At 68.7% G+C, this 57671-nt stretch carries 52 protein-coding genes, 2 tRNA genes and 1 pseudogene (1 of these 55 running past the window's edge); 22 read left to right on the plus strand and 33 right to left on the minus strand.

The window, feature by feature from the left end:
- Nucleotides 1-204: pseudogene (locus A5771_RS04455) on the plus strand (hypothetical protein); the annotation flags it as partial.
- Nucleotides 201-2069 carry a Stk1 family PASTA domain-containing Ser/Thr kinase gene (gene pknB / locus A5771_RS04460; RefSeq protein WP_064854001.1) on the plus strand — a complete coding sequence of 623 codons (1869 nt, stop codon included), beginning with the start codon at nt 201-203 and terminating at the stop codon, nt 2067-2069. The pseudogene A5771_RS04455 and the gene pknB, both read left to right, overlap by 4 nt.
- A gap of 4 nt (nt 2070-2073) precedes the next feature.
- Here pknB and A5771_RS04465 read toward each other — a convergent pair whose 3' ends face one another.
- Both A5771_RS04465 and A5771_RS04470 read right to left on the minus strand, forming a co-directional pair.
- The gene (locus tag A5771_RS04465; RefSeq protein WP_064854046.1) at nt 2074-2754 is read right to left on the minus strand and encodes an aminodeoxychorismate/anthranilate synthase component II; all 681 of its coding nucleotides are present in this window, start codon (nt 2752-2754) and stop codon (nt 2074-2076) included.
- A gap of 20 nt (nt 2755-2774) precedes the next feature.
- Nucleotides 2775-3527 carry a DUF881 domain-containing protein gene (locus A5771_RS04470; protein WP_064854002.1) on the minus strand — a complete coding sequence of 251 codons (753 nt, stop codon included), beginning with the start codon at nt 3525-3527 and terminating at the stop codon, nt 2775-2777.
- Nucleotides 3528-3619: 92 nt separating this feature from the next.
- Here A5771_RS04470 and crgA point away from each other — a divergent pair, with 92 nt between their 5' ends.
- Nucleotides 3620-3901 (plus strand): cell division protein CrgA, encoded by a 282-nt coding sequence (gene crgA, locus A5771_RS04475; protein ID WP_064854003.1) that lies wholly within the window; start codon nt 3620-3622, stop codon nt 3899-3901.
- A gap of 140 nt (nt 3902-4041) precedes the next feature.
- Nucleotides 4042-4473: a PH domain-containing protein gene (locus A5771_RS04480; RefSeq protein WP_064854004.1), complete on the plus strand. Its 432-nt coding sequence runs from the start codon at nt 4042-4044 to the stop codon at nt 4471-4473.
- Between the two features lie 10 nt (nt 4474-4483).
- Here the strand turns inward: A5771_RS04480 and A5771_RS04485 are convergent, their stop codons facing one another.
- Nucleotides 4484-5014, minus strand: coding sequence for a peptidylprolyl isomerase (locus A5771_RS04485; protein WP_428844384.1), 531 nt, complete (start codon nt 5012-5014; stop codon nt 4484-4486).
- Nucleotides 5015-5072: 58 nt separating this feature from the next.
- On the opposite strand from A5771_RS04485, the gene cwsA reads away from it, so the two are divergent.
- Complete coding sequence (gene cwsA, locus A5771_RS04490; RefSeq protein WP_064854005.1) at nt 5073-5498, plus strand: cell wall synthesis protein CwsA; 426 nt, start codon at nt 5073-5075, stop codon at nt 5496-5498.
- A gap of 8 nt (nt 5499-5506) precedes the next feature.
- Here the strand turns inward: cwsA and A5771_RS04495 are convergent.
- The 9 genes from A5771_RS04495 to dnaA form a co-directional block, all read right to left on the minus strand.
- Nucleotides 5507-5579: transfer RNA gene (locus tag A5771_RS04495), tRNA-Ala, on the minus strand.
- A gap of 12 nt (nt 5580-5591) precedes the next feature.
- Nucleotides 5592-5665, minus strand: a tRNA-Ile gene (locus tag A5771_RS04500).
- A 72-nt stretch (nt 5666-5737) separates the two neighbouring features.
- Complete coding sequence (locus A5771_RS04505; RefSeq protein WP_064854006.1) at nt 5738-6568, minus strand: DUF3566 domain-containing protein; 831 nt, start codon at nt 6566-6568, stop codon at nt 5738-5740.
- Between the two features lie 55 nt (nt 6569-6623).
- Nucleotides 6624-10379: an intein-containing DNA gyrase subunit A gene (gyrA, locus tag A5771_RS04510; protein ID WP_064854007.1), complete on the minus strand. Its 3756-nt coding sequence runs from the start codon at nt 10377-10379 to the stop codon at nt 6624-6626.
- 42 nt (nt 10380-10421) lie between these two features.
- Entirely contained in the window at nt 10422-12437 is a 2016-nt protein-coding gene (gene gyrB / locus A5771_RS04515; protein ID WP_064854008.1) for a DNA topoisomerase (ATP-hydrolyzing) subunit B, read from the minus strand.
- Between the two features lie 245 nt (nt 12438-12682).
- Nucleotides 12683-13240 carry a DUF721 family protein gene (locus A5771_RS04520; RefSeq protein WP_064854009.1) on the minus strand — a complete coding sequence of 186 codons (558 nt, stop codon included), beginning with the start codon at nt 13238-13240 and terminating at the stop codon, nt 12683-12685.
- The gene (recF, locus tag A5771_RS04525; protein WP_064854010.1) at nt 13237-14397 is read right to left on the minus strand and encodes a DNA replication/repair protein RecF; all 1161 of its coding nucleotides are present in this window, start codon (nt 14395-14397) and stop codon (nt 13237-13239) included. The genes A5771_RS04520 and recF overlap by 4 nt, the downstream gene beginning before the upstream one ends.
- Nucleotides 14398-14434: 37 nt before the next feature.
- Nucleotides 14435-15631, minus strand: a complete 1197-nt coding sequence (gene dnaN / locus A5771_RS04530) for a DNA polymerase III subunit beta (RefSeq protein ID WP_064854011.1) — start codon at nt 15629-15631, stop codon at nt 14435-14437.
- Nucleotides 15632-16162: 531 nt separating this feature from the next.
- Nucleotides 16163-17632 (minus strand): chromosomal replication initiator protein DnaA, encoded by a 1470-nt coding sequence (gene dnaA, locus A5771_RS04535; protein WP_064854012.1) that lies wholly within the window; start codon nt 17630-17632, stop codon nt 16163-16165.
- A 602-nt stretch (nt 17633-18234) separates the two neighbouring features.
- Between dnaA and rpmH the strand changes: the two genes are divergently transcribed.
- The 9 genes from rpmH to A5771_RS04570 all read left to right on the plus strand — a co-directional run bounded on the left by rpmH (nt 18235) and on the right by A5771_RS04570 (nt 24674).
- Entirely contained in the window at nt 18235-18378 is a 144-nt protein-coding gene (gene rpmH, locus A5771_RS21735; protein WP_005142265.1) for a 50S ribosomal protein L34, read from the plus strand.
- 17 nt (nt 18379-18395) lie between these two features.
- Nucleotides 18396-18779, plus strand: a complete 384-nt coding sequence (gene rnpA / locus A5771_RS04540; protein ID WP_064854013.1) for a ribonuclease P protein component — start codon at nt 18396-18398, stop codon at nt 18777-18779.
- Entirely contained in the window at nt 18776-19093 is a 318-nt protein-coding gene (gene yidD / locus A5771_RS21740; RefSeq protein WP_082947053.1) for a membrane protein insertion efficiency factor YidD, read from the plus strand. The genes rnpA and yidD overlap by 4 nt, the downstream gene beginning before the upstream one ends.
- Before the next feature lie 43 nt (nt 19094-19136).
- Nucleotides 19137-20183, plus strand: coding sequence for a membrane protein insertase YidC (yidC, locus tag A5771_RS04545; RefSeq protein ID WP_064854048.1), 1047 nt, complete (start codon nt 19137-19139; stop codon nt 20181-20183).
- A gap of 73 nt (nt 20184-20256) precedes the next feature.
- Nucleotides 20257-20799: a protein jag gene (locus tag A5771_RS04550; RefSeq protein WP_064854049.1), complete on the plus strand. Its 543-nt coding sequence runs from the start codon at nt 20257-20259 to the stop codon at nt 20797-20799.
- 65 nt (nt 20800-20864) lie between these two features.
- Nucleotides 20865-21593 (plus strand): 16S rRNA (guanine(527)-N(7))-methyltransferase RsmG, encoded by a 729-nt coding sequence (gene rsmG, locus A5771_RS04555; RefSeq protein WP_064854014.1) that lies wholly within the window; start codon nt 20865-20867, stop codon nt 21591-21593.
- Nucleotides 21590-22588 carry a ParA family protein gene (locus A5771_RS04560; RefSeq protein WP_082947055.1) on the plus strand — a complete coding sequence of 333 codons (999 nt, stop codon included), beginning with the start codon at nt 21590-21592 and terminating at the stop codon, nt 22586-22588. Before rsmG ends, A5771_RS04560 begins: the two co-directional genes overlap by 4 nt.
- A gap of 31 nt (nt 22589-22619) precedes the next feature.
- Nucleotides 22620-23636, plus strand: coding sequence for a ParB/RepB/Spo0J family partition protein (locus A5771_RS04565; protein ID WP_064854016.1), 1017 nt, complete (start codon nt 22620-22622; stop codon nt 23634-23636).
- A gap of 225 nt (nt 23637-23861) precedes the next feature.
- The gene (locus tag A5771_RS04570; RefSeq protein WP_064854017.1) at nt 23862-24674 is read left to right on the plus strand and encodes a hypothetical protein; all 813 of its coding nucleotides are present in this window, start codon (nt 23862-23864) and stop codon (nt 24672-24674) included.
- Here the strand turns inward: A5771_RS04570 and A5771_RS04575 are convergent.
- The 8 genes from A5771_RS04575 to A5771_RS04610 form a co-directional block, all read right to left on the minus strand.
- Nucleotides 24661-25881 carry an N-acetylmuramoyl-L-alanine amidase gene (locus A5771_RS04575; protein ID WP_064854018.1) on the minus strand — a complete coding sequence of 407 codons (1221 nt, stop codon included), beginning with the start codon at nt 25879-25881 and terminating at the stop codon, nt 24661-24663. The genes A5771_RS04570 and A5771_RS04575 overlap by 14 nt on opposite strands.
- 169 nt (nt 25882-26050) lie before the next feature.
- Nucleotides 26051-26386: a thioredoxin gene (gene trxA, locus A5771_RS04580; RefSeq protein WP_064854019.1), complete on the minus strand. Its 336-nt coding sequence runs from the start codon at nt 26384-26386 to the stop codon at nt 26051-26053.
- On the minus strand, nt 26383-27375 hold the full coding sequence (gene trxB / locus A5771_RS04585; RefSeq protein ID WP_234782944.1) for a thioredoxin-disulfide reductase: 993 nt from the start codon (nt 27373-27375) through the stop codon (nt 26383-26385). Before trxB ends, trxA begins: the two co-directional genes overlap by 4 nt.
- 82 nt (nt 27376-27457) lie before the next feature.
- A complete protein-coding gene (locus A5771_RS04590; RefSeq protein ID WP_082947056.1) occupies nt 27458-27964 on the minus strand; it encodes a hypothetical protein in 507 nt (168 codons plus the stop codon).
- A gap of 30 nt (nt 27965-27994) precedes the next feature.
- Nucleotides 27995-28615 (minus strand): RNA polymerase sigma factor SigM, encoded by a 621-nt coding sequence (sigM, locus tag A5771_RS04595; RefSeq protein ID WP_064854022.1) that lies wholly within the window; start codon nt 28613-28615, stop codon nt 27995-27997.
- 54 nt (nt 28616-28669) lie between these two features.
- Nucleotides 28670-32092: a murein biosynthesis integral membrane protein MurJ gene (murJ, locus tag A5771_RS04600; RefSeq protein WP_064854050.1), complete on the minus strand. Its 3423-nt coding sequence runs from the start codon at nt 32090-32092 to the stop codon at nt 28670-28672.
- Nucleotides 32089-34425 carry a hypothetical protein gene (locus A5771_RS04605; RefSeq protein ID WP_234782948.1) on the minus strand — a complete coding sequence of 779 codons (2337 nt, stop codon included), beginning with the start codon at nt 34423-34425 and terminating at the stop codon, nt 32089-32091. Before A5771_RS04605 ends, murJ begins: the two co-directional genes overlap by 4 nt.
- Nucleotides 34426-34511: 86 nt before the next feature.
- Nucleotides 34512-35276: an NUDIX hydrolase gene (locus A5771_RS04610; protein ID WP_064854023.1), complete on the minus strand. Its 765-nt coding sequence runs from the start codon at nt 35274-35276 to the stop codon at nt 34512-34514.
- 140 nt (nt 35277-35416) lie between these two features.
- On the opposite strand from A5771_RS04610, the gene A5771_RS04615 reads away from it, so the two are divergent.
- The 3 genes from A5771_RS04615 (at nt 35417) to A5771_RS04625 (ending at nt 38617) form a co-directional block, all read left to right on the plus strand.
- Nucleotides 35417-36865, plus strand: a complete 1449-nt coding sequence (locus A5771_RS04615; protein ID WP_064854024.1) for a CCA tRNA nucleotidyltransferase — start codon at nt 35417-35419, stop codon at nt 36863-36865.
- 25 nt (nt 36866-36890) lie between these two features.
- Nucleotides 36891-37430 carry a hypothetical protein gene (locus A5771_RS04620; protein ID WP_064854025.1) on the plus strand — a complete coding sequence of 180 codons (540 nt, stop codon included), beginning with the start codon at nt 36891-36893 and terminating at the stop codon, nt 37428-37430.
- Nucleotides 37431-37771: 341 nt separating this feature from the next.
- A complete protein-coding gene (locus tag A5771_RS04625) occupies nt 37772-38617 on the plus strand; it encodes a PE-PPE domain-containing protein (RefSeq protein WP_234782950.1) in 846 nt (281 codons plus the stop codon).
- 54 nt (nt 38618-38671) lie between these two features.
- Here A5771_RS04625 and A5771_RS04630 read toward each other — a convergent pair whose 3' ends face one another.
- Together A5771_RS04630 and A5771_RS04635 are read right to left on the minus strand one after the other, a co-directional pair.
- Nucleotides 38672-39445, minus strand: a complete 774-nt coding sequence (locus A5771_RS04630; protein ID WP_064854027.1) for a TIGR03084 family metal-binding protein — start codon at nt 39443-39445, stop codon at nt 38672-38674.
- A complete protein-coding gene (locus A5771_RS04635; RefSeq protein WP_109401024.1) occupies nt 39432-40739 on the minus strand; it encodes an MFS transporter in 1308 nt (435 codons plus the stop codon). Before A5771_RS04635 ends, A5771_RS04630 begins: the two co-directional genes overlap by 14 nt.
- 134 nt (nt 40740-40873) lie before the next feature.
- Between A5771_RS04635 and A5771_RS04640 the strand changes: the two genes are divergently transcribed.
- A complete protein-coding gene (locus A5771_RS04640) occupies nt 40874-41479 on the plus strand; it encodes a YqgE/AlgH family protein (protein WP_064854029.1) in 606 nt (201 codons plus the stop codon).
- A 17-nt stretch (nt 41480-41496) separates the two neighbouring features.
- Here the strand turns inward: A5771_RS04640 and A5771_RS04645 are convergent, their stop codons facing one another.
- The gene (locus A5771_RS04645; protein WP_064854030.1) at nt 41497-41934 is read right to left on the minus strand and encodes a hypothetical protein; all 438 of its coding nucleotides are present in this window, start codon (nt 41932-41934) and stop codon (nt 41497-41499) included.
- Nucleotides 41935-41958: 24 nt separating this feature from the next.
- The gene (locus A5771_RS04650) at nt 41959-42873 is read right to left on the minus strand and encodes an LpqN/LpqT family lipoprotein (protein ID WP_064854031.1); all 915 of its coding nucleotides are present in this window, start codon (nt 42871-42873) and stop codon (nt 41959-41961) included.
- A gap of 185 nt (nt 42874-43058) precedes the next feature.
- Here A5771_RS04650 and leuS point away from each other — a divergent pair, with 185 nt between their 5' ends.
- Together leuS and A5771_RS04660 are read left to right on the plus strand one after the other, a co-directional pair.
- The gene (gene leuS / locus A5771_RS04655) at nt 43059-45944 is read left to right on the plus strand and encodes a leucine--tRNA ligase (protein ID WP_064854032.1); all 2886 of its coding nucleotides are present in this window, start codon (nt 43059-43061) and stop codon (nt 45942-45944) included.
- Nucleotides 45945-46006: 62 nt separating this feature from the next.
- Nucleotides 46007-47101: an adenylate/guanylate cyclase domain-containing protein gene (locus A5771_RS04660; RefSeq protein ID WP_234782945.1), complete on the plus strand. Its 1095-nt coding sequence runs from the start codon at nt 46007-46009 to the stop codon at nt 47099-47101.
- 2 nt (nt 47102-47103) lie between these two features.
- Here the strand turns inward: A5771_RS04660 and A5771_RS04665 are convergent, their stop codons facing one another.
- The 9 genes from A5771_RS04665 to A5771_RS04705 form a co-directional block, all read right to left on the minus strand.
- Nucleotides 47104-47769 (minus strand): SDR family oxidoreductase, encoded by a 666-nt coding sequence (locus A5771_RS04665; protein WP_064854034.1) that lies wholly within the window; start codon nt 47767-47769, stop codon nt 47104-47106.
- Nucleotides 47769-48290 (minus strand): MarR family winged helix-turn-helix transcriptional regulator, encoded by a 522-nt coding sequence (locus tag A5771_RS04670; RefSeq protein ID WP_064854035.1) that lies wholly within the window; start codon nt 48288-48290, stop codon nt 47769-47771. The genes A5771_RS04665 and A5771_RS04670 overlap by 1 nt, the downstream gene beginning before the upstream one ends.
- 56 nt (nt 48291-48346) lie before the next feature.
- Nucleotides 48347-49093, minus strand: coding sequence for an amino acid ABC transporter ATP-binding protein (locus A5771_RS04675; RefSeq protein WP_064854036.1), 747 nt, complete (start codon nt 49091-49093; stop codon nt 48347-48349).
- Nucleotides 49090-50871: an ABC transporter substrate-binding protein/permease gene (locus tag A5771_RS04680; RefSeq protein WP_064854052.1), complete on the minus strand. Its 1782-nt coding sequence runs from the start codon at nt 50869-50871 to the stop codon at nt 49090-49092. The genes A5771_RS04675 and A5771_RS04680 overlap by 4 nt, the downstream gene beginning before the upstream one ends.
- Nucleotides 50853-51641, minus strand: coding sequence for an LLM class F420-dependent oxidoreductase (locus tag A5771_RS04685; RefSeq protein ID WP_064854037.1), 789 nt, complete (start codon nt 51639-51641; stop codon nt 50853-50855). The genes A5771_RS04680 and A5771_RS04685 overlap by 19 nt, the downstream gene beginning before the upstream one ends.
- A 32-nt stretch (nt 51642-51673) precedes the next feature.
- Nucleotides 51674-52561 carry an alpha/beta fold hydrolase gene (locus A5771_RS04690; protein WP_064854038.1) on the minus strand — a complete coding sequence of 296 codons (888 nt, stop codon included), beginning with the start codon at nt 52559-52561 and terminating at the stop codon, nt 51674-51676.
- An 11-nt stretch (nt 52562-52572) separates the two neighbouring features.
- Nucleotides 52573-53664: an inositol-3-phosphate synthase gene (locus tag A5771_RS04695; RefSeq protein ID WP_064854039.1), complete on the minus strand. Its 1092-nt coding sequence runs from the start codon at nt 53662-53664 to the stop codon at nt 52573-52575.
- Nucleotides 53661-54263 carry a PadR family transcriptional regulator gene (locus tag A5771_RS04700; RefSeq protein ID WP_234782946.1) on the minus strand — a complete coding sequence of 201 codons (603 nt, stop codon included), beginning with the start codon at nt 54261-54263 and terminating at the stop codon, nt 53661-53663. Before A5771_RS04700 ends, A5771_RS04695 begins: the two co-directional genes overlap by 4 nt.
- Before the next feature lie 129 nt (nt 54264-54392).
- Nucleotides 54393-55235: a DUF1707 SHOCT-like domain-containing protein gene (locus A5771_RS04705; protein ID WP_064854040.1), complete on the minus strand. Its 843-nt coding sequence runs from the start codon at nt 55233-55235 to the stop codon at nt 54393-54395.
- Between the two features lie 111 nt (nt 55236-55346).
- Between A5771_RS04705 and A5771_RS04710 the strand changes: the two genes are divergently transcribed.
- Together A5771_RS04710 and A5771_RS04715 are read left to right on the plus strand one after the other, a co-directional pair.
- Nucleotides 55347-55772, plus strand: coding sequence for a DUF5318 family protein (locus A5771_RS04710; protein ID WP_064854041.1), 426 nt, complete (start codon nt 55347-55349; stop codon nt 55770-55772).
- A protein-coding gene (locus A5771_RS04715) for a transglycosylase domain-containing protein (RefSeq protein WP_428844385.1) crosses the window boundary here: on the plus strand, nt 55690-57671 show its 5' portion. The gene runs 580 nt beyond the window's last position; the window shows 1982 of its 2562 coding nt (coding positions 1-1982); it begins with the start codon at nt 55690-55692; the stop codon falls past the right edge of the window. The genes A5771_RS04710 and A5771_RS04715 overlap by 83 nt, the downstream gene beginning before the upstream one ends.

Here is a 57671-nt window from a genome sequence, read left to right on the forward strand (position 1 = left end):
GCGCGCGGCTGTGGGAGGCGCCGGGTACTGGGCACGCTGGCGATCATCATCGCGGTGCTGATCGTGGTGAACGCCAAGAGTCCGGGCGGCTCGCTGGCGCCGGCCACCGTCACCGACACCGGTGGCCCGCCGGTCGAATCGTCGAGCTCTGAGTCGCCCCCCGCGCACTCTTCGGGCTGGTCCTGGACCAGGACGGCACAATGACCACCCCGCAGCGGCTCTCCGACCGCTATGAGCTCGGCGAGATCCTCGGCTTCGGCGGCATGTCGGAGGTGCACCGGGCGGTCGACACCCGGCTGCACCGCGACGTGGCCGTCAAGGTGCTGCGTGCCGACCTGGCCCGCGACCCGAGCTTTTATCTGCGCTTCCGGCGTGAGGCGCAGAACGCCGCTGCCCTGAATCACCCGGCGATCGTCGCGGTTTATGACACCGGCGAAGCGGAGACCCCGGCCGGTCCGCTGCCCTACATCGTGATGGAGCTTGTCGAGGGCGTCACGCTGCGCGACATCGTGCACAACGACGGCCCGATGCCGCCCACCCGTGCCATCGAGGTGATCGCCGACGCCTGCCAGGCGCTGAACTTTTCCCACCAGCACGGCATCATTCACCGCGATGTCAAGCCGGCCAACATCATGATCGACAAGCACAACGCGGTGAAGGTGATGGACTTCGGCATCGCCCGCGCGGTCGCCGACGCCGGCAACAGCGTCACCCAGACCGCGGCGGTGATCGGCACCGCCCAGTATCTGTCCCCCGAGCAGGCCCGCGGCGAGGGCGTCGACGCCCGCTCCGACGTCTACTCGCTGGGCTGCGTGCTGTACGAAATCCTCACCGGCGAAGCACCTTTCGTTGGTGACTCGCCGGTTGCGGTGGCCTACCAACATGTCCGCGAAGATCCGGTACCACCATCGCAGCGCCTGCCGGGCCTGCCCGCCGACCTCGACGCCGTGGTGCTCAAAGCGCTGGCGAAGAACCCGGACAACCGCTACCAGACGGCCGCCGAGATGCGCGCCGACCTGGTTCGGGTGCACAACGGGGAGAAGCCCGAGGCGCCTCGGGTGCTCACCGACGCCGACCGCGCCTCAATGATGGCGCCCCGGGCGGGTGATGCGACACAGACCGACCCGCTGCCGCGCCAGGAACTCGACTTCGGCCACGAGCGGCCGGGTTCGGTGGGCCGGTGGTTGATCGCCGCGATCGTGCTGGCGGTACTGACCGTCATCGTCACGGTGTCGATCAACAGTTTCGGGGGCCGCACCCACCAGATCCAGGTTCCCGACGTACGCGGTCGGGCGTCGGTCGATGCGATCGCCGAACTGCAGAACAAGGGCTTCAAGACCCGCACCGATCAGCGCGCCGACTCCGACGTCCCGCCGGATCATGTGATCAGCACCGACCCGCCGGCCGGCGCCCCGGCGAACAAGGGCGACAAGATCACCGTCAACGTGTCTTATGGTCCCGAGCAGCGCCAGGTGCCCGACGTGGCGTCATTGAGCTACGCCGACGCGGTCAAGAAGCTCACCGCCGCCGGGTTCGGCCGGTTCAAGCAGGTCGACTCGCCGTCGACCCCGGAGCTCAAGGGCAAGGTGGTCGGCACCAACCCGCCGGCCAACCAGACCACGGCCATCACCAACGAGATCGTGATCGTGATCGGCAGCGGCCCGGCCACCAAGCCCGTTCCCGATGTCACCGGGCAGACGGTGGAGCTCGCGCAGAAGAACCTGACCGTCTACGGCTTCACCAAGATCACCGAGGTGGCGGTGGACAGCCCGCGCCCGGCCGGCGAGGTGATCGCCACCAGCCCGCCCACGGGGGAGACCGTGCCGGTCGACGGGGTGATCGAGCTGCGAGTGTCCCGGGGCAATCAGTTCGTCATGCCGGATGTGACCGGAATGTTCTGGACCGACGCCGAACCGCAGCTACGTGCGTTGGGCTGGACCGGGATGCTGATCAAGGGCGCCGACGTCGACGCCGGCGGCTCCGGCCACAACCGAGTGCTCTACCAGAGCCCGGCGGCGGGCCAGGGCGTCAACACCGACGGCAACATCACCCTGCGCTTCGGCCAATAGGCGGTCAGCTGACCGCGGGAACCGGTGTCACCGCGGTCTGCACCGTGGCGGCGATCTCGTCCTCCAACCGGCGCACCAAAGTGTCGTCGCACGCGTAGCCGCAACAGACCAGCCAATTGGCCAGCATCCGGTGGCCGCCCTCGGTGAGGATGGATTCCGGGTGGAACTGCACCCCGTGGATGGGCAGCTCGGTGTGCCGGACCCCCATGATCACCCCACCGCGGGTGCGCGCCGTCACCTCCAGGGCGGCGGGCAGCGTCTCGGGCAGGATCGTCAACGAGTGATACCTGGTGGCGGTAAATGGATCCGGCAGACCCGTCAGCACCCCGGTGTCGGTGTGGAAGACGGTGCTGGTCTTACCGTGCAGCAACTCCGGCGCCCGGCCCACAGTGGCGCCGAAGGCGACGCCGATGGCCTGGTGCCCCAGGCACACGCCCAGCAGGGGGATCCGCGCTGCGGCGCACGCGCGGACCAGGGCGATGGACGCGCCGGCGCGTTCGGGGGTGCCCGGCCCCGGACTGAGCAGCACCCCGTCGAAGCCGGTCACCACTACGTCCAGGGCGGCCGGGTCGGCCAGGCGGGCGTCGTCGTTGCGCCACACGTCAGCCTGCACTCCCAACTGGCCCAGGTATTGCACCAGGTTGAATACAAAGCTGTCGTAATTGTCGACGACCAGGATCCGCACGCTCACAGGTTACCGGGACTTCAGTAGTCGACCGGGCCGGCCGGGACGGCGTAGCGCATTCGGGCCGGCGCGGGGGCCTCGACCACCTGCAGATTCTCATCGACTTGTTCGCTGTAGCCCAGGCCGAACCGGATCACATACTGCTTGTACAGCGTGACCAGGGGAGCGTCGGCCAGCGCGGCCTGCATCGCCGCCGGGTCGCCGATCGCGGTGATGACATAGGGCGGGCTGTAGGTCCGACCGGCCAGCAGCAAGGTGTTGCCGACGCACCGCGGCGCCGACTCCGCGGTGATCCGCTGGTCCTGCATCTGGACGGCCTCGGCGCCAGCGCTCCACACCGCGTTGAGCACCGCGGAGATGTCCTGCTGGTGGACCACCAGGTCGTCCGGGGAGGCGTCGCGGGGGAACCGGCCGTTGGCGTCGCGCTGGGCATCGGTGAGGGTCACGACCAGGCCCGGCCCGTACACCGCCTCCAAGCCGGCCGCCTCGGCCATCTGCGCGGTGCGATTGCGCATCGCCGAGAGCGCCGCGCCGGCTCCGCGGCCATGCACCGATCCCACCGCGGTCGCCAGCGCGTCGCGTTTGTCGGTGAGTTCCTCCACGGTGGATTGGGTGGAGCGGACCAGGTCGACCAGCCGCGGTGCGTCGCCGCGGCGGATCTCCTTGCCGCCGGAGACACCGTGGGTGGCCGCCAGCAGCAGACCGGCCAGCAGACACACCAGGGGAACGCCGACCCGCCAGGGGGAGCGGCGGCCGGGGTACGCGACCTCCATCGGCTCTCCAATTCTCGGCTGGTTGCCGGGCTGGGTTAATCTCGTACCGACCCATACTCGCAGCTTCACCGCCGCACTGTCCCGAGGTACTGATGCCCAAGTCGAAGGTTCGCAAGAAGACCAGCTTCACTCCCTCGGCGGTGAGCCGCACGCCGGTCAAGGTCAAGGGCGGGCCGTCGAGCGCGTGGTTCGTCGCGCTGTTTCTGGGGCTGATGCTGTTCGGGCTGGTGTGGCTGATGGTGTACCAGCTGGCGGCCACCGGCTTGGACACCCCTGCGGCACTCACCTGGATGAGCGAGCTCGGCCCGTGGAACTACGCGATCGCGTTTGCTTTCATGATCACCGGGCTGTTGCTCACGATGCGCTGGCGCTGAGCGGCGCTGGCCTGCGATTTCGGTTATGTGGCGCGGTCCGCGATGCCAGCGAGGTAACCAAGCGGTTGCTCAATCACATCGATGTGATTTATCCCCACTGTGGACAACCCCTGTAGATAACCTCAAAACTGCAGGTCGCCTTGTCTGAGGAACAGCGCCAGCAAACCCAGTGGTCGCCTCCAGCCGGCGGAATCGCTGGTTGCGCGCTTGCCGGCGCGGTGTTAGCTATCAGCGCTGTGACGCTCGCCACAGATCTACCCGGACGGCTTCTGGCCGGCATTGCCGGAGTCGGCCTGATGGTGTTTGCCGGTTTCTCCTGGCAGGCCCGGCCCAAACTGGCGCTCACCCCGCAGGGGCTGGCGGTGCGCGGCTGGCGGCGCACCCGGATTCTGGCCCCCGGTAGCCTCGCGCGGGTCCGCGTCACCGAGTTCCAGCGAATCGGGCGCAAGCATCGGCTGCTCGAAATCGAGACCGACGACGACCTGCTGATCCTGTCCCGGTGGGATCTGGGAACCGATCCCCGCGACGTCTTCGATGCCCTGACAGCGGCCGGTTACACCGGCCGTCGTTGAGAGGCCTCCGTCAGGAGACGGTGATCGACTCGATGACGACGGGCTCGGTGGGCCGGTCGGCGCGGTCGGTCGCGGTGGTGGCGATGGCGTCCACGACACCCTGTGAGTCGGGGTCGACGACCTCACCGAAGATGGTGTGCTTGCGGTTCAGGTGCGGGGTCTGGCCGACGGTGATGAAGAACTGCGAGCCGTTGGTGCCCGGGCCGGCGTTGGCCATCGCCAGCAGGTAGGGCTTGTCGAAGACCAGCTCGGGGTGGAACTCGTCCTCGAACTTGTACCCCGGGCCGCCGCGACCGGTGCCGGTCGGGTCGCCGCCCTGGATCATGAAGCCGCCGATCACGCGGTGGAACACCGCGCCGTCGTAGAACGGGCCCGACGAGCCGCCGGAGGCGTTGGTGGTCGAGTACTCCTTGGTGCCCTGGGCCAGCCCGACGAAGTTGGCGACGGTTTTGGGGGCGTGGTTGCCGAACAGCGCGATCTTGATGTCGCCGCGATTGGTGTGCAGCGTGGCGGTGGCGGTGGCGATGGGGCTGGAGGTCATGGGATGACAGTGTGCCATTCGCGGCGTGGTGGGCTGCGTCACGGGTAGCGTTGCAGCCATGCGCCTGTCGACCCAGAACCACCTGACTCACCGTGAACGCCTGACCCGGGGCCTGGCACACACCGCGGGCGGGCCGGTCGACGTGGCACGGGGCGCCGTCGGGCTCAGTGGGGCCGCGGTGCAACGCGGCGCGGTGGAACTACGCCGGCGCTACCGGGAGAGCCGGCTGGCCGACCACGTCGCCGACGCTGCCGATGCCGCCGCCCGCGAGTTGGTCGCCGCCGGGGAGGTGGTCGCCGGGCTGCCGGAGGTGCTCGCGTACGGCGAGCCGCGGCGTCGCCGGATTCGCCGTTCCTGGGTGATCGCCGGGGTGGCCGGTGCAGCGCTGCTGGCCGGTGGAGTGGTGGTGCTGATCCGCCGGTCGGATCGGCCGGAAGAATCCTCGCCGCGACCGCCGAGCGTGGACGCGCCGCACAAGATTTGACAAAAGTGTGGAGCCTAGGAGATTCGAACTCCTGACATCTGCCTTGCAAAGGCAGCGCTCTACCAACTGAGCTAAGGCCCCTGATGGGACTCGTGGGCCTAGGAGGACTCGAACCTCCGACCTCTTCGTTATCAGCGAAGCGCTCTAACCGCCTGAGCTATAGGCCCGTAGTCGACTACGACCGAGCGCCGAGATTACCGCACCCGAGGCCCCGCGACCAAAATGGCCCAAAATGCCGGTCAGTCCCGGTCGGCCAGGGTGACCTCGACGCCGCCGACCACATCGGTGCTCAGGTTGTAGATCACCACACCGAGGGTGGCCATCGCGGTCAGCACGACGACGTTCACCAGCCCGATCAGGGCTGCGCCGCCGAAGATCGAACTGCCCGAAACCAGTTCCGCGGCACTGTTATTGGTCAACAAATCACCGACGTTGCTGTTCAGCTTGCTCCAGACACCCATCGCTCCCAGCAGGACGTACAGCACGGCCACGGCGATCATCCAGACGAAGAACAGCGCCGTCGACAACAGCAGCGACACCTTCAGCGCGCTCCACGGGTCGATGCGCCGGATCTGCATGCTGGCCCGCACCGGGCCGCGCGGTCCGGCCGACACCTGTGGGCGCCGCGCCGCCGGACGCCGCTGGGCCGGTTCGGACAGATCCGGCAACTCGCTGCCGTAGGCGTCCTCGGACGACCCGGGCGGGGCGGCCTGGGCCGGCTTGGCCGGTGGCTGAGCCGGCTTGGCCGGTGGGTTGGCGGGCTTGGCAGGCGCCGGTTGCGCAGCACCGGGCGCGGCGGTGCCGGAGACGAAGCGGCGCAGCCGGTCATCGACGCCGGCGGAGCGGGCCGTCGCGTTGGGCTCGGCCGGCCGGGCCGGTTCGCCGGCCCGGGCCGGGGCGGGTTGGCGGTTCTGGCCCCCGCGCGGCCAGGGCGGCGCGTCGCCGCTCTCGGCGATCCGGCCCGAGCGGCCCGCGGGCCGCTGGCCTGCGGCGTCGGCCGAACCGCTGCCCGGGGGCTCGGTGTTACCCGGGCCGTTGCCCGGATGCCCCGGCTCATTCGGTGCGCTCACCCACGGCTCCTTCGCTGTGTATCCGAGCCGCCCGGCGGCTGGGTTTCTCGTCGGTTCAGCTACCCGACTCCTCGTCGGCCGGCTCTTCGTCGGCGTTCCGCGCGATCGCTATCAGTGTGTCGCCCTCGCCCAAGTTCATCAACCGGACCCCCTTGGTCTGCCGGCCGGCCTTGCGAACCTGCCGCGCCGCGGTGCGGATCACTCCGCCGCCGGAGGTGATCGCGTAGAGCTCACTGTCGTCGTCGACGATCAGCGCCCCGACCAGCCGGCCGCGGCGTTTGTCGTACTGGACGGTCAGGATGCCCTTGCCGCCGCGGCCCTGTGCGGTGTACTCCTCGATCGCGGTCCGCTTGGCGTACCCGCCTGCGGTGGCCACCAGCAGATAGGTGCCCTCGCGGACCACGTTGAGCGACAGCAGGTAGTCCTCGGCGTTGAAGCGCATGCCCTGGACGCCCGACGTCGCGCGGCCCATCGGACGCAGCGCCTCATCGGTCGCGGAGAACCGGATGGACTGCCCCAAGGCCGACACCAACAGCAGGTCGTCCTCGGCCGAACACAGCATCGCGCCGACCAGCTCGTCGCCCTCGCGCAAGTTGATCGCGACGATGCCGCCGGACCGGTTCGAGTCGAAGTCGGTCAGCTTGGACTTCTTGACCAGGCCGTTGCGGGTGGCCAGCACCAGATACGGCGCGTCCTCGTAGCTCCTGATCTGGATGACCTGGGCGATGCGCTCCTCGGGCTGGAAGGCCAGCAGGTTGGCGACGTGTTGGCCGCGTGCGGTGCGCAACGCCTCCGGCAGGTCGTAGGCCTTGGCCCGGTACACCCGGCCCTGCGTGGTGAAGAACAGGATCCAGTCGTGGGTGGAGCAGACGAAGAAGTGCGCGACGATGTCGTCTTGCTTGAGGCCGGCGCCCTGCACACCCTTGCCGCCGCGTTTCTGGCTGCGGTACAGATCGGTCTTGGTGCGCTTGGCATAACCGGTCTCGGTGATCGTGACGACGACATCCTCACGGGCGATCAGATCCTCGTCGGCGACGTCGCCGTCGGCGGCGATGATCCGGCTGCGCCGGTCGTCGCCGTACTTCTCGACGATTTCGGCGAGCTCGTCGCGCACGATCCCGCGTTGCCGTTCGGGCTTGGCCAGAATGTCTTCCAGGTCGGCGATCTCGGCCTCGATCTTGGCCAGGTCGTCGACGATCTTCTGGCGCTCCAGCGCGGCCAGGCGCCGCAGCTGCATGTCCAGAATCGCTTGCGCCTGAATCTCATCGATGTCGAGCAGCTCGATCAGGCCCTGGCGTGCGATGTCGACGGTCTCCGAGCGACGGATCAGCGCGATGACCTCGTCGAGAGCGTCGAGCGCCTTGACCAGACCGCGCAGGATGTGCGCCCGTTCGTTGGCCTTGCGCAACCGGTAGGTGGTGCGCCGCACGATCACATCGAGTTGGTGCGCGACGTAGTACCGGATCATCTGATCCAGCCGCAGGGTGCGCGGCACCCCGTCGACGATCGAGAGCATGTTGGCGCCGAAGCTGGTCTGCAGCTGGGTGTGCTTGTAGAGGTTGTTCAGCACCACCTTCGCCACCGCGTCGCGCTTGATCTCGACGACGATGCGCAGGCCTTCCCGGTCGCTGCTCTGGTCCTCGATGTTGGCGATTCCGACCAGCTTTCCGTCGCGCACCTGTTCGGCGATCGACGTGATGAAGTTGTCGTGGTTCACCTGGTAGGGCAGCTCGGTGATGACCAGCAGCGAACGCCCGCGCGAGTCCTCCTCGATCTCGACCACGCCGCGCATCCGGATGGAGCCTCGGCCGGTCCGGTAGGCGTCGTTGATGCCCTGCGATCCGACGATCAGGCCGGAGGTGGGGAAGTCCGGGCCCTTGACCCGCTCCATCACCGCTTCCAGGGTGGCCTCTTCGTCGGCGTCGTAGTTCTCCAGGCACCAGAACACCGCTTCGGCCAGCTCGCCCAGGTTGTGCGGCGGGATGTTGGTCGCCATGCCGACCGCGATGCCGCCGGAGCCGTTGGCCAGCAGGTTCGGGAACCGGCTGGGCAGCACCGTCGGCTCCTGCACCCGACCGTCGTAGTTGGGGATGAAATCGACTGTCTCCTCGTCGATTTCGCGTAACATCTCCATGGCCAGCGGGGTCAGACGGGCCTCGGTGTTGTGGCTGACGAACCCGTTGGTGATGAAAGCGTGGTCCTCGGTGTCCACCCGCAGGCTGTAGACGGGCTGGACGCCGGAATCGGTGACCGAGGCGACCTGGGCGTAGTAGAACCGCCCGTCGGTGAGCTCGGAAGCGATCGCGCGGACGTCGGGATCGGCGATGCGCGAAAGGATCGCTGCGCCATCGCGCCGCCATCGAGACAGCCGGTCGATGTTGTGGCGGTTCAGCCAGTCCTTGTCGACCCAACGGCTACCGCCTTGCCTGCGGATAAACGAACTCAGCCCCGGAACGTGATCATCGTCCATACCGGCGCACGGCGGCAGAGACGACAGGATACCGACCAGCTTCTGCTGTTTGGCGCCGCCGAAGCCCACCTGCCCCGCGAACAGCTCAGCTTGCCCGCGGTTGGTCATGACGACCTTGTGTTCGCCGGTGGCGTGCCGGTACCGCTTGGAGATCACCCCGAACTCGAGCAGCATCTGCTGCACGTCCTTGGCCAGGCGCTCGCTGCGGGTGGAGTAGGACACCTGGACCGCGTTACGCGGCAGGGACGAGCAGGAACCGTCGCCTTCGAACAGCGCCTGCAGGAACACCCGCTTGACGGCCGCCGGCGAATGCCAGATCCACTCCGGTATCGACTTCTCCGCCGACCGCTGGCCGACGAGTTCCGCCAGCCGCGACTCCTTCAAGTCGGACAAATTGTGGACATCGAGCTCGTGCAGCAGCGAGCCCGACTTGATGATGCGCTGCGATACATACCGCGGGCCGCCCACAACCGCGTCATAGGCCGTTACAACCATCTCGAAGTAATCAGCGTCGAGGTTGTTGAAACCGGCACGGTCTTCGGAGACGAAGCCCTCGCTGACGAAGGCGCCGGCCAGCAGCGCTTCCATCGTCGGCTGCCAGTCCGCGGGCCCGAACTCGGCCGGCGGCGTCCGTTGCAGCGCAACGCGATCACCCGGCCGAATTTCCTCGACCAGCTTCCACAACAGAGTCGGAACGCCCGCAACATCCACAAGGCACAGCAACGGGTGGTTCGCCGTACCGGATACTTCGTAACCCTCGGCGGTCCGCACCGTGTACGTCTGGTGCTCACCGGAGTGAAACAGCCTGTCGGCGACCACCGGGTTGCCGTGCCGGTCCACGACCTTCAACTCAACGATGTTGTCGGAGTTGGGTCGGGCGTTCCCGACGACATTACCGATACGCACGGATTGTCCGAACGGCAACCGCACCAATGCATCTGCGGTCACGCAGTAACGCATCGCGGCCGGCGGATCGTTGCCCGGTGATCCGAAGTTGCCCTGGCCGTCGACCAGGGGGTAGCGCAGCGACCACGGCTGGGCCATCCGCACCAGGGTGTCGTAGATCGACGAGTCGCCATGCGGGTGGTAGTTCCCCATCGTCTCGGCGACCGAGCGGGCCGACTTGGCGTGGCCGCGGTCCGGGCGGAACCCCGAGTCGAACATCGCGTAGAGCACCCGGCGGTGCACCGGCTTGAGGCCGTCGCGCACCTCGGGCAGCGCCCGGCCCACGATCACGCTCATCGCGTAGTCGATGTAGCTGCGCTGCATCTCCTGCTGGATGTCGACCGGCTCGATCCGCTCCACCGAGTCGTCTCCGGGCGGCAGCGTGGTGTCTGTCATCTATTCCTCGTTCAGTCCGCTGTCGGGTAAGGCCAGATTTCGCTAAACGTCCAAGAAACGAACGTCTTTGGCATTGCGCGTGATGAAGCTGCGCCGCGCCTCGACGTCCTCGCCCATCAGGATCGAGAAGAGTTCGTCGGCCGCCGCGGCATCGTCGAGGGTGATCTGGCGCAGCACCCGCGCCGTCGGGTCCATCGTGGTCTCCCACAACTCCTTGGCGTTCATCTCACCGAGACCCTTGTACCGCTGGATACCGTCGTCGGTGTTGATCTTCTTGCCGGCTGCTCGGCCCGCCTCCAGCAGACCGTCGCGTTCCCGGTCCGAGTAGGCGAACTCGGGCTCGGAACCCCGCTGCCACTTGAGTTTGTACAGCGGCGGCTGGGCCAGAAAGACGTGGCCATGCTCTACCAGCGGCCGCATGAAGCGGAACAGCAACGTCAGTAGCAGGGTCGAGATATGTTGGCCGTCAACGTCGGCGTCGGCCATCAACACGATCTTGTGATAGCGCAGCTTGCTGATGTCGAACTCGTCGTGGATGCCGGTGCCCAGCGCGGTGATGATCGCCTGGACCTCGTTGTTCTTCAGCACCCGGTCGATCCGGGCCTTTTCGACATTGATGATCTTCCCGCGCAGCGGCAGGATAGCTTGGAACATCGAGTCGCGGCCGCTCTTGGCCGATCCGCCGGCTGAATCCCCTTCCACCACATACAGTTCGCACTTGGTCGGGTCATTGGAGCGGCAGTCGGCCAGCTTGCCGGGCAACCCGCCCAGGTCGGTGGCGCTCTTGCGCCGCACCAGTTCTCGCGCTTTTCGCGCCGCCATCCGGGCCTGCGCCGACGACACCGCCTTGTTGATGACCGTCTTGGCTTCGGCCGGGTTTGCCTCGAACCAGTGGCTGAGCTGTTCGTTGCAGACCTTCTGCACGAACGACTTCACCTCGGTGTTGCCCAGTTTCGTCTTGGTCTGGCCCTCGAACTGCGGTTGGGCCACCTTGACCGAGATGACCGCCGCCAGCCCCTCGCGGATGTCGTCGCCGGTGAGGTTGGGGTCCTTGTCTTTGAGCAACTTCTTGTCTTTGGCGTACTTGTTCACCACGCTGGTCAGCGCCGAGCGGAAGCCCTCTTCGTGGGTGCCGCCCTCGGCGGTGTTGATGGTGTTGGCGAAGGTGTGCACCGATTCGGAGTAGCCGCCGTTCCACTGCATCGCAATCTCGACCTCGTGGCCGGTGCCCTTGCCGTCGAAGTCGATGATCGTGGGGTGGATCGCGGTTTTCGTCCGGTTGATGTGCGCGACGAAATCACGCAAGCCGCCCGGATAGTGGAAGACGCGGTGCTTGACCTTGTGCGGCGCTTGGGCTTCGGCCGCCTGGTCCTCGGCGGACTTCGGCGCCTCGGCGGTGTCGCTGACCACCTCGTCGACGACCTCTTCGGTGCGTACCCGCTCGTCGGTGAGCTCGATGGTCAGGCCCTTGTTGAGGAACGCCATCTCCTGCAGCCGCCGCGCGACGGTCTCGAAGTCGTAGTTGGTGGTCTCGAAGACGTCCGGGTCGGCCCAGAATCGGATGGTGGTGCCGGAGGACTTCGTCTTGTCGCCCTTTTTCAGGGTGCCGGGCACGGATTTGTCGTAGGTCTGGAACCACTCGTAGCCGTCGCGGCGGATATCGGCTTCCAGCCGGGTGGACAGCGCGTTGACCACCGAGACACCGACGCCGTGCAGGCCGCCGGAGACGCTGTAGGCGCCTTCCTCGAATTTGCCGCCGGCGTGCAGCACGGTCATCACGACGTCCACGGTGGGCACACCGGTGGAATGCATGGCCACCGGGATCCCGCGGCCGTCGTCGATGACCTCGACGCCGCCGTCCTCGAGGATGCGCACCGCCACCTTGCTGGCGAAGCCGGCCATCGCCTCATCGACGGCGTTGTCGACGACCTCCCAGATCAGGTGGTGGAGCCCGCGTTCACCGGTGGAACCGATGTACATCCCGGGTCGTTTACGGACGGCTTCGAGGCCTTCGAGAACCTTGATCGAATCGGCACCATATTTGTTTTGGGCAGCCACGGTCGGGGAGCTCTCCTCAGAGTCGCAAGCAAGCAGTCGGCGCACCACAGCACAGGATGCGCGGGGGATACTGCAACAGTCTACCGTGACGAACCGACGGCGGGCATTTTCTTGTGGCGTTTCCACCCATCTGATTGCGTCGTGGCGCGGATATCGCGCTCAATGGCGTGTCCGGCCGCTGGCCGGAGCAATTTTCGGGCTCGTAGCGCCGCTGAGCCGCTGATCGCCCGGCGGCTCTGCCCGGGCTAGCCGTAGGTGTCGCGCGGCCCGCGGCCCGAGACGTGCAGAGGACCCTTGCGCCACGACGGAGCGGTCGGGCCGGTGATCTTCAGCGTCGTCACCACCCCATCGCCGACCGCCGCGGCAATTTTCGCCAGCAACTGTGCCTGCACGAGCCGCAGCTGGGTGGCCCAGGCCGTCGATTCCGCCGACACGCTCAGCACTCCCTCGGAGAGCCGGGTCGGTGTCGCGTGCGCGGCGATGTCCTCGCCGACCACCGCGCGCCACCGGCCCAGGACGGTGCCCTCGGCGACCTGCGCCGACCAGCCCCGGGCCTGCGCGAGGTCGCGGGTGGCGGCGCCCAGCGTCTGGGGATCGCGGCGATCGGGTCCGGGCCCCGACCAGCTCCGGCGGCCGCCGCCGCTACCGGGCGTTCGCCGGCGCAGCGGCGCCCGGCGCCCCTGCCCGACGTCTTTGCCCTGGCTGCGCGCCGCCTCGCGGGCCTCGGCCAAGGTCCGCCGGACCAGATCCATGCCGGCCAGCCCGGCCAGGTGCGCCGGCGGTTCGACGTCCGAATCGCTCACGAGCCACCCCCGATCAGCTCCGACACCCTGCCGTGATCGCTTTCGGTGACCGCGATGTGGATCTGGCGGGCCTGCCAATCCGCCGGCACGTCCTCGGCGACGGCGGCGGTGATCAGCACCTGTTCGGCCGAAGCGGCCACCTCGGCGAGCGCGCGGCGGCGAGCAGCGTCCAACTCGGCGAAGACGTCGTCGAGCAGCAACACCGGTTCGGCGCCCTCGCTGCGCAACAGTTGGTACGCCGCCAACCGCAGCGCCAGCGCCATCGACCACGATTCCCCATGGCTGGCAAAGCCTTTCACCGGCCGGTCGCCCAGCCGCAGCTCCAACTCGTCGCGGTGCGGACCGACCAGACACACGCCGCGTTCCAGCTCCGCGCGCCTCCGGCTCGCCAATTCCGCCAAGAGCACTTCCTGGAGCTGGACCGGTCCTTCGCCGGCATCCTCAGCAGAAATCTCCACTTTGGGCCGGTAGGCCACCGCCGCGTTGCGGGTTCCGGGCGCAAGTAGTTGATAGGCCTTCTCAACCTCGGGTGCGAGCTGATTGACCAGGTCGATCCGGGCGGCCATGAGATCTGCGCCGTGCGCGGCAAGTTGGGCGTCCCAGACGTCGAGGGTGTCCAACACCGACCGGTCCCCGCGGTGCAGCGCGCCGGGCGCACTTTTGAGCAGCGCCGTGCGCTGCCGCAACACCTTGTCGTAATCGGCGCGCACCGCCGCGACCCGCGGCCGGCGCACACTGGCCAATTCGTCGAGGTAGCGGCGGCGCTCACCGGGGTCACCGCGGACCAGCGCCAGGTCCTCCGGGGCGAACAACACCGCGCGCAGCACCCCGACAACCTCGCGGGCGTGGCGCACCGGAGCCCGGTTCAGCCGGACCTTGTTGGCGCGTCCGGCGGCGATCTCCACATCGACCGCCAGTTCGCGGCCTTCGTTGACGACGATCGTCGACACCACCGACCGATCGGCGCCCGATCTGATCAGCGGGGCGTCGGTGGCTACCCGGTGCGAGCCCAAAGTTGACGAATACCACAGGGCCTCAATGAGATTGGTTTTACCGTAACCGTTGGGTCCGACCAGTACCGTCGCACCCGGTTCCAGTTCGAGGTCGACATGCGCCCAGGACCGGAACTCGCGCAGGCCCAGGTGGCGGACATACACCGCGAAACCACCCCTCCCGTCGTGGCGGCCGCGCCGGTCAGCCAGGCAGGCGAACCGGCATCAACAGGTAGACGTAATCCGACGCCACGGCCGGGAACGGGCCGGCGCCGCTGTGCACCGGATCGCCGTCACTGGCGGGTCGGAGCACAGCGGGCTTTTTGGGATCGGTGAAACCCATCGAGACCTTCTCGCTGTGCAGCGAGCCCAGCCCGTCGGTCAGATATGTCGGATTGAACGCGATGGTCAGCGGCTCACCGACGAAGTCCACCGGGAGGTCCTCCTCGGCCCGGCCGACATCCTCGGCGCCGGCGGACAACCGCAGGGTGCCCTCGGACAACTCCATCCGGACCTGCGCACCGCGATCGGCGACCAACGCGACACGTTTGATCGCCTCGGTCAGCTCGGCCACACCCATGGTGGCGACCGCAAGGTGCTCGCTGGGCAGCAGTTGGCGGAATTTCGGGAATTCGGCATCCAGCAGCCGGGTGGTGCTGCGCTTGCCTCCGCTGGTGATACCCAGTAGGCCTTCGCTGCCGACGGCCGGTCCGGCACCCAACGCCAGATGCACTTCGGTGCCATCACTGCTGGCCTTGGCGGCTTCGGCGAGGGTCTTGGCCGGCACCAGCACGGCAGCTTCGGTGCCCGGCGCCGATGACCAGGTCAATTCGCGCACTGCCAGCCGGAAGCGGTCGGTGGCAGCCAAAACCACTGTGTTACCCGATATTTCAACGCGAATGCCAGTCAACATCGGCAACGTGTCATCCCGGCCGGCGGCTACCGCCACCTGGCCGATCGCCTCGGCGAACAGGTCGGCGGGCAACACCCCGGTCTCGTCGGGCAACGTCGGCAGGGTGGGGTAGTCCTCAACGGTCATCGTCGGCAACGAGAACCGGGAATTACCGCACGTCAATGACGCCCGGGTGGCCTCCACCTGGACCTCAACCGGCTTGGCGGGAAGCGCCCGAGTGATATCCGACAGCAGCCGTCCGGACACCAAAACACTTCCCGGAGAGGCGATCTCAGCGGCCAGCTGGACCTCGGCAGAAACCTCGTAGTCGAACCCGGAGACGGTCAACCCGTTGTCGGATCCGGTCAGCAGCACCCCGGCCAGCAACGGCACGGTGGGCCGAGCCGGCAAGGATTTCGCGACCCACGCCACCGCGTCGGCGAAGTCGTCCCGGTCAAGGCGAAATCTCAAGTCGGTCAGACCCGCGTTCGTGGTCGCCGCGTCCATAGCGTCCTCTCGTCACCCCGATATCGAGCTCTACCCCGCGGCGACCGGTGAACATCCCCACCTGCGGCCGTGCAACGCCCTCGCACAGCGCAAGGGCGGTAGGTCACCAACCGTAGAGCCTAGAAGCCGTTCGTGAAAGTTAATCGATGACACCGGTGGGCCGCCAAGAGGCCTGCGCGTGGCTGACGCCGAGCGGTTGTGAACAGCCCCGCGCGACGCAAATCCCCAACGGCCTGTTTTGAAAGAGAAACGACGAAGAGATCCCAGTAATAGTAGTAAGGCCTGTGCATGCTGGGCACAGCGACGCATCGTCGCTGCTGAACACGGCGATGAGGCTGGGGACCAACCGTGCATAACACGCCGGGGCCGGCCGGGGCGGCTGTGGATGGAACCGCAGCTGTGTATCCCGGGCCGGTTCGTCATCGGATCATCGACAGGTTGTCCGCAGTGGTATCCACAGCCGACGGGCGTAACGGGTGATACGAGTGGGTCGGAAGTTTTTTGCAACACGCCCGCTGCCGGACGGCGGAATCAGCGCTTCGCGCGCTGCCGGATCCGGGTGGTGAGCTCTTTAACCTGATCGAAGACCTCGCGACGCTCGGCCATCTCGCCGCGGATCTTGCGTTCGGCGTACATCACCGTGGTGTGGTCGCGCCCGAATGCCTGCCCGATCTTGGGCAGGGACAGGTCCGTCAGCTCGCGACACAGATACATGGCGATCTGGCGGGATTGAGCCAGCGGGCGGGTCTTGCCGGGCCCCCGTAGTTCCTCGATGGAGGTGTCGAAGTACTCGGCGATCACCGCCATGATGATCGCTGCGCTGATCTGCATGGTGCTGGCGTCGGCGATCAAATCGCGCAGCACGATCTCGGCCAGCGCCCGATCGATCGGGGTCTTGTTGAGCGAGGCGAACGCGGTGACCCGGATCAGCGCGCCCTCGAGTTCGCGGATGTTGCGCTCGATGCTGGTAGCGATGAGTTCCAGCACGTCGCCCGGCACGTCGAGACGTTCCATCTGCGCCTTCTTGCGCAAGATGGCGATCCGAGTCTCCAGATCCGGCGGCTGGACGTCGGTGATCAAGCCCCATTCGAAACGGGTGCGTAGCCGATCTTCCAGCGTGGCAAGCTGTTTCGGCGCCCGATCGGAAGTGATCACGATCTGCTTGTTGGCGTTGTGCAGGGTGTTGAAGGTATGGAAGAACTCCTCCTGGATACCTTCTTTGCCTTCGATGAACTGGATGTCGTCGACGAGCAGGACATCGATGTCGCGGTAGCTGCGTTTGAAGGCGACCTTGCGGTCGTCGCGCAGCGAGTTGATGAAGTCGTTGGTGAACTCTTCGGTGGAGACGTACTTGACGCGCATCCCGGGAAAGAGTCGCTGGGTGTAGTTGCCGGCGGCGTGCAACAGGTGGGTTTTGCCCAGACCGGATTCACCCCAGATGAACAGCGGGTTGTACGCGCGGGCCGGAGCCTCGGCGATGGCTAGTGCGGCGGCGTGGGCGAACCGGTTGGACGTGCCGATGACGAACGTGTCAAAGGTGTAGCGCCGGTTCAGGCTTGCGCCGTCGGCGGTCGCCGAATCGTCACTGGGCCGCTCGGTGAAGTAGTTGGGCCAGTCGTATTCGACGTCGGTGGTGTCTTCGTCGTCTTCGTCCTCGCCGGCGCGGGCCGGGACCGCACCATCGAGGGAGGGGGATGCCTCGTCAGCCGGTGCTGGAGCGATGCGCACACCGAGTTCGATGTCATGCCCGAGCCGACGGCTCAGGGCAGCGGTGATCTGGGCGCGCAGGTGCCGTTCGATCTCGTTCTGCACAAAGCTGCTCGGGACCGCGAGTAGCGCGAAGCCCTCGACGATCGCCAACGGGTGGACCAGGTTGAGCCAGGCCTTCTGCTGGGGCGTCAGGACCGGGGCAGAGACATCGGGCGCGGGGGCTTCGCCGTTGAGTTCCGCGACCACCTCGTCCCACAAGGTGAGGAACGCCGACCCGGGGTCATCGGTCAATGACTCATCCCCCTGGTTCGAAGTCGTGCTGCACGGATCTCGTGCGGTGACATGCTATCCACACAGTTATCCACAGGTGTGGATGAGGTGCGTGTACCCCGTCGAGGCCCTCCGGGCCAGTTGCTCGGCAACGGCCACTCCAGACAGTCAGGCGATACCCGTGGCGCAGGCCGCGTCGTCCTCTTCGATTACGGCCGATTGCGCTCCAGTCGAGAAACTGCGCTGGCAAGCAAGTTAACAGGTTTCCGCGCGGGCGACTACTCCTTTCCGGGAGACGAATCCGGCAAAAACGAGCACCGCCGGAACGTCCGTGGCGGGTGTGACCAGTGTGAATGGTGGGCCGCCTCTGAGGGGGCCTGCCGCGCTGGGTGAGGGGTGGGGGAGCCGGGGTTTGACCCGGCGAACCTGCATCAGTACCCTCGAACAGTCGCCCGAACGTCGGCGATACGGCAGCGACCGGCTCTTGGCCGGAGACCGCGCCGGTTACCAGCAAGACGCAGAAGTTCACCGAGCTTACCGAGTGCGTCGCGTGCGGCAGGCACAACGGGCTTCCGGTGTGTCTTCCGCGGACGTGGCGCAAAACGCAACAAGGAGAGTGTGCCGTGGCCAAGGGCAAGCGGACCTTCCAGCCCAACAACCGTCGTCGGGCCCGGGTGCATGGGTTTCGGCTGCGGATGCGTACGCGCGCTGGCCGCGCCATCGTCACGGGCCGGCGTCGTAAGGGCCGGCGCTCGCTGACTGCTTGAGCACAGGCAGCACCGCGGTGCTCCCGGCTCAGTTCCGGATGAAGCGGTCGGCGGATTTCGGTGCGACGGTCAAACAGGGCCGAAGGGCGGTACAGCCCGACGTCATCGTGTACAGCCGTGTGATCGGTGACCGGCGAACCGACACCCCTGCTGTTTCCGCGGCGGCGCCGCCGCAAGTCGGGCTGATCATCGCCAAGTCAGTAGGCTCAGCGGTCGAACGGCACCGGGTGGCTCGTCGGCTGCGTCACGTGGCCCGCGAGGTGCTCGGAGACCTGCGTGCCGGCCAGCAAGTGGTGATCCGGGCGCTGCCCGGCAGTAACCGCGCGAAGTCGGAGACGCTGCGCGCCCAGTTGCGGGCCGGACTGCGCGCGGTCCAGAGACCCGGAGGTGCGGCGCGGTGACCAACGGTGTCGCGGCGGCTCCGGTTCGCGGGCTGATCTTCGTCATCCAGCTCTACCGGCACATGATCTCGCCGCTGCGCCTGCCCAGTTGCCGCTTCATGCCGACCTGCAGCCAGTACGCGGTGGATGCCTTAAGTGAATATGGACTGATCCGGGGCGGCTGGCTGGCAGCGGTGCGCCTGGCAAAGTGTGGGCCGTGGCATCAGGGCGGCTGGGACCCGATACCCGAGCGGTCCCGGGGTGGCGCTGGATGCGACTGTCCGTCCGGGAACGCCTCGGACAATCAAGCGGAGGGTGAACGACGTGTCCTTTGATCCGGGCAGCCTGGACTACGTGTACTACCCGGTGTCGGGCATTATGTGGTTGTGGTACAAGGCATTTGGCCTTCTACTTGGCCCGGCGAGCTTCTTCACGTGGGCGTTGTCGGTGACGTTCCTGGTTTTCACGCTGCGGGCCCTGCTCTATAAGCCGTTCGTCAAGCAGATCCGGACCACCCGGCAGATGCAGGAGCTGCAGCCCCAGATCAAGGCGCTGCAGAAGAAGTACGGCAAGGACCGTCAGCGGATGGCCCTGGAGATGCAGAAGTTGCAGCGCGAGCACGGCTTCAACCCGATCCTGGGCTGCCTGCCGATGCTGGCGCAGATCCCGGTGTTCCTGGGCCTGTTCCATGTGCTGCGTTCGTTCAACCGCACCAGCACCGGGATCGGTCAGCTGGGGCTGTCGCCGGACCTGAACCGGCAACTGGGCAACTACTTCTTCAGCGCTGCTGATGTGGGCAACTTCCTCGACGCCAACCTGTTCGGTGCGCCGCTGGGCGCGACGATGATCCAGCGGACCGGACTGGACGCCTTCGCCGAGTTCAATCGGTTCTCGGTGATCGCGGTCGGCGTGCCGATCATGATCGCGGCCGGTATCGCGACCTACTTCAACAGCCGGGCGTCAGTGGCACGCCAGAGCCCGGAGGCGGCGGCCAACCCGCAGACCGCGATGATGAACAAGCTGGCGCTGTATGTGTTCCCGCTCGGCGTGGTTGTCGGCGGACCGTTCCTGCCCCTGGCGATCATCTTCTACTGGTTCTCTAACAACATCTGGACCTTCGCCCAGCAGCACTACGTGTTCGGCTTGATCGCCAAGGAGGAGGAGGCGAAGAAGGAGGAGGCGCTGCGCCGGCGATCGGCCAACGCACCGGCGCCCGGCGCCAAGCCCAAGCGAGCCAGCCGCCCGGCGACCGCGGACGCCGTCATCTCCGAGACCGACGAAACCGAGGCGCCGGTGACCGACGCGCCTGCGCCCGCAGCGGATCAGCCGCCGAAGGCCGAGCCAGCCAAGCGGAACGCGGGCCGGCCCGCGGCCCGCGGTGGCCGTTCCGGCGCCGGCGCGAAGCCGAAGAAACGCAAGCGGTGACCCACCGCCACCAAGCCAACCGGCGCGTCAGCTGCCGGGCACAGAGGGAGACGACATGACCGACATGACTGACATGAACGACGCAGAGACCGGCGAGCGGGAAGCCGCGGAGCAGCCGGAGGCCCAGGGCGGCACGGCGCCGGTGGCCGACCTCGAAGAGCGACTGGTCGCCGAGGGGGAGATCGCCGGCGATTATCTGGAGGAATTGCTCGACCTGTTGGATTTCGACGGTGACATCGACCTGGACGTCGAGGGCCGCCGCGCGGTCGTCAGCATCGACGGCGGCAACGACCTCACCAAGCTGGTCGGCCGCAAGGGCGAGGTGCTCGACGCCCTGCAGGAGCTGACCCGGTTGGCGGTGCACCAGAAGACCGGTGAGCGCAGCCGCCTGATGCTGGACATCGCCGGCTGGCGGCGCCGGCGCCGGGACGATCTGACCGCGCTGGCCGACGAGGTGGCCCGCCGGGTGCTGGAGAGCGGCGCCGACGAGGAACTGGCCCCGATGAGCCCCTTCGAACGTAAGATCGTCCACGATGCGGTGGCCGCCGTGGCCGGCGTGCACAGCGAGAGCCAGGGCGTCGAGCCGTCGCGCCGCGTCGTGGTTCGGCGGGACTAACGGGATCACCGCGCGGAATTACATCAAGGTAATTCTTCCCCGCGGCCCGTTCGAGAGCCGGAGGAATGTTTCACGTGAAACATGTCGAGGGAGCGCCGGCGCCCGCGCCACCGCAGGCCGCAGCCGACGTCTTCGGTGACCGGCTCGCGACCGCTCGCCGCTACGCGGAACTCTTGGCGGGGCCCGGCGTGGAGCGCGGCCTGCTGGGGCCCCGGGAAGTCGACCGGATCTGGGAGCGGCATCTGCTCAACTGCGCGGCGGTCGGGGAACTGCTGAACCCGGCCGAGCGGGTTGCCGATATCGGCAGCGGCGCCGGGCTACCCGGGATACCGCTCGCCCTCGCCCGGCCGGATCTGCGCCTGGTGCTCGTCGAGCCGCTGCTTCGCCGCAGCGAGTTCCTTCACGAGGTAGTCGGAGAGTTGGGCCTCGAGGCCGTGACGGTGATTCGCGGCCGCGCCGAAGATCCCTCGGTGCGCGTCGAGGTCGGGGAGCGCGATGTCGTCGTCTCCCGGGCGGTCGCCAGCCTCGACAAGATCAGCCGATGGAGCCTGCCGCTGCTGCGCACGGGCGGCCGGATGGTGGCCATGAAGGGTGAGCGGGCACAGGCTGAGGTGGACGAGCACCGGCGTGTGATGACCGGACTAGGCGCGACTGAGGTAAGGGTGGTGAGATGTGGCGTGAACTATTTAACCCCGCCCGCGACCGTGGTGCTGGCACTGCGGGGAGAGCCCAAGACGGCGCGCCCGCGTCGCGCGGCAGGCCCGGCACGGCGAACCACCAGGAGGCCAACATGAGCAGACCAGCCGGCGCGGCCGCCTCCCCACCGCCGTCGGCGAAGCATGCCGACCGGTCCCGCGGCGCTGTTTCACGTGAAACATCGACCGGCTCGGTTTCACGTGAAACATCCTCGGAGTTCGACACCCCGATCGGTGCAGCGGCCGAACGCGCCATGCAGGTATTGCACACCCACAACCGCCTGCCGCGTCCGAAGCGGCGCCGGGTGTTCACCGTCGCCAACCAGAAGGGTGGCGTCGGCAAGACCACCACCGCGGTCAACCTCGCGGCCGCCCTCGCGGTCCAGGGCATCAAGACCTTGGTGATCGACCTCGACCCCCAAGGCAACGCCAGCACCGCGCTGGGCATCGCCGATCGCCAATCCGGCACCCCGTCGTCGTACGAAGTGTTGATCGGGGAGATGCCGGTGCACGCCGCGCTCCAGCAGAGCCCGCACAATGAGCGCCTGTTCTGCATCCCGGCCACCATCGACCTGGCCGGCGCCGAGATCGAATTGGTGAGCATGGTGGCACGGGAGAACCGGCTGCGCAATGCGCTGGCCGAACTCGACGACTCCGACTTCGACTACGTCTTCATCGACTGCCCGCCGTCGCTCGGCCTGCTCACCGTGAACGCGTTGGTCGCGGCGCCGGAGGTGATGATCCCGATCCAGTGCGAGTACTACGCGCTCGAGGGCGTGTCCCAGCTGATGCGCAACATCGAGATGGTGAAGGCGCACCTCAACCCGCGCCTGGAGGTAACGACGGTGCTATTGACGATGTACGACGGGCGCACCAAGCTCGCCGACCAAGTCGCCGACGAAGTCCGGCGGTACTTCGGCGACCGCGTGCTGCGGACGGTGATCCCGCGCAGCGTCAAGGTGTCGGAAGCCCCGGGCTACAGCATGACGATCATCGACTACGACCCGGGTTCGCGCGGCGCGATGAGCTACTTGGACGCCAGCCGCGAACTCGTCGAACGGGACGCGGCCAGCGCGCAGGAGGGGCGGCGTTGATGACCGCCGTGAGTGAGAAGGAACGATGCACATGACCGGACCGTCGCGTAAGAAGGGCGGCTTGGGCCGCGGCCTGGCATCGCTCATCCCGACCGGGCCCGGCGAGGGCTCGGGTTCCACCACTGAGCGTGGAGCCGGCATCGGGCCGCGGATGGGCGATGCCGCGGCAGACGTGGTGCTCGGCGGAAGCCGGGGCGGTGTCCCGCCGGTGGATTCGGCCGCCGATGTGGGCGCGGTGTACCGGGAGATCAGTCCGGCCGCCATCGAGCCGAACCCGCGCCAGCCCCGCCAGGTCTTCGACGATGAGGCGCTGGCCGAGCTGGTGCACTCGATCCGCGAGTTCGGGCTGATGCAGCCGATCGTGGTGCGGGAGCTAGCCGGGGCCGCACCCGGGGCGCCGCGCTACCAGCTGGTGATGGGGGAGCGGCGCTGGCGGGCTTCCCAACAGGCCGGCCTGGAGACGATCCCGGCGATCGTGCGGGAGACCGAGGACGACAATCTGCTGCGCGATGCGCTGCTGGAAAACATTCACCGGGTCCAGCTGAACCCGTTGGAAGAGGCGGCGGCCTACCAACAGCTGCTCGACGAGTTCGGGGTCACCCACGACGAGTTGGCTACCCGGCTCGGTCGGTCCCGGCCGCTGGTGACCAACATGATCCGGTTGCTGCGGCTGCCGATCGCGGTCCAACGCCGAGTGGCTGCCGGCGTCTTGTCCGCTGGCCACGCGCGCGCGTTGCTGTCCCTGGAGGGCGGCTCCGAGGCGCAGGAGGAGCTGGCGGCGCGCATCGTCGCGGAGGGGCTGTCGGTGCGGGCGACCGAGGAGGCGGTCACGCTGGCCAACCGCGAGGGCACCTCGACGCCCGTGGCGCCGCGGCGCAAGCCGATCCAGATGCCCGGTCTCCAGGACGTCGCGGAGCGGCTGTCGGCGGCCTTCGACACCCGCGTGACGGTCAGTCTCGGCAAGCGAAAGGGCAAGATTGTGGTCGAATTCGGGTCCGTCGACGACCTGCAGCGCATCATCGCGCTGATGGACTCCACGACCACCTGATACCGGCGTTCAGCCACGACCTATGACAAGCGGCAATTACGTCACTGTGACGCTAGAACGCGACGGCGGCCGGGATCGGTGCGAAACATGCTGACCGGCAACGCTTTTCGCATTTCCGGGGACCGAGGAGGCTGGTCGGCGCCGATGGTGGCATCCGGCGGCTCGACCCTCCTATTCTTAAAGGGCTGTCGCCGGTGGCAGCACGGGTTGAGACCGGGAGTTGGCGTGTCTGTCCGAATCGCACCGCTGAAGCTCGAGGGGTTCGAGCAGCTTCCCAAGCACGCGCGCCGGTGCGTCTTCTGGGAGGTCGATCCGGCGACCCTCGGCCGCGACGATCACCTCTCGGATCCGGAGTTCGAGAAAGAAGCCTGGCTGTCGATGGTGATGCTGGAGTGGGGATGCTGCGGCCAGGTCGCCACACCATCATCGCCCGGCGTGGGGGATCCGCCCTGTGTCGGCTACGTGCTGTACGCCCCGCCCCGAGCGGTGCCGCGGGCGCACCGGTTCCCGACGGCACCGGTGTCGGCTGACGCGGTGCTGCTGACCTCCATGGGTGTCGAACCGGCGCCGCTGGCCGACGGCCTGCCCCGAGAACTGATCGCCAGTGCGGTCGACGAGTTGGTCCGCCGCGGCGTCCGTGCCCTGGAGGCATTCGGGCGGACCCCGGCGGTCGGGGAGCTGCTGGATCCGGTCAACGTGCAGCCCGATGTCGCACCGGTGCTCGACGCCCTCGGTGACTGCTCGGTGGAGCACTGCATCATCGGGGCGGACTTCTTGACCGACGCCGGGTTCACCGTGGTGGCACCGCACCGGTACTTTCCCCGGCTGCGACTGGAACTCGACAAGGGGCTGGGCTGGAAGGCGGAGGTGGAGGCGGCGCTGGAGCGGCTGCTGGAAACCTCGCAGCTGGAGCAGCCGGTGGGGGCGGGTTCCCCGGCGGCGTCGAGCTCGGCGTCTGCGATTGAGGTTCAGCCGCCGGGTTTGATGCGGTGGCCCAGCTTCGGCTCTCCTTCGTCGAGCCTCGCTAGCCGCCGCTGAGTCGGCCGGTCCGCTCAACCGACAGCTCGTGGGCCAGCAATTCCGCGAACGTGAATGTGCCGGTAGGCCGGTCGTTCTTGCCGAGCAGGTACAGCCGCTTGACCGCGGCCAGCATCCCCTCGGCGATGGCGTCGCGTGTGGCCGGAGAGACCAGCATGCCGCGGTCGCGCGGGCTGGTGATGTAGCCGACGTCGACCTCGACGGTGGGCATCCGGGTCAGGCGCAGCAGGTCCCACGTCCGGCCGTGGGCGCGGCAGTCCTGTAAACCACTGCGCGCCACGATTTCTCGTTGAATGAAGTCGGCGAGGTTGCGGCCGATGGTGGACACCGACCCGTGTGAGTTCCCGAAGTGAAATGACGCCACCCCGTTGGCCGCCGGACTGGTGTGGGTTGCGCAGCGCAGGCTGATCATCAAGTCGGCGCCGACGGCGTTCGCGGTGGCCGCGCGTTCGGCGTCCGACGGGCTGCGACCGTTCGGCCGGGACAGGAAGGTTTCCATCCCGATGGCCGTCATCCGGCCTTCGAGACGACTTGCCAAGTCCCACAAGATGTCTGCCTCGCTGATCGGGCCCGACGGTGTCTGGGTGATCAGACCGTGGTCATTGCCGCCACGGCCCGGATCGATGACGATCCGCTTGCCGGACAACCGCGGTCCCGAGCGGCGTACCAACTCTTCTTCGCGGATCGCATGCGGCGAGCCGCCGGTCACCCGCGAGGCCAGGAAGTTTAACGAGCGCAACGTTTCCGGCCCGCAGATACCGTCGGCGTACAGGCCGTACTCCCGCTGATAGGACATCAGCGCATTGTGGGTCTGAATACCGAAGTAGCCGTCGACCATGCCGGTGTAGAAGCCCAGATCCTGCAGGCGGGCTTGCAAAGTGGCCACGTCGTCGCCGTACATCGGTGCGCCGAACTGGTGATTAAGGATGCGCGCACCCAACCGGTAGGACGCCTCTTTGAGCGCGCGGTAGGTGGCCTCGCCAATGATGCCGTCGACGAGCAGTCCGCGCTGTTGCTGAAAGGCGCGCACCGCCTGGTCGAGGTCGTCGTCGAACACATCCAGCGCGACGTGTTTGCCGGTGGTCAGATCGGCGTCGGGGCTGTCCACCAGACCCAGCGCGGCCAACGCCGCACGGATCTCGACAACAGCACCGTTGCGGTCGCCGCGGCGCAGCGCGTCGTCTGCGCCGCGGTGCCGACCCGACATCACTGAGCCCTCCGGTCGTTGGTGTTGGCAGCGAAAACGTCGCTGGCGGTCACCAGCTGATTACCCAGCATTGTCTCAGATGCTGCCCGAATTATTGAAAACGACAAGGCCAGAACGATGCGTGATCGAGCCGGGCCGACACGATCACCAGCGGAGGGCTGGCGGACGCCTAGCTGACGTCGGAGAGCTCCCGCAGCAGGGCGGCCTTGCCCTTGGCGCCGACGATCCGCTTGACCGGCTGACCGTCCTTGAACAGGATCAGCGTCGGGATCGAGACCACGTTGAACTCGCGGGCGGTCTCGGGGTTGGCGTCCACGTCGAGCTTGGCGACGGTGAGTTGGCCGGCCTGCTCGGCGGCGATCTCCTCGAGTACCGGGGCGACCATCTTGCAGGGACCGCACCAGGTCGCCCAGAAGTCCACCAGCACCGGCGTGCTGGTGGCCAGGACCTCGGTGGCGAAGGTGGCGTCGGAGACGGTGACGGTGTGGTGTCCGTTGTCTGTCACTGGGGTGCTCCCATCAAGGTTTCGGTGGTGGTTTCCTGCGGGTAGGCGATCTCGGCCGATTCGGCCAGCCAGCGTTCGGCGTCGATCGCGGCCGTACATCCGGTGCCGGCGGCGGTGATCGCCTGCCGGTAACTGCGGTCCACCAGGTCGCCGGCGGCGAACACCCCGGCCAGGGAGGTGCGCGAGCTGGGCTGCTGGACCAGCACGTAGCCATCGGAGTCCACCTGGACCGCTTCGCGCACCAGCTCCGAGCGGGGGTCGTGGCCGATCGCGACGAACACGCCGGTCACCGGCAGGGTGGTTTCCTCGCCGGTCACGGTGTCGCGGACCCGCAGGCCGGTGACCGTGTTCTCACCTTCCACCGCGACGGGGACGGTATTGGTCAGGAAGCGGATCTTGTCGTTTTCGCGCGCGCGGTTGAGCATGATCTTGGAGGCGCGGAACTCCTCGCGGCGGTGCACCAGGGTCACGCTGCGCGCGAATCGGGTCAAGAAGGTGGCTTCCTCCATCGCCGAGTCGCCGCCGCCGATGACGGCGATGTCCTGGTCACGGAAGAAGAATCCGTCGCAGGTGGCACACGAACTCACCCCCCGGCCGAGCAGTTCCTGCTCGCCGGGGATGTGCAGGTAGCGGGCGGCAGCGCCCATGGCCAGGATGACCGCCCGCGCCCGGTGCGTCTCGCCTTCGGCGGTGACGACGGACTTGACCGGGCCGTCCAGATCCACTGATTCGACGTCTTCCATGCGCAGGTCGGCGCCGAAGCGCAGCGCCTGCTCGCGCATCTCGTCCATCAGGTCGGGCCCCATGATGCCGTTGCGGAAACCGGGGTAGTTCTCCACCTCGGTGGTGGTCATCAGCGCCCCGCCGAACGAGGTCCCTTCGAACACCAGCGGCGTCAGTTGCGCCCGGGCGGCGTAGATCGCGGCGGTGTACCCGGCCGGGCCGGAACCGATGATGATCACATCGTGGATGGTCGGTGTGTCAGGCATCGAGGACATCGAGAGCCTTTCCGCTCGGATCGGTAACGGGGATATCAACGTCAGCGTAGGCGGCGATTGTTCCGGAGAAGCACTACGGACGCCGAACGGTCGTGTCGGCCAGCAGCCCGGTGTCGGCGGAATTGCAGGTGGGGGCCACCGCGAGTGCGACGATCGTGCCGGCCGAATCGCCGGGCAGCACCAGCACGACCCCGGGATGACCGTTGACCGTGATCCCGCGGGCACCCAGGACCCGGGTGGAGGCGGGATAGCCCAGCCCGGCCAAGCAGCCGGTCCGGCGCCCGGGGTCGGCCAGCGCACCGTATTCGGGGCTTCGGTCCAACAGCTCGAGGACCTCCGATTCGGTCAGCGGCAGCGCCGGCGTCGGCTCGGAGGCCACCGTGATGGCGTCGAAGGACCGCGGGCCGCTGGGGGTGTCGCCGGGGGAGCGAATCAGCGCTGCTGTGCCCAACCCGATCGCCAGCAGCGCGGCCGCGCTGCCGGCCACGAGGGCGATCCGGTTGAGTCGGGGCAGGGGCCGGCTGGAATGGGCCGGGCGCCCAGCGTCGTCCCGACCTTCTTCCCGATCACCCGCATCCATCGCAGTGCGCTGCTTCCGCTCACATCCTCGCTATGCGCAGTCGTCGACCCGACTTCGCATGGCACCGTCGGGTGCCAAGGTTATCCGTCGCCCAGCCGGCGCGACGCTGCCGGCGGCACCGGTGTGGTCTCGGCCCAGCAGTACCGCGAGCCGGGCCCGGCCGCGGGCGCAGCGGCTTTTGACCGTGCCCTGCGGCACCCCGAGAGCGTCGGCGGCATCGGCGACCGAGTAGCCGTGCATGTCGACGGCCGCCACTGCGGCACGCTGTTCGGGCGGCAACCGGCGCAGCGCGGCATGCACTTCCAGCGCGGTCTCCACCTCGGCGGTGCGGTCACCGACGGCGCAGTCCTCGCCGAGCGGTTCGGTGGGTTGAATTCTGCTGCGGCGCAACCGATCCAGGCAGGCATTGACCACGATGCGGTGCAGCCAGCTGCCGACGGCGGCGTTGTAGCGAAACGCCCCGGCGCCCCGGTGTGCCGAGAGCATCGCCTCCTGCAGGGCATCTTCGGCGTCTTCCGGGCAACCGGTGGTGAGCCGGGCCAGCCGGCGTAGCCGGCGCTGGTGGCGGCCGTAGAGTTCCCCGAAGGCGAAGCGATCACCGGCGACGTGCGCGGCCAGCAATTCGGCGTCGCTGCGGTCCGGGTGCCCCATGGGCGGACATTAACCAGCCGGGGGCCGCACGGCACTTCAGTTGTGCACAGGAGGTTAGGACGCCGCCTGCACGGTGATCTCGGAGATCTGGGTGCGGCTCTCGCCGCCGGTGCTGCCCATCGTGGTGATCCACACCAGCAGGTTGGATGTCGGCGACGACGAGTCGGCGGAGATCTTGTTGGCGCCGGGCTGCAGCGCCTTGGCCGGTGCCAGCAGCGTGGTGTCCTCGAGCCGGGTGGGCTTCGCTGTCGAGGCCGAACGCAGCTCCACCCGGGTGCCGGTGCTGGAGACGTTGATCCCGACGCTGCCGATCACCGTCGGCTTGGGCAGCTGTAGCACCAACCCGACACCACTCTTGAAGTTGGGGAACGGCACCGCATCCGAATAGGTGTCCGTCGACCAGAAGGTGGCCGGGTTCCCGTCGATGGCCAGCCCGGCGTCCTGGGGCCGGTCAGCCTCGCCGCCGGGGGAGAAGACCGTCGCCTGCACCGGTTTCACGGTGCTGCCGGGCGTGGCGGAGCCGGACTGGGAGGACGACGCCGATGGGCTGCTCAAGCCCAGCTCCGTCTTGTCCAGCCCGTTGACGTCGCCGAAGATCCGGTTGAGCACCGAGGCCAGCACCAGCAGGGCGACCAGGATGACGGCGCCGCCGATCCCGGCACCGATCAGCACCCGGCGGCGCCGCTCCGCGCGCATCTCGTCATCCACCGGCGCCGGTTCGCGACGCGGCACGGGCCGCTCGTCGTCGACCGCACCCAGCAGCTCGGTCTGTTCGTGCAGCACGGTGGCCTGCTGCAGCAGGTTGGACAAGGTCGAGGCGCCGCGGATCCCGCCGCCCGACTGAATGGCGTGGCCGGCGGCCGCGGATATCTGGAACGGGATCTCCGGGTTGACCGCGTCCGGGTTGACCGGATTACCGGCGGCGTCCCGGTCGGCCGGGGCGAGCCCGCCGTCGGCACCGGCATCCAGCGGCCACCGGTTGACCAGCAGCGCGTACAAGGTGGCGCCGATGCCCCGGATGTCGTCCTCGGGCTGGGCGTCGGGCAGCGTCGCGGGGAAGGCCAAGGTGACGTCGCCGTCGATGCTGACCCGGACCCGGGCGGGGTGGTCGATCGACAAGGCGACGCCGGTTCGGTGGGCGGCCTCGGCGGCGGCGGTCAGGGCCCGCATCGCGCGGGCTGCGCCGATCGGCGACGGTGCCGTGCCGGCTACCTCTTGTAGAGAGGCGCCGCGGACCCATTCGGAGACCACGAGCCCGCCGGCGCCGATCCGCACCACGTCGAGCACCCGGGCGATCCCGGGGAGGTCGATCTGGCTGAGCCGCTGGGTGCGCGACAGGATGCCGGTGAGCTGCTCTTCGGGAATGGTCTGGTCCGGGTCGACGAACGTCAGCGCCACCTGCCGGTCCAGCGCGGTGTCCAGGGCCTGCCAGAACTGCAGCACCGGGGTGCCGCCGTGGCGCACCAGCAGCCGGTAGCGTCCGCCGGCGATACTCAGGCCGGGTGTCAGCTGGTCCCCGGCCTGGGCATCGGCGGTGGGCTCGGGGGAGGCCGAGCCGCCGGCGGGGCGCTGGGATGGTGGCGGAGCAACTGATCGCGACGCCGCGCGAGCCCCGGGACTCTCCGAAGGTTTGTTGGTCACCCCCATACCTTTCGGTGTCCAGCCACCGGCGATGTGCTCCGGTGGCATGTGCCGGGCGGAGGCGTTCGTCACGTCCCCGCCCAGGGTGGGCAAACGGTTGTGCTCAGCGTACGGGACGGGGGGAGCGGGGGACGGCGGGTTTGCCGGGCTGATATGTGCGCGCTGCGCACCGAGCCTGCGGCGCACCGCGACCAGTGCCGCGGTGGCTTCGGGGACTTGGGCGCCCACCATGACCGCCGCGATGATCGGCAGCATCACCATGGCGAGCACGAACAGCCGCAGCATCGACCCGGCCGCGCCGTGATCGGTCAACTCGCGTAGGCCGAGCACTCGGTCGAGGATCTCGGCGACCAGACCGGCCAGCAACGACGCCGTCACGGTGACCAGGATGGTGCGCAGTACCTCCGGGCCGAGGAGTCCCCCGCGAGCGGGAGGTACCCCCAGACCGCTGACCGGGCGCAGCGCGCGCCGCAACAGGATGTGGCCGATGGCTGCGCCGGCCAGGAAGCCCAGGCCGTTGGCAAACCCGAGGTAGGCGGCCACCAGATCGGGGTTGTCGGTCAGGTGCGGCGCGGCCAGAGACGCGATGATCTTCACCCCGGTGATCACCACGATCATCGCGATCGGGATCCAGGGCTGCTCCCGGGCGTAGAAGACCCGCAGCTGCAGCAGCACCATGGCGTAGGGAATCAACGTGAACGCCGACATGGCGACGGTGATGCCGAGATACCCGGCGTCGACGTCGCCGAAGTTGCCGTAGGCGAACAGGGCGCTGCCGATCGCCGGGCCGCCGACGGTCATCAGCGCCACCACCGGGATCAGCGTGATCATCATCAGCCGGGTGGCCAGCGACAGGTCGGCGAGCACCGCGGGGTCGTCGCCGGCGGCGGCGTTACGGCTCAGCCGCGGCATCACCACCGTCAGCACCGTCACCCCGATGATCCCGAACGGCAGCTGCAACAACAGCCAGGCGTAGTAGTAGATCGCCGGGCCGGATGCGGCGGAGGTGGCCGCGATCTGGTTGGTCACCACCAGGCCGATCTGGCTGATCAGGACGTAGAGCACCATCGCGGCGGCCATCGCTCCGAAGCGCTTTAGCCGGTCGTCGATACCCCACAGTGGGCGCAGGCTGATCCGCTCCCGCCGGATCGCCACCAGCAGCACCGCGGTCTGGGCGACCACCCCCGCGGTGGTGCCGAGGCCCAGCACCAGCAGCTTGGCGTTGCCCATCCGCACCGGGTCGACCGACAGTTCGCCGGGCACCAACAGATAGACCACCAGCGTGGCGATCGCGACGACGTTGTTGACCACCGGCGCCCAGGCCGGCGCCCCGAAGATGTTGCGGGTGTTCAGGATTGCCATGAACACCGACGACAGCCCGTAGCAGATCACCTGCGGCAGCAACAGATAGGCGAACGCTATGGTCAGCGGCTCATTGACTTGCGGGTCGTCGCCCAGCATCAGTTTGACCAGCAGCGGTGCCGCCGCCACCGAGATCACCGTGGTGGCCAGCAGCAGCGCGGTGGCCAGCGTGACCAGGCGCCGCACGAAGGCGGTGCCCCCGTCGGGGTCGTCGCGTTCGGCGCGGGCCAGCACCGGCACGAAGATCGCGGTGAATGTCGCCTCGAGCACCAGCGCGGCGATCTGGTTGGGCAGCTGGTTGGCCACCGAGAAAGCGCTGGACAGCGCAGCCCCCAGGATCGCGGCCAGCAGCACGATGCGGACGAAACCGGTGAGTCGGCTGACCAAAGTGGCCAGCGCCATGCCCCACGATCGCGATACCACCGCGGCGTCGGTCAGCTCCGGGCGCGCGGGCTGCGGCGCCGGTGCGTTCACCGGCCCGCACCCCGATCGGGCCCGCCGGCGGTCGCCGTGGGCGGCGCCGGGCGCTCTCGGACGGGTGGTGGCGGCCGGTCCAAGTCGGCGCGGTCGGGCTGGCCGCGGAAACGGTGCCACAGCCGCCGCCCGGTCAGCACCGTCAGCGCCGCCGCCGCCGTCATGGTGATCATGAACAGCACCAGGCCGTAGGCGTTCGAATGCACTGCCAACCGGGCAGACTCGCCCAGCGGCAGCCCATCGGGAGTCTGTAGGGCGACGTCGACGACGAAGTGCTGGTTGACCCGCACCTCCACCGGCACCCGCAGCGGCAGGTAACCCGGCGGCAGCTCCAGATCCCCCATATCGTCCACCGTCATCCCGGGGGGTGCGTCGACGTGCAGGCGGACCCGGATCGGAACCGCCAGATCGTTGCGCAGGGCCAGCGGCAGCGGGCTGTGCTCGGTGGCCAGCGTGTAGGAGCCGGCCGGGTTGACGATGGTGACCGCGGCGATCAAATCCCCGACGGTGTCGCCGACGATCGCCAGCCGCTGCCCTGCCACGCCGCCCCGCACGGCGAACGGCTCGGACTGGCTCAGTGCGCGGAGCATGTCCTCGGCGAGCGGGGCGGTGTAGGCCTCGCCGGTCAGGCCGGTGCGGACGTCGGTGGTCAGCGCCGAGGTCAGTCCCCACAGCCGGCCGATGTCGGCGGTGATCGCGGCGATGATGTCCGGTGCGAACGCGCCCGCTGACTGCTCGGCCGGCAGCGGATGCGCCGGTGCGGCGGTGACGCTCTGGACGTCGGCGATCGCCGCGCCCAGCGGCCGGGGTTCGGCCAGCCCGGAGCGCAGCGCGGTGGCCAACGTGGTCAGCACGGCCTGGGCGTCGTCGGCGCGCGGCTTCCAGTACGCCGGCGGCACCAGGATCTCGGTGCGCGGGGCGCCGGGACTGTCCGGGGCCTCCAGCCCCCGCCACAGCATCGATCCGAGGGCGTCCTGCCGGCGGGCCAGGGCGGAGTCGTGGTGCAACCGGATCGCCAAGGAGCCGTCGAGGTAGGTCGGGGCCACCGGATCGGTGCCCATCGCCGCCAGTGCCGCGCCGACGGCGGGATCGTAGGGGGCCACCACCAGTTGCGGGGACAGCCGCCGCGGGGTGAGGTCGGCGGTGGCCGACGCACCGGTGACCGAGTCCTGAGCCGAACAGTCGCCGGCGGTGATCACCACCGCTACGCCCTCCGAGCCCTGTGCGCTGATCAGGTTGGCGGCGCCGGCCGTGAGTTTCCCGTCGCCGAGCACCACGGCGCCGCGGGTTGACGACACCTGCAGGATGCGGTCGACGATGTCGGCGGGGCGGCTCATCGCGATCGCGTTGAGCTTCGGGTCCCCGACGCGGGCCAGTGCGTCAAGGTCGGCCTGCGCGTAGGGGGTTGCGGTGACACAGGTATGGCGTGCCAGCCGGCGCAGCCGCTCCAGCCAGGTGGTGGCCGCCGCGCGACCGGCGCCCGGATGAGAGGAGGCACCCTCGGGGGAGTCGGCGACGACGTAGCCGCCGGTCATCGCGTTGACCGTGACCAACAAGTCGGGGTCGACCGCCAGGCACAGCGCCCGGTTGACCACCCCGTCGCCGTCGACGGTCGGGCTGGTGGCGAACTCGGCGGCCGACAGCAGGGCGTCGAGCCGGCCTCCCGGGGCCAACGAACTGGCCAGGTCATCGTCGGTGAGCCGCACCGGCAGGGTGCCGCCGGGCGCTCCCGGAGTCAGCCGGGGACGGTCGGCCAGCGGCCACAGCATGGTGAGCTGCACCGGTTGGGAGGTGTCGGGCGCGACGGCGCCGGCCAGCGGATCGGGGTCGGCCTCGGTCTTCGGCAGGCCGGCCACCGGCAGCAGGAAGCGGGCGTCGTCGAGGCGGGCCGGTTCGCCGTAGTCCGGGGTGCCGTTGACATTGACCAGCAACGGATACACCCCGGGACGGTCGACGTTCAGCGCCGGTTGGCTGGTCGCGCGCAGCGGGGCCGACAGCGTGAAGCGGGCGTCCTGCCCGCGCTGCAGTTCGGTGGCCACCGTGCTGAACGCGCCCACCGGCCGGTACTGGTCGTTGGCACCGCTGAGGTTGGTGCGCAGGCCGGCCGATGACGCGACGGCACCGGCCTGTTCGAGGCGCACCATCACATCGCGCACCGGCCGGTCGCCGACGTTGCTCACGGTGCCGGCGACGGTGACGACCGGCACGCTGGAGGTGGTGACGACCTCCGGGGTGACCCGGTCGATGCGGACCAGGACGAACTGCGCCGCGCCGGGCTCGCCGGCCGTGGCGAGCGGGGCGGCGGCAGCGCCCAGGGCCATGCCGAGCGCCATCAGGACGGCGGCCACCACCGCCAGAGGGGCCGTGCGGGGCCGTGACAAGGCGGGCAAAGGGCCCCCACCGCTTCGTCGGGTGCGGGTCACGGGTCCAGCCCGCGACCGTTCTGCCGGTGCGGTTCTTCCTCGTCGGGGCGAGAGCGACGGGTACGCGAATGGGTCTGCGGGCGCCGCCAGGGCGCGCTTACCGGCAGCGGCGGCAGCGCGGCTGGGCCGTCGGCCTGCAACCGGTCGATCAATTCGTCGGCGACCACGGCCAGGCGGCGCTCGTCGGCGTAGGCCAACCGGGACGGCAGCTCCCGAATCGGCACCCAAGCCACCTCGGCGACCTCCACGTCGTCATCGCACAGTTCTCCGCTGGAGAACCGCAACAGGTAGTGATGCACGGTCTTGTGCACCCGGCGGCCGTCGGTGACGAACCAGTAGTCGATGCTGCCCAGGGCGGCCAGCACGTCGCCCTGGACGCCGGTTTCCTCGGCGACCTCGCGGATCGCCGTCTGCTCGGCGGTCTCACCGACCTCGATGTGCCCCTTGGGCAGCGACCACAGCATCCTGCCCCGGCGGTCGATGCGCCCGATCAGTGCGGCGACCTGATCCTCCCGCGGCCCGTCGATGCCGTCGACGACCAGACCGCCGGCCGACGTCTCGTGCACGGTGCGGAGCCGCTCCGGTCCGTGCCGGGCGCTGCGGGGACGGCGTTGCGCCGAGCGGGCGGGGGTCGCCGCTGTACCGGCGGTGTTGTCGGGGGCCGCGGCTTCGGTGTGGCTGGTTTTCGGACCTGACGTGCGTCGACCGCGGCGCCGCCTGCGGCGCCGTCCCGAATTGGCTTCTCCGCCGTCGGCCGACACCCATGTGATAGTAGCTGGCACCGGCGGGTCGACCCGCCTCCCTCGCCGGGCCGGGCCTGGTCGCATACCGCTGCGCCGATGGCGGTGGCCCGCTTCGCCCGGCTTCGCCGCGCTGGCGACCACCGCTAGGCTCATCGAACGTGCCCGAAGCCCACCAGGACCTGCTGACATCGGCCGCCGTCGTGCTGAACCGGCATGCCGAGCTGCTGCGTGATCTCGGCGCCATGTTCGACGCGGCCGGCCATCAGCTGTATCTGGTCGGCGGGTCAGTCCGCGACGCCTTGCTGGGCCGGCCCGGCCCGGACCTGGACTTCACCACCGACGCCCACCCCGAGCAGGTGCAGCGCATTCTGCGGGGCCGGGCCGAGGCGATGTGGGACACCGGGATCGAGTTCGGCACCGTCGGCGCCGCCCTGGGCGGCCAACGGCTGGAGATCACCACCTTCCGCGCCGACCAGTACGACCGGGTGTCGCGCAATCCCGAAGTGCGCTTCGGTGATTCGCTCGACGAGGACCTGGTGCGCCGCGATTTCACCGCCAACGCGATGGCGGTCCGCATCACCCCCGCTGGGCCGGGGGAGTTTCTGGACCCGCTGGGCGGCCTGGCGGCGTTGCAAGCCGGGGTGCTGGACACCCCGACCGCGCCGCAGGACTCGTTCGGTGACGATCCGTTGCGGATGCTGCGCGCCGCCCGGTTCGTCTCCCAACTCGGGTTCACCGTGGCGCCGCGGGTACGCGCCGCGATCGAGGAGATGGCCCAGGAGCTGTCCCGCATCACCGCCGAGCGGGTTGCCGCCGAACTGGACAAGCTGCTGCTGGGCGCCGACCCGGTCGCCGGTATCGACCTGATGGTGGCCACCGGGATGGGCGAGGTGGTGCTGCCCGAGGTCGGTGCCATGCAGATGGCGATCGACGAGCACCACCAGCACAAGGATGTCTACCAGCATTCCCTGACGGTGCTGCGCCAGGCGATCGACCTCGAGGATCCTGGGCCCGAAGGTGGTCCCGATTTGGTTCTGCGCTGGGCGGCGCTGCTGCACGACATCGGCAAGCCGGTCACCCGGCGCCACGAGGCCGACGGCAGAGTGAGTTTCCACCACCATGAGGTGGTCGGCGCGAAAATGGTCCGCAAGCGGATGCGCGCGCTGCGCTACTCCAAGCAGATGGTCGACGACGTCTCGCAGCTGGTCTATCTGCATCTCCGTTTCCACGGGTACGGCGACGGCAAGTGGACCGATTCGGCGGTACGGCGCTACGTCACCGATGCCGGACCGCTGCTGGACCGGCTGCACAAGCTGGTCCGCGCGGATTGCACGACCCGCAACAAGCGGCGCGCGGCGCGCCTGCAGGCGAGCTACGACCAGCTGGAAGAGCGTATCGCCGTGCTGGCCGAGCAGGAGGATCTGCAGCGGGTGCGGCCGGACCTGGACGGCAACGAGATCATGACGCTGCTGGGAATCCCGGCCGGCCCGCAGGTGGGCCGCGCCTGGCGCTATCTCAAGGAGCTGCGCCTGGAGCGGGGACCGTTGACGCGCGAGGAGGCCACCGCCGAGCTGTTGGCGTGGTGGCAGACCCAGGGGAACCAATAGCGGCGCCGCCTCGTCTGATACGGGTATGGACTACTGCCTGGGCGATGGGGACGGCGCCGCCACGATGTGGAGCGGCCCACCGGATCTCGACCTCGACGGCGACGGGATCGCCGATGCGATCGGCCTCGATTTCGACGGCGACGGTCTGCGCGACGACGCGTTGGTCGACCTCGACGGCGACGGGGTGGCCGACCACTTGATGCTGGACCTCGACGACGACGGGACGCCCGAGGCCTCCTTCGCCGACGACGGCTCTGGCACCTGGGGGCACGGTGCCGCGGCGGCCTCAGCAGATCGATCCGGTGGGCTGCGCTGGATGGGCCTCGACGGGGTCGAGCACACTGGTGGGCCGCTGGTGGACTTCGACGGCGATGGACGCATCAACGACCTGTTGCTCGACGCCGACGGGGACGGGCGCGCCGATCGGGTACTGATCGGCACGGCACTGGAAGGGGCCGGCGGCTACGGCGCGGCTTACGTCGACACCGACGGCGACGGACGGTGGAATCTCAAGCTCACCGATACCGACGGCGACGGTGCCGCCGATGGAGCCGCACTCTTGTGAACCGGGAGCCGCCGCTTCGCCGCAGCGGTTGATAGCAGCGCTTCAGGGATGGATACTGGGTCGCGCGGCCGGCTTTACGTAGCCGACGCGAAACAACTCCACAACGCCGGTTCTCCGCCGGCGGCTGGCAGCTTCGACCCGACGCCGTGCGGGGCGCAGGAGCGCGCATACGAGACTTATCCCCATTTTTGTGGGAGTTCGATCAAGCCCAGCGGCGCAGGGGCGCTTAAGTGGACTCGGGGCCACGAAACAGTTAAGTTAATGACGCGTCGGCACTTCCCGTTCGGTTTTGGGAATGGCTGGAATCAACGCCGCAATGTCGGGGAGGGCCAGTGAACAAGATGACCGTAGGGGCGCTGTTGGCTGCGCCGGTGATCGTGGCGGGAGTGACGGCTTCTCCGGTATCGGCCGCCAGCGCTGTGCACTTCGACCTCGACCTGCTCAGCGAAGCCCTGGTGATGATCCCGGCGATGAACCAGAACTGGCTCGACCTGAGCAAGAGTCTGTATCTGGAACCGAACGGATTCCCCACCGACGGCACCGCGACGTTCCTGCAGGTGCCCGAGACTTCTGATCTGAACGCGAGCATCAGCGGTGCCACCAAGATCTTGGTCGACGCGGTCATGCAGAAGTGGAACGACGGCGACCCGAGCTTCAGCGCCGAGGACCCGCTGTACATCTTCGGCTACTCGCAGGCCAATGTCGCGGCCGGGCTGGCGCAGGAACAACTCGCCGCGAATGGGATCCCCCTGGACACATTGCATTTCGTCATGGTGGGGGACAGCGCGGCGCAGGGCGGATTCCTGAGCGGGTTCCTGCCCACGCTGCTGTCCTGGTTCCCGGAATCATGGCACGACGACGTCGTCAAGATGGTTTATCAGTTCGCCGAGATGATGCATATCGACTCGGTCATCGGGCTGGTGACGCCGGACGATCTGTACACGACCGATGTCTACACCTTGTCCAGCGATGGGTTCGCCAACTGGGACAACGGCAACCAGATGGCCGGCATGTTCAGCGACCACCTGGCGTACCTGGGCTTGTCGCCGGAGGAGATCGCCTCCGCGACCGACGAGACAATCGGCAGCACGACGTACCACATGATCGACACGGCCAACGTGAACATGTTTCAGGCGCTGATGAACTCCTTCGACATGATCCTGGGCGGGATCATCGCCTGGTTCTGACCCGGCGCCCCCGGCCCTGTTAGTACGGTCCCGGCTCTCTTCGCGCTGGCGCGCTCATCGACCGGCGCCGGGAGGTCCCGCGAAAGCTTGAGCGATCTCCAGCCAGCGCTGCGCGTCGGCCCCGTGCGCCGCGACGTCCAGATCAGCCAGCGCACGACGCTGCGTGACCAGGAAGCAGAAATGCTCGGCCGACCCGGTCACCCGCTGCTCGGCATTGACCGGTCCCCACGCCCAGACCCCGCCGCCGGGTGCGTGTAGTTCCACGTGAAACGGCTCTGCCGGCGGCGCCAGGTTGTTGACGGCGAACGCATAGTCGCGGGTTCGCACCCCAAGGTGCGCGATCGACCGCAACCGCGCGGTGGGGGTCCGGCGGATCCCCAGTGCATCAGCAACATCCAGGCCGTGCGCCCACGTCTCCATCAGCCGGGCGGTGGCCATCGACGCCGCGCTCATCGGGGGACCGAACCACGGCAGCTTGCGACCGTCGGGTACGTCGCGCAGCGCCGCGTGCAGCCGTGCCCGGGTCGAGCGCCACTCCGCCAGCAGCTCAGCGGGCGGCAGCGTCGCCAGCTCGGCGGCACCGGCGTCGACGAACCCGGTCGGATCGCCCATGGCCGCCGCGAGCTCATCGGCGAAGCCGGCCTCATCGGTGATGGCGATCAGCGAGAGCCGATCGGTCCACAGCAGATGCGCGATCTGATGGGCGATGGTCCAGCCGGCCGCCGGCGTGGGAGCACCCCACTGACCGTCGGTGAGCGGGGCCACCAGGGCGTCCAGGTCGTCGCTCTCGGCGCTCAGGTCGACGACGATCGGTTCAGTTTCGGCCATGCCCGTACTGTATGCCGCCCACCGGATCCCGCTGCCGCCCGATCAGGCTGTGCCCGGCCAGACCGGCCAGATACAGCAGCGTCCCGGCCACGATCAGCACCGGCGCCTGCCCGTCGGGCGGAATCACCGCCGCGGCGCCGGCCACCGCCAGAATGAACGACGCCCAGAACAGCGAGTCCTGCACCGCGAACACATGCCCACGCAGGGCGTCGTCGACGTCAATCTGCATGGCGGTGTCGGCGCACAGCTTGACCACCTGCCCGGTCATCCCGAGCAGGAAACCGCACAACACCAACACCGGCAGGTACAGGCCGAGCCCGGCCAGCTGTATCACCGCCGACGCCGCCAGCGCCCCGTTGGCGGTGCCATACCGGCCCCAGCGGTGCACCGCCGGCGGGGTGACCAGCGTCGCCAGAAACGATCCGGCGCCGGCCGAGGCCACGAACAACGCCGTGGTCCCCAGACCGGAAACCGTGTGTTCGCCGACGTGGCGCACCAGCACCAGCACCAGCAGCGTGTTGACCCCGAACGCCATCCGGTGCGCGGCCAGCCCGGACAGGGTCGCCGCGACGGTGGGCCGGGCCCGCACCGTCCGGATACCGTGCAGCCAGCCCGTCGTCACCGCATAGAGCACCGAGCCGTGGACGGCGCGCTTGGTGTCGTCGGGCCCGAGCACGTGGGCGCCGAAGCGCAGGGCGAGCACCAGCGCGATCGTGACCGGGACCGCCACCGCGGCGATGATGGACGCCGCACCGCGATCGTCGGCGCCCACCAGCCAGCGTGGCACCAGCATGAAGTTGGCGCCCAGGAACGCCGCCACCGCACCGGTGGCGATCGCGAGCGCGTTCATCGTGACGACCTGCTCGCGCGGCACCACATGCGGCAGTGCTGCCGATAACCCCGAGGCGATGAACCGGGTGAAGCCATTGGCGATCAGCGCCGCGCACAGCACCGGCAGGTCACCGGCGCCGGCCGCCAGCAGCGCGGCGGTCCCCAGCACCAGCAACAGCCGGGCCAGGTTGGCCACCACCAGCACCAGCCGCCGATCCCAGCGGTCCAGCAGCGCGCCGGCGAACGGCCCCAGCACCGAATACGGCAGGAACAGCACGGCGAAGGCCCCGGCGATCGCCCACGGCGCGGCGGCCCGGTCCGGGTTGAACAGCAGCGCGCCGGCCAGGCCGGCCTGAAACAAGCCGTCGCCGAATTGGCTTGCGGCCCGAAGTGCCAGCAGCCGCCAGAATTCCGGCAGGCTGCGCGCCGACCGCCATAGCGATGCGGGTGCGCGGGTGTCCACCACAAGACCTACCTCCGGACGTGGGCGGCTGACACTGCGGCGCCGGCCCCAAACCAGAGTACAAATCTTCGAGGTCGCTTGGCGTTCGGCACAGCTCGGCTACGAACACCGGACTCGGGTGCCATTATGGGAGGGTGGCGCATCCCGAAGACCCCGAGGACTACGTCGCGCCCGCTGCGCATCGGGTCAGGGCCGGCACGTTGCTGCTGGCCAACACCGACCTGCTCGAACCCACCTTTCGCCGCACGGTGATCTACGTGGTCGAGCACAACGACGGCGGCACACTGGGGGTGGTGCTCAACCGCCCCAGCGAGACCGCGGTCTACAACGTGCTGCCGCAGTGGTCCGACCTGGCCGCCAAGCCCAAGACGATGTTCATCGGCGGGCCGGTGAAACGCGATGCGGCATTGTGCGTCGGGTTGTTGCGCGTCGGGGCGGAACCCGATGGCGTGCCGGGCCTGCGCCACATCGACGGCCGGCTGGTGATGGTCGATTTGGACGCCGAACCGGAGTCGATCGCGCCGCACGTGGAGGGCGTGCGGATCTTCGCCGGTTATGCCGGCTGGACCATCGGCCAGCTCGAGGGCGAGATCGAGCGCGACGACTGGATCGTGCTCTCGGCGCTGCCGTCCGACGTGCTGGTGCCGCCGCGGGTGGATCTATGGGGCCGGGCGCTGCGCCGCCAGCCCTGGCCCACGGCGCTGCTGGCCACCCACCCGATTGACATCAGCCGCAACTGAGCGGCCCGGCACGACGGCTACGAGCAGCCGCAACCGCTGCCGCAACCCGATGCCGGCTCCGGCGGTGCGCTGGCCGCGCAACCGCAGCCGGGACCACAGCCGACGTCCTCGGTGGGGGTGCTGTCGCCGCAGCCGCAGCCCGACCCGCAGCCACCCGCGCCGGCCGCCTCGGACTGGCGTGCCGCGTAGCGCGCCCCTTGCCAGGCACCGGCGGCCAGGATGGCCAGCGCGCCGCTGACCGAGATGATCAGCGCCAGCAGCGCGACCGTCGGCGGGCCGGCCAGCACCAGCGCACCGCCCACCGCCAGGATCACGCCGACGGCGACCTGGGCGGGTGCGACCGCCCGCAGCACCAGTTGCTCGGGGTCGCCGGTGAGCGGACGCGCCAGGGTCCGCACTCCGAACACCAGGGACACCACGGCCGCGAGCAGGCACAGCACACCCATGATCAGCATGGGCTCCAGAATACGAGGGGGTGGTCAGCCCGCGATGCCCGCCCGGGGCTGCACCGGGGCCGGTGCCGCGGGCCCGTGCGGAGCGTCGGGCAGATGGGTGACGCCCGGGCGCTCCACCCGGAACCCGTTGACGATCGCGTCGATCGCCGGGGCGTTGCCCACCGCGCGCCCGGCGCCGGTGGTCACGGTCAGCGAAACCAGGTAGGCGGCATCGTCGACCGGCACGATCACATGGCGCCGCGAGGTGTTCAGGGTCATGTCGGCGTCGCGGTAGGTGCCCTCGATCACCGAGGACGGGAACCCGTTGAAGTCGGCCAGCGAGGCGTTGGTGGTCTGCCAGGCCATCAGCTTCTGGCTGTCGACGAACCCGTGGGTAATCGCTTCCTTGGGGTCGAACTGTCCGACCAGGCGGTAGACCACCACCTGTGCGTTGGGGGTATACAGCGACCCGCTGCGCCGGTCGGCGATGACCGCGAACGCATCGGGCACGTTCGGGTCGGGAACGTGGGTCCAGCCCACCGGCATCGGCAGGGTGATGTTGAACGCGGTGAAGCCCGCGGCCTGCTGCGGCTCCAACTGCACGTTCCTGGCGGCGAAGTAGTCCCGCAACGTTCCCGAGGTCGCCGGAACCAGGGCACTGGGCGCCGCGGCGGGCACCGGAGATCCGGGTATGACGGCCGGAGCGGGCAGGGCCGGGACGGGTGCGGCCGGTCGCGGTACCGCCGCGAGCGGTGGCGCCACCGGCACTGAGGCAGGTTGGGAGGCCGGTTGGGCGGCCGGCTGACTGGCCGGTTGGGCGGCCGGGCCGTAGGGGTTGGGCGGCGTCGGCATCAGCGGATCGCCCAGCGCGACCGGGATTCCCACCGGGCCGCCGAAGCCCGCCGCTGCGACAGCCGCCAAGCCGACCAGTAGCCGCCAGCGGCGAACGGTGTTCGTCATGTCCTCACGGTCCTTCCGGGAGGGCCGGGCAGATGGCGCCCCGGCCGTGGATCGACGGTAACCAGCGGTGGTGCGCCCCACCAGGGCCGCAACCGAGCTGGAACGAACTCCTCATCGGCCCGCAACGCAACCGATACCAAGCCGCGGCGAACGGCCCGGCAAACCCGGCCCTTTACCCTGTTGAGGTGAACCAAGCCCCGACCACCCAGGGATCCAGCGACCCCAACGGCCAAGCCCCTCGCCACCGCTACACGGCGGCGCTGGCCGGGCGCATCGAAGGCGCCTGGCAGGACCACTGGGAGGCCGCGGGGACCTTCAACGTCGCCAACCCGGTCGGCTCACTGGCGCCGGCGGACGGTTCGACCGTTCCGGCCGACAAGATGTTCGTCCAGGACATGTTCCCCTACCCGTCCGGCGACGGCCTGCATGTCGGCCACCCGCTCGGCTACATCGCCACCGACGTCTACGCCCGCTACTTCCGGATGACCGGCCACAACGTGCTGCACGCGCTGGGCTTCGACGCGTTCGGCCTGCCCGCCGAGCAGTACGCGGTACAGACCGGCACGCACCCGCGCATCCGCACCGAGGCCAACATCGAGAACTTCCGCCGGCAACTGCGGCGCCTGGGGCTCGGCCACGACAACCGGCGCAGCTTCTCCACCACCGACGTCGACTTCTACAAATGGACGCAGTGGATCTTCCTGCAGATCTACAACGCCTGGTTCGACACCAGCGTGAACAAGGCCCGCCCGATCGCGGAGTTGGTCGCCGAATTCGACTCCGCCGCACGCATACTCGACGACGGGCGGGACTGGTCCCAGTTGACCGCGGGGGAGCGGGCCGACGTCATCGACGGTTACCGGCTGGTCTACCACTCCGACTCGATGGTCAACTGGTGCCCGGGGCTGGGCACGGTACTGGCCAACGAAGAGGTGACGGCCGACGGCCGCAGTGACCGCGGGAATTTCCCGGTGTTCCGCAAGCGGCTGCGGCAGTGGATGATGCGGATCACCGCCTACTCCGACCGCCTGCTCGACGACCTCGAGGCGCTGGATTGGCCGGAGAAGGTCAAGACCATGCAGCGCAACTGGATCGGGCGCTCCACCGGTGCGGCGGCGCTGTTCGGTGCCGACACCACCGACGGCGCTGCGGTGGACATCGAGGTGTTCACCACCCGCCCGGACACCCTGTTCGGCGCCAGCTACCTGGTGTTGGCGCCCGAACACGACCTGGTCGACCGGCTGACCGCCGCCGACTGGCCGGACGGGGTGGATCAGCGCTGGACGTTCGGCGCCGCCACGCCCACCGAGGCCGTCGCCGCCTACCGCAAGGCGATCGCGGCGAAATCCGATCTGGAACGCCAGGAGAACAAAGCCAAAACCGGTGTGTTCCTGGGCACTTACGCCACCAACCCGGCCAACGGCCGGCAGGTGCCGATCTTCATCGCCGACTATGTGCTGGCCGGTTACGGCACCGGCGCCATCATGGCCGTGCCCGGCCACGACCAGCGGGACTGGGAGTTCGCCGCCGAGTTCGGCCTCCCGGTCCTGGAAGTCATTGCCGGCGGCGATATCTCGGAATCGGCCTATGCCGGCGACGGCACCCTGGTCAATTCCGGCCCGCTGGACGGCATGGGGGTCGCCGAAGCCAAAGAAGCGATGACCCAGCGGCTGGAGGCCGACGGACGCGGCTGGGCGCGCATCGAATTCAAGCTACGAGACTGGCTTTTCGCCCGACAGCGGTACTGGGGCGAGCCGTTCCCGATCGTCTACGACGCCGACGGGCGTCCGCACCCGCTGGACTCCGCGGCGCTACCGGTTGAACTGCCCGACGTCGGCGACTACTCGCCGGTGCTGTTCGACCCCGACGACGCCGGCAGCGAACCCTCGCCGCCGTTGGCCAAGGCCACCGACTGGGTGCACGTCGAACTGGACCTCGGTGACGGCCTGCAGCCCTACACCCGCGACACCAACGTCATGCCGCAGTGGGCCGGCAGTTCCTGGTACGAACTGCGCTACACCGACCCGCACAACGCCGAGCAGTTCTGCGCCCCGGAGAACGAGGCCTACTGGATGGGGCCGCGGCCGGCCGAGCACGGACCGAATGACCCGGGCGGCGTGGACCTTTATGTCGGCGGGGTTGAGCACGCGGTGCTGCACTTGTTGTATTGCCGCTTCTGGCACAAGGTGTTACACGACCTCGGCTACGTCAGCTCGCGGGAGCCCTATCGGCGGCTGGTCAACCAGGGCTACATCCAGGCGGCCGCCTACACCGACGAACGAGGGTCCTACGTGCCGGCCAGCGAGGTCGTGGAGCGCGACGGGAAGTTCTTCTACCGGGGCGCCGACGGCGAGATCGAGGTGTTCGCCGAGTTCGGCAAAATGGGTAAGAGCCTGAAGAATTCGGTGTCCCCGGACGAGATCTGCGATGCCTACGGCGCCGACACGCTGCGGGTCTACGAGATGTCGATGGGCCCGCTGGACATGTCGCGGCCGTGGGCCACCAAGGACGTCGTCGGCGCACACCGCTTTCTGCAGCGGGTGTGGCGCCTGGTTGTCGACGAGGAGACCGGCGACACCCGGGTGCTCGACACCGACCCGGACGCCGACACGCTGCGCCTGCTGCACCGCACCATCGTGGGGGTGTCGGAAGACTATGCGGCCCTGCGTAATAACACCGCGGCCGCCAAGTTGATCGAGTACACCAACCACCTGACCAAGGCGCACCGGGACGGGGTCCCGCGCTCGGCGGCCGAGCCGCTGGCGCTGATGCTCGCGCCGCTGGCGCCGCACCTGGCTGAGGAACTGTGGCGGCGCCTGGGCCACGAATTCTCGCTGGCGCACGGGCCTTTTCCAGTGGCCGACCCGGCGTATCTGGTCACCGACACCGTCGACTACCCGGTACAGGTCAATGGCAAGAAGCGCGGCCTGGTCACGGTGGCCACCGACGCCGACCAGGACGCCATCAAGGCTGCCGCGCTGGCCGATGAGAAGGTGCAGGCGTTCTTATCCGGGGCCACGCCGAAGAAGGTGATCGTGGTGCCCGGCCGGCTGGTCAACCTCGTAGTGTGACAACATTTTAGGGCAACATCATGTGGGCCGACGCCAGCGCGTTTCGTGAGACCTTAGCGGAGATGGGACTGCTCGACGGCCTCGATGAGAGCGCTTGCGGGGAGCGGACCGAGCTCGTGGCATGGTTGCTGGAGCAAGGCTTCGGCTTGGAGCAGATCCGGGACGAGGTCGCCCCGATGCTGATGCCGGCGCACCGCGCGCTGGGCGACGACGGCAAATACGTGTCGGAACGTGAGGTGAGCATCGCCCACGGAATCGATCTGGCTCTGTTACAAGGCATCCAGCGTGCCCTGGGGCTACCCCGGCTCGGCGATCCCGACGCTGCCCTGCTGCTGCGCGCGGACGCCGAGGCCGCCCTGTGTCTGCAGCGACTCATCGGAGTCGGACTCGACCCGGGCCAGGTGTTGTTGATGATCCGCCGGCTCTCCGACGGCATCTCCCGTGCGGTTCCAGCGTTCCGCTACAGCACGATATCGGCGATCATGCGGCCGGGCCTCACCGAGCTCGAAGTGGCCAAGGCCCACGAGGAGATCGTGCAAGCCGTCATCCCTTTGCTGGGCCCCATGATTCGGGACATCTTCTTCGTTCAGCTGCGGCGTGTACTGGAAGGTGAGGCGGTCAACGCCAGTGAGCGAGCTGCCGGAGTGGCGCTGCCCGGACCGCGGCAGCTCGCGGTGGCCTTCGCCGACATGGTCGGGTTCACCCGGTTGGGGGAGGCGGCGCCGCCCGAGGAACTGGTAGGGCTGGTGGAGCGACTCGCCGATATGGCGCACGAAGCGGTCAACCCTCCGGTGCGCCTGGTCAAGACGATCGGTGACGCGGTCATGATGGTTGCGTCAGACGCCGGCAAGCTGCTCGACACGACGCTGAGGCTGCTCGACGCGGCAGCACAAGACGAAGCTCTCCCGGAGCTACGGATCGGCATCGCCTCGGGCTGGGCGGTGAGCCGGGCCCGGGATTGGTTCGGCAGCCCGGTCAACGTCGCCAGCCGGGTTACCGACGTTGCCGAGCCGGGAACGATCATGGTGGAGGGCGAAGCGCGCGCGGCGATCGGCGATGCGGCCGGCTACAGCTGGTCATTCGTCGGCGCGCGCGCACTCAAAGGCGTGGAGGGCGAGACCAAGCTGTTCCGGGTACAGCGGCAGACGAGCCGATAGAACTAGCGCGGGCGGACGACGACCTCGTGCAGGTGCCCATCCGGCGGGGTGCGCACCGCGGCGGCCACCACCTCGGCGACGGTGTCGGGGCGCAGGAAGCGGCCCGGGTCGTACTCGCCGCCCTCGTAGGCGACCAGGTCCTGCTGCATCTCGGTGTCGACGCGGCCGGGGTAGACCGTGGTGACCCGCAGCGCGGGCTCGTCGTTGCGCAGGGCGTCCGCGAACGCCCGCAGCGCGAACTTGCTGGCCGAATACGACGCCATTCCCGCCGAAACCTTCTGGCCGGCACCGGAGTTGATGAACACCACCTGCCCGCGGGCCTGCCGCAGTGCGGGCAGCAGTGCCAGCGTCAGGGCGACGGCGCCGAAGACGTTGATCTCGAAGGTGACCCGCCACTCCTCGATAGCGGACTCGCCGGCCGCACCGGGCAGCATCACCCCGGCGTTGTGCACCAGCACGTCGAGTTCGTCGACGATCTCGGTGGCCGACTCGATCTCGTCGGCGTCGGCGAGGTCCAGCGGCCAGGTGGTGGCGCCGAGCCGTTCGGCAACGGTGTCCAGGCGCGCCGACGGCCGGCCGGCCAGCAGCAGCGTGTGAGTGGGCGCCAGGGCCGCCGCTATCGCCGACCCGATGCCGCCACCGGCACCGGTGATCAGCGCAGTCGGCATCAACCGCAATCCAGCGGGCAGTCCGCCCCGTCATCGGGGCCGGCATCGCCGGTGGCGGCCGCACCCCAGTTGGCCAACCGCTCCAGCGGTTCCAGCGCCCGGGTCAGGGTGTCCAAATCCTCGGGGGTGAGCCTGCTCAGCATCGCCGCGAGGGCCGCGTGCCGGTTGGCCAGCGACTGACGGTGACTGGCCAGGCCCTCCTCGGTGATGTCGACCAGCACCGCCCGCAGATCTGAGGGGTCCCGGCTGCGTTTGACCAGACCGATTTTCTCCAGCCGACGGATCGCCACCGTGGTGGTCGGTGTGCGCACTCGTTCGTGGGCGGCCAGTTCGGTCATCCGGATCGGGCCACGGTCCAGCAGTGTGATCAAGATCGACAGCTGAGCCAGGGTCAGCTCGCCGGTCTTCTCCCCGCCGCTGATCTCACCGCGCCGGAGTATCGAGAACAGTTTCGACAGCGAACGGTGCAAGCCCTCTGCGATCGCCGTCACCTGCGGCGTATCGGCTTTGCTCTCCGCCATAGTTCGCCAGTCTAACCTGTGGTTCTTATTAGGGGGATCGGTTGCGCAGGTTGCTGTCACAACACCTGGGAGAGGAACTTCTGCAGCCGTTCGGTCTCAGCGTGGTCGAAGATCTGCTCGGGCGGACCCGATTCGACCACCTTCCCGCGATCCATGAACACCACGGTGTCCGACGCCGACCGGGCAAAGGCCATCTCATGGGTGACCACCACCATGGTCATGCCGTCGGCGCCCAGTTCGGCGATCAACGCCAGGATCCCTTTGACCAACTCCGGGTCCAGCGCCGAGGTCGCCTCGTCGAACAACATCACCTGCGGCTGCATCGCCAAGGCCCGGGCGATCGCCACCCGCTGCTGCTGTCCGCCGGACAGCGCCGAGGGTCGTGCCGCCGCCTTGTTCTTCAGCCCGACCCGGTCCAGCAGGCCCAGCGCGAGTTCACGCGCGGCGTCGGGGGACAGGCCGCGCAGCTTGCGTGGGGCCAGGGCGATGTTGTCCAGCACACTGCGATGCGGAAAGAGATTGAAATGCTGGAACACCATGCCGATCCGCTGGCGCAGCGCGTCGGGATCGTCGCCCAGCACTGATCGGCCGCCCAGCAGGATGTCGCCGGCGTCGGGTTCGTGCAGCCGGTTCAAGGTGCGCAGCATCGTCGACTTGCCCGACCCCGACGGCCCGATCACCGCCGCGGTGCTGCCCGCCGGCACATCCAGGTCGACGCCGCGCAACACGGTGTTCTTGCCGAAAGACAACTGAATTCCCTTGGCCGCCAGGGATACCGGCTCGCGTGAGGAGGCTTCGGTCACGTCATCTCCTGACCGGCGATCGCCGGGTTCAGCTCGACGGAATCGTCGGCCTCGGCGGGCCGGCCGCGCCGCAGCCGATGGTCGACGACGTTGACCAGGTGCGTCAGCGGAATGGTCAGGGCCAGGTAGAGCACGCCGGCGGCCACCAGCGGAGACAGGCTGCCGGTCTGGGCGTTGAAGTCGCGGCCCACCTGGAACAGCTCGCGCTGGCCGGCGACCAGGCCCAGGAAATACAGCAGCGCCGAGGCCTTGAGCAACGCGATGAACTGGTTGACCAGCGCCGGCAGCACCCGCCGGATGCCCTGCGGGATGACCACCAGCCGCATCGCGTCCGAATAGCCGAAACCCAGTGCGCGCGAGGCCTCCAGCTGGCCGGCCTCCACGCTCTGGATGCCCGAGCGCAGGATCTCCCCGATGTAGGCGGCCGCGGTCAGGCCCAGCGCGGCGATGCCCAGCGGGTACGGATTGTTATGCGTCAGCCCGCCGATCAGCGGTCCGACCGCCAGGCCGATGAGCAGGATGATCAGCACCTCGGGCAGGCCCCGGAAGATGTCGGTGTAAACCCTCGCCGGCCAGCGCAGCCACCGGGTGCGGGAAATCCCGGCGACGGCCAGACCCAGCCCGGCCACCAGGCCGATCACCCCGCCGCTCAGCGTCAGTAGCACCGTGTTGGGCAGGCCCGTCTTGAGCAGGTCCGGTAGGGCTGCGCGGTAGAGCTGCCAGTCGAAAAACGAGTCACGCAGTTGTGCCAGCGTCGATTTGGGGGCGTAGGGCTCGGCGTCGGGTTTGTGCAGCCGCGCGGCGATCGCGGCGAAATCCGGCAGGTGCGGGGTGGCCGCGGACTTGGAGCCCGGCTGCCAGTCCGGCGGCAACGGCCGTGGCACCCAGTCGGTGTAAAGCTGCGGCCAGGTGCCGTCGGCGATGACGGCATCCAGGCCGGAGTTCAGCGCCGAGATCAGCGCCCGATTGTTCTTGGCCACCGCATACGCCTCGAAGCCGGCCGGGCTGGCGGTGTAGCCGAGGATCTGTGCCGGATCGCCGGGGCGCATCAGCCTCAGCGCCGTCAGCGACGGCGCCACCCAGGCCTCGACCTGCCGGCTCTTGAGGCTGGCATAGAGCGTGATGGAGTCGGGGAACCGCACCGGTTCCAGCTCCAGGGTGTCGACGACATAGGCGTCCTCGATGGTGCCCTGCACCACCGCGATGCGCCGGCTTCCGGTCAAGGTGTCGAAGCCGGTGATCTCCGAGCCGGCCGGAACCACCAGCGCCATGTAGCCGAAGTCGTAGCCGTTGGTGAAGCCGACGGTGCGCCGGCGAGCATCGGTGGCGTTGATCGACGCCGAGCCGACGTCGAAGCGCCCCGACTCCACCTGGGCGAGCAGCCCGAAGAAGTCCGTGCCGATGAACTGGATTCGCAAGCCGAGCTTCGCGGCAATGGCGCGCAGCAGCTCGTTGTCGAAACCGCTGTAGCGCCCGGTGGCGTCGATGCAGTTGGTCGGCGGGCTCTCGGTCAGCGTGCCGACGGTCAACACACCGGGGGTGGCCAGCCCGAGCTTGGTGATGTCGATCGAGCTCAGCGGTTCGACGCCGGCGGTGGTGTATTTGTCTTCGCGGGGCCGTTTGGCGGTGGCCAGTTTGGGCGGCAGCGCCACGGCGGCCTGTTCACCGGCGGGCGCGCACTGATCGGGGACGGCTGCCGCCGGGGGGACCGCCGCCAGCCCGCCCACGATCAGCAAGGTGGCGAAAAACGCCGCCAGCTTTAGCGCTGGTCGCGCCATCGGCACAGCGCCTCGGCGCCGGTCAGGTCGTAGTCCGGCCCGCTGCTCCCGATGGTCAACAGGCTGACCCCGAGTTCGGTCATCGACTCTGCTGCGGTGAGCAACTCTGCTTCGGTTTGATCGTTGCCCAGAGCGGTCGAGTGTTCGATGGTGGCGGGATCGCGGCCCACTGCGGCGCAGTGCTCGGCCAGCACCGCCGCCTTTTGCGGATAGGTGTCGGCGTCGGCGAAGCTGTGCCACATGTCGGCATGCTCGGCGACCAGGCGCAGCGTCTTGCGCTCACCGCTGCCGCCGATCAGCAGCGGGAGCTCTCGGACCGGCGCCGGATTCAGTTGCGACAGACGGCTTTTGATGCGCGGAAGGGCGGCCGCCAGGTCGTCGAGGCGGCTGCCCGCGGTGCCGAACTCGTAGCCGTATTCGTGGTAGTCCCGGTCCTTCCAGCCCGAGCCTATGCCCAGAATCAGCCGACCGCCGCCGATGTGGTCCACGGTGCGGGCCATGTCGGCGAGCAGCTCGGGGTTGCGGTAGGAGTTGCAGGAGACCAGCGCGCCGATCTCGATGCGCGAGGTCTGTTCGGCCCAGGCGCCCAGCATGGTCCAGCATTCGAAGTGCGGGCCGTCGGGGTCGCCGTAAAGCGGGAAGAAATGGTCCCAGTTGAAGGCGATGTCGACACCGAGATCCTCACAGCGCCGGACGGCGTCGCGGATCGCGCGATATTGCGGGGCGTGCTGGGGATGCAGTTGCACGCCGATGCGGATGGGTCGGGTCATTTCGCCACCCTAGCCCCGCTGAACCGCCGGGATCAGGGGAGCGCGGTACGCAGCAGCTCGACCAGCGCACGCGGCTGGTCGCCTTGCACCGAATGCCCGGAGCCGGCCACCACGTGCGTGGTCAGGCCCGGGCAGCGTCGGGCGTACTCGGCGACGTCGTCGGGAGAGACGAACGCCGAATCGCCACCGCGGATCAAAGTGGTCGGCGCGGCGATCGCCGAGACGTCGGTCCACAGCTCGCCGGAGTCCCCGACGCTACGGATGGTGTCGTAGCGCCAGGTCCAGCGGCCGTCGGGCAGCCGTCGGCTGTTGTGGAACAGGCCGCGCCGCAGGGATTCCGGATCCCGGTGCGGGGCCGCCAGCGCAGTGACGGCCAGCATCGAGGCGAAGTCGGGGAACGTGCGATCGCCCTGGGTCAGCGCCACCGTCCCGCGCTCGGCGGTGCTCATCTCCGAATGCCGTTGCGGCGCAGACGGAGTCACATCCACGAGCACCAGCCGGTGGACCAGCTCGGGTGCGATGGCCGCCAGCCGGATGGCGGCCAGCCCGCCCAGCGACATGCCGACCACCAACTCGGCGGCCGGCGCCTGCTCGCGCACCACCGGTGCCACGGCGGCGGCGTTGCGTTGCGGGGAGTAGTCGCCGTCGTCGCGCCAGGCTGAGCGGCCGTGACCGGGCAGGTCCACCGCCAGCGCGGGCACGCCCAGGCCCACGATCACGGTGTCCCAGGTGTGGGCGTTCTGCGCGCCGCCGTGCAGGAACACCACCCGCGGCGGCGCGGTCCCCCAGCGCAGGGCGCTGACGTCGCCGGCCTCGATGCGCTGCACGGTAGGCAGCGGTCCGGTCACACCGGCCTGTTCGGCGTTGCCGGCCAGCAGCGCGAACTCCGACAGGCCGGCCAGCTCGTCGTCGGGAAGCACCCGGCGAACTGCTAGCCGGTGATGAACTGCTCGAGCTCGGCGCGGGCGACGTCGTCGGGCAGCTGCTCGGGCGGGCTCTTCATCAGGTAGGCCGAGGCCGGGATGATCGGCCCGCCGACACCGCGGTCCTTGGCGATCTTGGCCGCGCGCACCGCGTCGATGATGATGCCGGCCGAGTTCGGCGAGTCCCACACCTCGAGCTTGTACTCCAGGTTCAGCGGCGCGTCGCCGAAGGCGCGGCCCTCCAGGCGCACGTAGGCCCACTTGCGGTCATCGAGCCAGGCCACATGGTCGGACGGACCGATGTGCACGTTCTTGTCCTCGACCTTGCCGGCCAGCGAGCCGGTCAGGTTGGAGGTGACGGCCTGGGTCTTGGAGACCTTCTTGGACTCCAGGCGCTCGCGCTCGAGCATGTTCTTGAAGTCCATGTTGCCGCCGACGTTGAGCTGGTAGGTGCGGTCCAGCGTGACGCCGCGGTCCTCGAACAGCTTGGCCATCACCCGGTGGGTGATGGTGGCCCCGACCTGGCTCTTGATGTCGTCGCCGATGATCGGCACGCCGGCGTCGGCGAACTTCTTGGCCCACACCGGGTCCGAGGCGATGAACACCGGCAGCGCATTGACGAACGCCACTCCAGCGTCGATGGCGCACTGGGCGTAGAACTTGTCGGCCTCATCGGAGCCCACCGGCAGGTAGGACACCAGCACGTCGACCTTGGCCTCTTTCAGCACCGAGACCACGTCGACGGCGTCGGCGTCGGAGACCTCGATGGTGTCGGCGTAGTACTTGCCGATCCCGTCCAGGGTCGGGCCGCGCTGCACCATCACGTTGGTCGGCGGCACGTCGGCGATCTTCATGGTGTTGTTCTCCGAGGCGAAGATGGCTTCGGACAGATCGAAGCCGACCTTCTTGGCGTCCACGTCGAACGCGGCGACGAATTTCACGTCGCGAACGTGATAGGGGCCGAATCGCACGTGCATCAGGCCAGGCACCGACGAGCTGTCGTCGGCGTCCTGGTAGTACTGCACGCCCTGGACCAGCGAGGAGGCGCAGTTACCGACGCCGACAATGGCGACCCGCACATCCGTCGTTTGCTCAGTCATTTCCGACGTTCTCCTTTTTCTGCTGTCACTGCTGACGTGCTGTTTGTGTTGTCCTGATACCCGCGCCGTGCCGGATCATGCGAGACGTGTTCGGCCGCGATCAGCTCGTTGAGCCACTTGACCTCCCGCTCACTGGATTCCAGCCCGAGCTGGTGCAATTGACGGGTGTAGCGGTCCAAGGAGTTGCTGGCCCGCGTCACGGCGTTACGCAGACCCTCCCGGCGTTCCTCCACCTGGCGGCGGCGGCCTTCCAGGATCCGCATCCGCGCCTCGGCGGGGGTGCGGTTGAAGAAAGCCAGGTGAACTCCGAAGCCGTCGTCGGTGTAGTTTTGCGGTCCGGTGTCGGCCACCAGCTCGGTGAACCGCTGACGACCGGCGTCGGTCAGCCGGTACACCCGCCGGGCCCGGCGCACCGGGGTCCCCGCCGGTGCCGCGTCTTCGGCGATCAGCCCGGCCGTCTGCATGCGCCGCAGCGCCGGATACAGCGAGCCGTAGGAGAACGCCCGGAACGCGCCCAGCAAACCGGTCAACCGCTTCCGCAACTCGTAGCCGTGCATCGGTGACTCGAGCAGCAAGCCGAGTATGGCAAGCTCAAGCACCGATTCACCTCCCGATGTGATGGTTTAGCTACGATTGTTCGACGGTTCGGGCCATAGTATCGCGCCGATATAACAGAACCCAAGTGGCCTAGTGTTCGCGCAACGTTCACCGCCGGATAAGCCCCGAGCTCAGGACGGGTAATTGATGCGCTTGACGGCACCGTCGCCGGCGACGGCGATGTAGCCGCCGCCGTAGTCACTGGAGACGTACACCGACAGCGACAACTCCCCCGGGGTCGTCGGATCCCGGGCCGGCTCGATGATCAGGTAGGTGGAGGTGACGTCGGCGGGTTGGATCCCCAACGTTTCGGGGGCCCCGCGCAGGATGCCGATCACGGCTTTGGCGTCGAACCGGCTCAAATCGGCCGCGACGGCAGTGCTGCTCTTGGCCGAGCTGGACGGATCGTCCCAGCCGCCACGGTAGGTGTAGTTCAGTTCGCGACGTCCCTCGCCGGGGTCGGGCCGGGTCAGCGACGCGTACTCGGGGTAGATCACCAGCCGGTATCCCACGGTGTCACCGAATTTCTGGCGGGCCTGCTCGAGCAGGCCGGTCAACCCGCCCAGCGAATGCAGCTGCCGCGGCGGGGTCAGCACCACCGGGGCGACGCCGTCGGGTTTGGCGCCGGGGTCGGAGGTGAAGCTCAGCGGGGAACTGGTGTCGCCGTACACGCCCCAGCCGATCCCGATGCCCAGTAGTCCGGCGGCGAGCAACGCACCCACCGCGAGACCGCGACCCGGCAGCCGCAGCGGCTTGGCCAGCACCGGCAGCTGCGCGGGCGGGCTGGCGATCTGCAGGTCGGTGATCAGGTCGCGGAGCTCGCCGAGGGTGACCGCCCGAGTGGCCGCACTGATGCGTTCGCGGTGTTCCTCGGCTGACAGCTGGCCCTCGGCCAGGGCGGCGTCGAGGATCCGGCAGGTGTCGTCTCGGTCACTGTCCTTGGCCCGGGTTCCGGATGTCTGCCGCGTTGCCACCCGATGATGCTAGAAGCTGGCGGCCTGCGGTGGCCGCTGAATCCGCCGGTCGGTGCGGGATAAGGGCGTTCGTCACACCCGCCCGCGCGGACCCGACGTACTCTGGTCACCGTGCGATTGCAGCGACAAGTGGTGGACTACGCGCTCCGGCGCCGTTCCCTGCTGGCCGAGGTCTACTCCGGACGTACCGGGGTGTCCGAGGTCTGCGACGCCAACCCGTATCTGCTCCGGGCGGCGAAGTACCACGGCAAGACGAGCGCGGTGGTCTGCCCCATCTGCCGCAAGGAGCAGCTCACCCTGGTGTCGTGGGTGTACGGCGACGACCTGGGCGCGGTGTCGGGTTCGGCGCGTTCCGCCGAGGAACTGGTCTTGTTGGCGACCCGTTTCCCGGAATTCAACGTGCACGTGGTCGAGGTGTGCCGCACCTGCAGCTGGAATCATCTGGTGAAGTCGTATGTGCTGGGCCTCGCGCGCCCGCCGAAGGGATCCCGGGGGCGGCGGACGGCACGCAGCGGAGCCCGTACCGCCAGTGAGTAAGCACCACGACGACCGGCCGGGGGATGCCTCGTCCGGGCGGTCCGACGTCGGCGGTCGCCGCGCGCCGGGCCCGCCCGATGACCGGCAGACCACGATCATCCCCGCCGTCGACGACGCGGTCACCGCCGACCTGCGCGATCCGATCGACGCGGTCAAAGCCGCCCTCGACGGCGCGCCGCGGCAACGCGAGCAGGCGCTGAGCGGACGGCGCCCGTCCCGGCAAGAGCCGCCGCCGGAGGACCCGGCCGACGCGTCGCCGCGGCGAAACCTGCGCTCCGAGCACACCGAGCGGCCCGCTGCGCAAGACCTGCGGGACTGGCTGCGCCGGCACCCGCCGAACTGGCGGTGGATCCGGCGGGGGCTCTACATCGCCGCCGCGGTGATGCTGCTGCTGCCGGTCATCACCTTCGCGATGGCCTACTCCATCACCGATGTGCCCTCACCCGGCGACATCCGCACCAACCAGGTATCGACGATTCTGGCCAACGACGGTACGGAACTGGCGAAAATCATTCCGCCGGAAGGCAACCGCGTCGACATCGACATCAACCAGGTGCCGGTGTATGTGCGCAACGCGGTGCTGGCCGCCGAGGACCGTGACTTCTACTCCAACCCGGGCTTCTCGGTGTCGGGTTTCGCCCGCGCGATCAAGAACAACCTGTTCGGCGGTGACACCCAGGGCGGCTCGACGATCACCCAGCAGTACGTCAAGAACGCCCTGGTCGGATCCGAGCGGGCCGGCATGGGCGGATTGCTCCGCAAGGCGAAAGAGCTCGTGATCGCCACCAAGATGTCCAGTGCATGGCCCAAAGATGATGTGCTGCAGGCCTATCTGAACATCATCTACTTCGGCCGCAGCGCCTACGGGATCGCCGCGGCGTCCCGGGCCTACTTCGACAAGCCCGTCGAGCAACTCGACGTCGCCGAGGGCGCGCTGCTGGCCGCGCTGATCCAGCGACCGTCCACGCTGGATCCCGCCGTCGATCTCGAAGGTGCCATCGACCGGTGGAACTGGGTGCTCGACGGCATGGTGGAGACCGGAGCGCTCTCGGCCGGGGAGCGTGCCGCCCAACAGTTCCCGGAGACGGTGCCACCGGAGCTGGCCCGCTCCCAGAACATCACCACCGGGGCCAACGGGCTGATCCAGCGGCAGGTCACCAAGGAACTGTTGGAGCTGTTCGACATCAACGAGCAGACCCTGAACACCCAGGGTTTGCAGATCACCACCACCATCGACCCGCAGGCCCAGAGCGCCGCCGAAGACGCGGTGGAGACCTACCTCAAAGACCAGATCCCCAACATGCGTTCGGCGGTGGTCTCGATCGATCCGCGCGACGGCGGGGTGCGCGCCTATTACGGCGGTTCGGACGCCAACGGCTTCGACTTCGCCCAGGCCGGCCTGCAGACCGGGTCGTCGTTCAAGGTGTTCGCCCTGGTGGCCGCGCTGGAACAGGGCATCGGCCTGGGCTATCAGATCGACAGTTCGCCGCTGACCCTCGACAACGGCCGGACCAAAATCACCAACTCCGAGGGTGAGAGCTGCGGGGTCTGCAACATCGCCGAGGCGCTCAAGCGCTCGCTGAACACCGCCTACTACCGGCTGATGCTCAAACTCAAGAATGGGGCGCAGGACGTCGCCGACGCGGCGCACCAGGCCGGGGTGGCCAAGAGTTTCCCCGGTGTGCCGCACACCCTTTCCCAAGACGGCGGGCCGCCCGAAGGCGGCGTCGTGCTGGGGCAGTACCAGACCCGGGTGATCGACATGGCCTCGGCGTACGCGACGCTGGCCGCCTCGGGCGTCTACCACCCGCCGCACTTCGTGGCGAAGGTGGTCAACGCCGAGGGCCAGGTGCTGTTCGACGCCCAGACGTCCGAAGACACCGGCGAGCAGCGCATCCC

Source organism: Mycolicibacter sinensis (assembly GCF_001667375.1).
In the GTDB taxonomy this organism is placed as follows: Bacteria; Actinomycetota; Actinomycetes; order Mycobacteriales; family Mycobacteriaceae; genus Mycobacterium; species Mycobacterium sinense_A.

Bases quoted from the DNA above. Each gene is read 5' to 3' on its own strand.
- pknB (WP_064854001.1), top strand. From the start codon at position 201: ATGACCACCCCGCAGCGGCTCTCCGACCGCTATGAGCTCGGCGAGATC.
- A5771_RS04470 (WP_064854002.1), bottom strand. From the start codon at position 3,527: ATGGAGGTCGCGTACCCCGGCCGCCGCTCCCCCTGGCGGGTCGGCGTT.
- crgA (WP_064854003.1), top strand. From the start codon at position 3,620: ATGCCCAAGTCGAAGGTTCGCAAGAAGACCAGCTTCACTCCCTCGGCG.
- A5771_RS04485 (WP_428844384.1), bottom strand. From the start codon at position 5,014: ATGACCTCCAGCCCCATCGCCACCGCCACCGCCACGCTGCACACCAAT.
- cwsA (WP_064854005.1), top strand. From the start codon at position 5,073: ATGCGCCTGTCGACCCAGAACCACCTGACTCACCGTGAACGCCTGACC.
- gyrA (WP_064854007.1), bottom strand. From the start codon at position 10,379: ATGACAGACACCACGCTGCCGCCCGGAGACGACTCGGTGGAGCGGATC.
- dnaN (WP_064854011.1), bottom strand. From the start codon at position 15,631: ATGGACGCGGCGACCACGAACGCGGGTCTGACCGACTTGAGATTTCGC.
- yidC (WP_064854048.1), top strand. From the start codon at position 19,137: ATGTGGTTGTGGTACAAGGCATTTGGCCTTCTACTTGGCCCGGCGAGC.
- A5771_RS04550 (WP_064854049.1), top strand. From the start codon at position 20,257: ATGAACGACGCAGAGACCGGCGAGCGGGAAGCCGCGGAGCAGCCGGAG.
- rsmG (WP_064854014.1), top strand. From the start codon at position 20,865: ATGTTTCACGTGAAACATGTCGAGGGAGCGCCGGCGCCCGCGCCACCG.
- A5771_RS04560 (WP_082947055.1), top strand. From the start codon at position 21,590: ATGAGCAGACCAGCCGGCGCGGCCGCCTCCCCACCGCCGTCGGCGAAG.
- A5771_RS04565 (WP_064854016.1), top strand. From the start codon at position 22,620: ATGACCGGACCGTCGCGTAAGAAGGGCGGCTTGGGCCGCGGCCTGGCA.
- A5771_RS04575 (WP_064854018.1), bottom strand. From the start codon at position 25,881: ATGTCGGGTCGGCACCGCGGCGCAGACGACGCGCTGCGCCGCGGCGAC.
- trxB (WP_234782944.1), bottom strand. From the start codon at position 27,375: ATGCCTGACACACCGACCATCCACGATGTGATCATCATCGGTTCCGGC.
- A5771_RS04590 (WP_082947056.1), bottom strand. From the start codon at position 27,964: ATGGATGCGGGTGATCGGGAAGAAGGTCGGGACGACGCTGGGCGCCCG.
- sigM (WP_064854022.1), bottom strand. From the start codon at position 28,615: ATGGGGCACCCGGACCGCAGCGACGCCGAATTGCTGGCCGCGCACGTC.
- A5771_RS04605 (WP_234782948.1), bottom strand. From the start codon at position 34,425: ATGGCGCTCGGCATGGCCCTGGGCGCTGCCGCCGCCCCGCTCGCCACG.
- A5771_RS04620 (WP_064854025.1), top strand. From the start codon at position 36,891: ATGGACTACTGCCTGGGCGATGGGGACGGCGCCGCCACGATGTGGAGC.
- A5771_RS04625 (WP_234782950.1), top strand. From the start codon at position 37,772: ATGACCGTAGGGGCGCTGTTGGCTGCGCCGGTGATCGTGGCGGGAGTG.
- A5771_RS04630 (WP_064854027.1), bottom strand. From the start codon at position 39,445: ATGGCCGAAACTGAACCGATCGTCGTCGACCTGAGCGCCGAGAGCGAC.
- A5771_RS04645 (WP_064854030.1), bottom strand. From the start codon at position 41,934: ATGCTGATCATGGGTGTGCTGTGCCTGCTCGCGGCCGTGGTGTCCCTG.
- A5771_RS04650 (WP_064854031.1), bottom strand. From the start codon at position 42,873: ATGACGAACACCGTTCGCCGCTGGCGGCTACTGGTCGGCTTGGCGGCT.
- A5771_RS04660 (WP_234782945.1), top strand. From the start codon at position 46,007: ATGGGACTGCTCGACGGCCTCGATGAGAGCGCTTGCGGGGAGCGGACC.
- A5771_RS04665 (WP_064854034.1), bottom strand. From the start codon at position 47,769: ATGCCGACTGCGCTGATCACCGGTGCCGGTGGCGGCATCGGGTCGGCG.
- A5771_RS04670 (WP_064854035.1), bottom strand. From the start codon at position 48,290: ATGGCGGAGAGCAAAGCCGATACGCCGCAGGTGACGGCGATCGCAGAG.
- A5771_RS04680 (WP_064854052.1), bottom strand. From the start codon at position 50,871: ATGGCGCGACCAGCGCTAAAGCTGGCGGCGTTTTTCGCCACCTTGCTG.
- A5771_RS04685 (WP_064854037.1), bottom strand. From the start codon at position 51,641: ATGACCCGACCCATCCGCATCGGCGTGCAACTGCATCCCCAGCACGCC.
- A5771_RS04695 (WP_064854039.1), bottom strand. From the start codon at position 53,664: ATGACTGAGCAAACGACGGATGTGCGGGTCGCCATTGTCGGCGTCGGT.